Origin of the sequence: Comamonas sp. F1-6, assembly GCF_039581415.1 — a bacterium.
GTDB classification, from domain to species: domain Bacteria; phylum Pseudomonadota; class Gammaproteobacteria; order Burkholderiales; family Burkholderiaceae_C; genus Comamonas; species Comamonas thiooxydans.
On record NZ_JBCPWN010000005.1, the window covers coordinates 173015 to 229937 of the forward strand.

At 62.5% G+C, this 56923-nt stretch carries 48 protein-coding genes, 1 tRNA gene and 1 riboswitch (2 of these 50 cut by a window edge); of the genes, 29 read left to right on the forward strand and 20 right to left on the reverse strand.

The annotated features are described in order from the left end of the window. Positions 1-915: the 5' portion of a DUF3482 domain-containing protein gene (locus AAIL66_RS07415; protein ID WP_343496379.1), read on the reverse strand. The gene continues 642 nt to the left of window position 1, outside the view; 915 of the gene's 1557 nt are visible here — the first part of the coding sequence; the start codon lies at positions 913-915; its stop codon lies beyond the left edge, outside the window. Between the two features lie 2 nt (positions 916-917). Further along, a complete protein-coding gene (locus tag AAIL66_RS07420) occupies positions 918-2366 on the reverse strand; it encodes a DUF2868 domain-containing protein (protein ID WP_343496380.1) in 1449 nt (482 codons plus the stop codon). A gap of 187 nt (positions 2367-2553) precedes the next feature. On the opposite strand from AAIL66_RS07420, the gene trpB reads away from it, so the two are divergent. Further along, complete coding sequence (gene trpB / locus AAIL66_RS07425) at positions 2554-3756, forward strand: tryptophan synthase subunit beta (protein WP_343496381.1); 1203 nt, start codon at positions 2554-2556, stop codon at positions 3754-3756. Between the two features lie 120 nt (positions 3757-3876). Next, on the forward strand, positions 3877-5253 hold the full coding sequence (locus tag AAIL66_RS07430; RefSeq protein WP_343496382.1) for a glycerophosphodiester phosphodiesterase family protein: 1377 nt from the start codon (positions 3877-3879) through the stop codon (positions 5251-5253). 66 nt (positions 5254-5319) lie between these two features. Here the strand turns inward: AAIL66_RS07430 and AAIL66_RS07435 are convergent, their stop codons facing one another. Then, positions 5320-5640, reverse strand: coding sequence for a hypothetical protein (locus AAIL66_RS07435; protein ID WP_034382730.1), 321 nt, complete (start codon positions 5638-5640; stop codon positions 5320-5322). Between the two features lie 26 nt (positions 5641-5666). Then, the gene (locus AAIL66_RS07440) at positions 5667-6899 is read right to left on the reverse strand and encodes an ammonium transporter (RefSeq protein ID WP_034351322.1); all 1233 of its coding nucleotides are present in this window, start codon (positions 6897-6899) and stop codon (positions 5667-5669) included. Between the two features lie 209 nt (positions 6900-7108). On the opposite strand from AAIL66_RS07440, the gene cls reads away from it, so the two are divergent. From cls to AAIL66_RS07455, 3 genes are all read left to right on the forward strand, one after another. Next, positions 7109-8551: a cardiolipin synthase gene (gene cls, locus AAIL66_RS07445; RefSeq protein WP_343496383.1), complete on the forward strand. Its 1443-nt coding sequence runs from the start codon at positions 7109-7111 to the stop codon at positions 8549-8551. 244 nt (positions 8552-8795) lie between these two features. Then, entirely contained in the window at positions 8796-10136 is a 1341-nt protein-coding gene (locus tag AAIL66_RS07450) for a C4-dicarboxylate transporter DctA (protein WP_003069580.1), read from the forward strand. A gap of 8 nt (positions 10137-10144) precedes the next feature. Next, positions 10145-10837, forward strand: coding sequence for a GntR family transcriptional regulator (locus tag AAIL66_RS07455; protein ID WP_003071890.1), 693 nt, complete (start codon positions 10145-10147; stop codon positions 10835-10837). 75 nt (positions 10838-10912) lie between these two features. Here AAIL66_RS07455 and metH read toward each other — a convergent pair whose 3' ends face one another. Beyond that, complete coding sequence (metH, locus tag AAIL66_RS07460) at positions 10913-13672, reverse strand: methionine synthase (protein WP_343496384.1); 2760 nt, start codon at positions 13670-13672, stop codon at positions 10913-10915. 36 nt (positions 13673-13708) lie between these two features. Continuing rightward, positions 13709-13818: riboswitch (S-adenosyl-L-homocysteine riboswitch) on the reverse strand. Positions 13819-14235: 417 nt separating this feature from the next. On the opposite strand from metH, the gene gltS reads away from it, so the two are divergent. Next, the gene (gene gltS, locus AAIL66_RS07465; RefSeq protein ID WP_034351315.1) at positions 14236-15474 is read left to right on the forward strand and encodes a sodium/glutamate symporter; all 1239 of its coding nucleotides are present in this window, start codon (positions 14236-14238) and stop codon (positions 15472-15474) included. Positions 15475-15583: 109 nt separating this feature from the next. On the opposite strand, the gene AAIL66_RS07470 is transcribed toward gltS, so the two are convergent. Further along, a complete protein-coding gene (locus AAIL66_RS07470; RefSeq protein WP_003069587.1) occupies positions 15584-16087 on the reverse strand; it encodes a PACE efflux transporter in 504 nt (167 codons plus the stop codon). Between the two features lie 93 nt (positions 16088-16180). On the opposite strand from AAIL66_RS07470, the gene AAIL66_RS07475 reads away from it, so the two are divergent. Both AAIL66_RS07475 and AAIL66_RS07480 read left to right on the forward strand, forming a co-directional pair. Then, entirely contained in the window at positions 16181-17092 is a 912-nt protein-coding gene (locus tag AAIL66_RS07475; protein WP_034351314.1) for a LysR family transcriptional regulator, read from the forward strand. Between the two features lie 126 nt (positions 17093-17218). Then, a complete protein-coding gene (locus tag AAIL66_RS07480) occupies positions 17219-18328 on the forward strand; it encodes a PPK2 family polyphosphate kinase (protein ID WP_343496385.1) in 1110 nt (369 codons plus the stop codon). Between the two features lie 154 nt (positions 18329-18482). Here the strand turns inward: AAIL66_RS07480 and AAIL66_RS07485 are convergent, their stop codons facing one another. Beyond that, positions 18483-19406: a fumarylacetoacetate hydrolase family protein gene (locus AAIL66_RS07485; protein ID WP_034351313.1), complete on the reverse strand. Its 924-nt coding sequence runs from the start codon at positions 19404-19406 to the stop codon at positions 18483-18485. Between the two features lie 209 nt (positions 19407-19615). Between AAIL66_RS07485 and AAIL66_RS07490 the strand changes: the two genes are divergently transcribed. After that, entirely contained in the window at positions 19616-20923 is a 1308-nt protein-coding gene (locus tag AAIL66_RS07490; RefSeq protein WP_034351570.1) for a Glu/Leu/Phe/Val dehydrogenase, read from the forward strand. 164 nt (positions 20924-21087) lie between these two features. Here the strand turns inward: AAIL66_RS07490 and AAIL66_RS07495 are convergent. Next, positions 21088-21164 (reverse strand) — tRNA-Met (locus tag AAIL66_RS07495). A gap of 181 nt (positions 21165-21345) precedes the next feature. On the opposite strand from AAIL66_RS07495, the gene radA reads away from it, so the two are divergent. The 4 genes from radA (at position 21346) to AAIL66_RS07515 (ending at position 24740) form a co-directional block, all read left to right on the forward strand. Beyond that, positions 21346-22731, forward strand: coding sequence for a DNA repair protein RadA (gene radA / locus AAIL66_RS07500; RefSeq protein WP_343496386.1), 1386 nt, complete (start codon positions 21346-21348; stop codon positions 22729-22731). Positions 22732-22911: 180 nt separating this feature from the next. Beyond that, on the forward strand, positions 22912-23367 hold the full coding sequence (locus AAIL66_RS07505; protein ID WP_034351309.1) for a hypothetical protein: 456 nt from the start codon (positions 22912-22914) through the stop codon (positions 23365-23367). 81 nt (positions 23368-23448) lie between these two features. After that, positions 23449-24387, forward strand: coding sequence for a branched-chain amino acid transaminase (locus tag AAIL66_RS07510; protein WP_034382721.1), 939 nt, complete (start codon positions 23449-23451; stop codon positions 24385-24387). 143 nt (positions 24388-24530) lie between these two features. Continuing rightward, positions 24531-24740 carry a zinc-finger domain-containing protein gene (locus tag AAIL66_RS07515; RefSeq protein WP_003059801.1) on the forward strand — a complete coding sequence of 70 codons (210 nt, stop codon included), beginning with the start codon at positions 24531-24533 and terminating at the stop codon, positions 24738-24740. A gap of 45 nt (positions 24741-24785) precedes the next feature. Here the strand turns inward: AAIL66_RS07515 and AAIL66_RS07520 are convergent, their stop codons facing one another. Continuing rightward, entirely contained in the window at positions 24786-25751 is a 966-nt protein-coding gene (locus AAIL66_RS07520) for a capsular polysaccharide synthesis protein (RefSeq protein ID WP_343496387.1), read from the reverse strand. A gap of 62 nt (positions 25752-25813) precedes the next feature. On the opposite strand from AAIL66_RS07520, the gene AAIL66_RS07525 reads away from it, so the two are divergent. Then, positions 25814-26947 (forward strand): glycosyltransferase, encoded by a 1134-nt coding sequence (locus AAIL66_RS07525; RefSeq protein ID WP_343496388.1) that lies wholly within the window; start codon positions 25814-25816, stop codon positions 26945-26947. Here the strand turns inward: AAIL66_RS07525 and AAIL66_RS07530 are convergent. Then, positions 26937-27713, reverse strand: a complete 777-nt coding sequence (locus tag AAIL66_RS07530; RefSeq protein WP_231905841.1) for a glycosyltransferase family 25 protein — start codon at positions 27711-27713, stop codon at positions 26937-26939. The genes AAIL66_RS07525 and AAIL66_RS07530 overlap by 11 nt on opposite strands. 64 nt (positions 27714-27777) lie before the next feature. Here AAIL66_RS07530 and AAIL66_RS07535 point away from each other — a divergent pair, with 64 nt between their 5' ends. Beyond that, the gene (locus tag AAIL66_RS07535) at positions 27778-29076 is read left to right on the forward strand and encodes an O-antigen ligase (RefSeq protein ID WP_034406748.1); all 1299 of its coding nucleotides are present in this window, start codon (positions 27778-27780) and stop codon (positions 29074-29076) included. Here the strand turns inward: AAIL66_RS07535 and AAIL66_RS07540 are convergent. After that, complete coding sequence (locus AAIL66_RS07540) at positions 29067-29966, reverse strand: lysylphosphatidylglycerol synthase transmembrane domain-containing protein (RefSeq protein WP_177340960.1); 900 nt, start codon at positions 29964-29966, stop codon at positions 29067-29069. The two genes, AAIL66_RS07535 and AAIL66_RS07540, sit on opposite strands and share 10 nt — an antisense overlap. A 32-nt stretch (positions 29967-29998) precedes the next feature. Continuing rightward, positions 29999-31015 carry a glycosyltransferase family 2 protein gene (locus AAIL66_RS07545; protein ID WP_034382717.1) on the reverse strand — a complete coding sequence of 339 codons (1017 nt, stop codon included), beginning with the start codon at positions 31013-31015 and terminating at the stop codon, positions 29999-30001. A 265-nt stretch (positions 31016-31280) separates the two neighbouring features. On the opposite strand from AAIL66_RS07545, the gene AAIL66_RS07550 reads away from it, so the two are divergent. From AAIL66_RS07550 to AAIL66_RS07560, 3 genes are read left to right on the forward strand one after another with little or no spacing between them, the layout of a single operon-like run. After that, positions 31281-32660 carry a glycosyltransferase family 39 protein gene (locus AAIL66_RS07550; RefSeq protein WP_343496389.1) on the forward strand — a complete coding sequence of 460 codons (1380 nt, stop codon included), beginning with the start codon at positions 31281-31283 and terminating at the stop codon, positions 32658-32660. Then, positions 32657-33667, forward strand: a complete 1011-nt coding sequence (locus AAIL66_RS07555) for an NAD-dependent epimerase (protein WP_054073390.1) — start codon at positions 32657-32659, stop codon at positions 33665-33667. The genes AAIL66_RS07550 and AAIL66_RS07555 overlap by 4 nt, the downstream gene beginning before the upstream one ends. Further along, the gene (locus AAIL66_RS07560; RefSeq protein WP_343483680.1) at positions 33664-35001 is read left to right on the forward strand and encodes a UDP-glucose/GDP-mannose dehydrogenase family protein; all 1338 of its coding nucleotides are present in this window, start codon (positions 33664-33666) and stop codon (positions 34999-35001) included. The genes AAIL66_RS07555 and AAIL66_RS07560 overlap by 4 nt, the downstream gene beginning before the upstream one ends. A gap of 52 nt (positions 35002-35053) precedes the next feature. On the opposite strand, the gene AAIL66_RS07565 is transcribed toward AAIL66_RS07560, so the two are convergent. From AAIL66_RS07565 to AAIL66_RS07575, 3 genes are all read right to left on the reverse strand, one after another. Beyond that, positions 35054-36274 (reverse strand): ATP-binding protein, encoded by a 1221-nt coding sequence (locus AAIL66_RS07565; RefSeq protein WP_343496390.1) that lies wholly within the window; start codon positions 36272-36274, stop codon positions 35054-35056. Then, the gene (locus AAIL66_RS07570) at positions 36274-37023 is read right to left on the reverse strand and encodes a response regulator transcription factor (RefSeq protein WP_034382708.1); all 750 of its coding nucleotides are present in this window, start codon (positions 37021-37023) and stop codon (positions 36274-36276) included. The genes AAIL66_RS07565 and AAIL66_RS07570 overlap by 1 nt, the downstream gene beginning before the upstream one ends. A 124-nt stretch (positions 37024-37147) precedes the next feature. Further along, a complete protein-coding gene (locus AAIL66_RS07575; protein WP_343496391.1) occupies positions 37148-38506 on the reverse strand; it encodes an MFS transporter in 1359 nt (452 codons plus the stop codon). A gap of 106 nt (positions 38507-38612) precedes the next feature. Here AAIL66_RS07575 and AAIL66_RS07580 point away from each other — a divergent pair, with 106 nt between their 5' ends. From AAIL66_RS07580 to AAIL66_RS07595, 4 genes are all read left to right on the forward strand, one after another. Next, on the forward strand, positions 38613-39308 hold the full coding sequence (locus AAIL66_RS07580; protein WP_034389906.1) for an AraC family transcriptional regulator: 696 nt from the start codon (positions 38613-38615) through the stop codon (positions 39306-39308). A gap of 112 nt (positions 39309-39420) precedes the next feature. Then, on the forward strand, positions 39421-40293 hold the full coding sequence (locus tag AAIL66_RS07585) for an EamA family transporter (RefSeq protein WP_080746055.1): 873 nt from the start codon (positions 39421-39423) through the stop codon (positions 40291-40293). Positions 40294-40330: 37 nt separating this feature from the next. Then, on the forward strand, positions 40331-41164 hold the full coding sequence (locus tag AAIL66_RS07590) for a M48 family metallopeptidase (protein ID WP_034382704.1): 834 nt from the start codon (positions 40331-40333) through the stop codon (positions 41162-41164). A 95-nt stretch (positions 41165-41259) separates the two neighbouring features. Continuing rightward, positions 41260-42936, forward strand: a complete 1677-nt coding sequence (locus AAIL66_RS07595) for an acyl-CoA dehydrogenase family protein (protein ID WP_343496392.1) — start codon at positions 41260-41262, stop codon at positions 42934-42936. 6 nt (positions 42937-42942) lie between these two features. Here the strand turns inward: AAIL66_RS07595 and AAIL66_RS07600 are convergent, their stop codons facing one another. Next, positions 42943-43845, reverse strand: a complete 903-nt coding sequence (locus AAIL66_RS07600; protein WP_034351280.1) for a helix-turn-helix transcriptional regulator — start codon at positions 43843-43845, stop codon at positions 42943-42945. Between the two features lie 167 nt (positions 43846-44012). Here AAIL66_RS07600 and AAIL66_RS07605 point away from each other — a divergent pair, with 167 nt between their 5' ends. From AAIL66_RS07605 to AAIL66_RS07635, 7 genes are all read left to right on the forward strand, one after another. Then, positions 44013-45575: a 3,4-dehydroadipyl-CoA semialdehyde dehydrogenase gene (locus AAIL66_RS07605; RefSeq protein WP_343496393.1), complete on the forward strand. Its 1563-nt coding sequence runs from the start codon at positions 44013-44015 to the stop codon at positions 45573-45575. Positions 45576-45578: 3 nt separating this feature from the next. Continuing rightward, complete coding sequence (locus tag AAIL66_RS07610; RefSeq protein ID WP_343496394.1) at positions 45579-47141, forward strand: benzoate-CoA ligase family protein; 1563 nt, start codon at positions 45579-45581, stop codon at positions 47139-47141. Positions 47142-47331: 190 nt separating this feature from the next. Next, positions 47332-48495 carry an ABC transporter substrate-binding protein gene (locus AAIL66_RS07615; RefSeq protein ID WP_034406723.1) on the forward strand — a complete coding sequence of 388 codons (1164 nt, stop codon included), beginning with the start codon at positions 47332-47334 and terminating at the stop codon, positions 48493-48495. Between the two features lie 154 nt (positions 48496-48649). After that, complete coding sequence (locus AAIL66_RS07620; protein ID WP_012836600.1) at positions 48650-49519, forward strand: branched-chain amino acid ABC transporter permease; 870 nt, start codon at positions 48650-48652, stop codon at positions 49517-49519. Positions 49520-49672: 153 nt separating this feature from the next. After that, positions 49673-50767 (forward strand): branched-chain amino acid ABC transporter permease, encoded by a 1095-nt coding sequence (locus AAIL66_RS07625; protein WP_343496395.1) that lies wholly within the window; start codon positions 49673-49675, stop codon positions 50765-50767. Then, complete coding sequence (locus AAIL66_RS07630; protein WP_343496396.1) at positions 50760-51530, forward strand: ABC transporter ATP-binding protein; 771 nt, start codon at positions 50760-50762, stop codon at positions 51528-51530. Before AAIL66_RS07625 ends, AAIL66_RS07630 begins: the two co-directional genes overlap by 8 nt. A gap of 127 nt (positions 51531-51657) precedes the next feature. After that, the gene (locus AAIL66_RS07635) at positions 51658-52359 is read left to right on the forward strand and encodes an ABC transporter ATP-binding protein (RefSeq protein ID WP_343496423.1); all 702 of its coding nucleotides are present in this window, start codon (positions 51658-51660) and stop codon (positions 52357-52359) included. Positions 52360-52518: 159 nt separating this feature from the next. Here AAIL66_RS07635 and AAIL66_RS07640 read toward each other — a convergent pair whose 3' ends face one another. The 4 genes from AAIL66_RS07640 to AAIL66_RS07655 form a co-directional block, all read right to left on the reverse strand. Continuing rightward, complete coding sequence (locus tag AAIL66_RS07640) at positions 52519-52992, reverse strand: hotdog fold thioesterase (protein ID WP_343496397.1); 474 nt, start codon at positions 52990-52992, stop codon at positions 52519-52521. Between the two features lie 239 nt (positions 52993-53231). Then, positions 53232-54746 carry an acetyl-CoA hydrolase/transferase family protein gene (locus AAIL66_RS07645; RefSeq protein ID WP_059440085.1) on the reverse strand — a complete coding sequence of 505 codons (1515 nt, stop codon included), beginning with the start codon at positions 54744-54746 and terminating at the stop codon, positions 53232-53234. A 237-nt stretch (positions 54747-54983) separates the two neighbouring features. Continuing rightward, positions 54984-56306, reverse strand: a complete 1323-nt coding sequence (locus AAIL66_RS07650; protein WP_003069662.1) for a solute carrier family 23 protein — start codon at positions 56304-56306, stop codon at positions 54984-54986. Positions 56307-56538: 232 nt separating this feature from the next. Next, positions 56539-56923, reverse strand: partial view of a radical SAM protein gene (locus AAIL66_RS07655; protein ID WP_343496398.1) — the final stretch only. The gene runs 1526 nt beyond the window's last position; the window shows 385 of its 1911 coding nt (coding positions 1527-1911); the start codon falls outside the window, past its right edge — the gene reads right to left on this strand; its stop codon occupies positions 56539-56541.

Below are 56923 nucleotides of genomic sequence, written 5' to 3' on the forward strand. Positions count from 1 at the left end.
CAAAGCCTGCATCAGCCGCTGAACGGCTGCCTTGGCCTGCGCTCCGAGCCGCTCTTCGCCCTCTGCCGATTTACCCAATTTGGCGGTGAGCTGGCTCAGGCTTTGCCAGGCACGCGCCAGCAGTTTGCCTTGCTCTGGATCGAGCTTTTCATGCAGACCTGCCGCAGCTATCAGCTGATCCGCCATGACCCCCAGGCTCGCCTGCTCGCGCTGCTGCTGCAGCAAAGCTCGCTGCTCCAGCAGGCGCTGATAGGCAGACTGTTTGGACTGAGGCAACAAAGGCGCAATGCTTTGCATCATCTTGCGCTCATGCCACCAGCTGCGCGTGAAGGCATCCAGCACCAGCACATCGCGCACCACGCTTTGAAAGCTCTGCGTCGCCTGCTGCCAGCGCCGCAAATCTTCCTGTGTCTGCTCTGCCGTGGTGTCGCTGCCAATCTGGTTGAGAAGCACGATGACCGGCTTGTTCATCCAGGCCAGAATGTTCATCTCGGCGCTCCAGTAGCCTGCATCGGCCGGGTCTTCGGCCGCGTTGACGAGGTAGAGCATCACATCCGCATGATCGCGCGCAGCGAGCAAGGCACGCTGACTCAGATAGAAAGGCCTGTCGCGCCAGCGATCCCAGACATTGCTGAGAAACCAGCCCAGCGGATTGCCCTGCTGCCGCAGGCGTTCATAAAGCCGCACCGAGTCGCCGAAGCCCGGCGTATCCCAAAGCCACAGCTCATCGCCCTGCTGCGTTTTCTGAAGCAGATAGCGCTGTGACTGAGTGGTCACATGTGCGGCATCGTCAATCTCGCCGACATCGTCGGCCATCAGCGTACGGGTCAGCGTGGTCTTGCCGATATTGGTGTGCGACAAAAGACACCACTGAATGCTGCTGTCAATCGGAACCTGCTCGTTGCTCTCACTCATCATCACACTCCTGCGCCGGGCACCAGGGTCGCGTTCAGACCCGCGCCGCGCACAAATTCCCGCCACAGCTGCTCGCGCTCCTGCACTCGCGCCGGGGCACCGCTGTTGCGCGCACGAAAGTCCGCCGCCCATAGCCACACATCGGTATGCGCACCCCAGCGGTTCAATACCTGCGCCAGCAGCACGCCATGAATTTCCGTCTCGGGCGTAGCCGCCAGATTGAGCAGCAGCACCTGCTGTGCGTCAACAGCCGAAACGTCCGGCAAGGGCGATCCATAGGCCAGCACCGGCAGCAACGCAAGCTGCGCACCAGCGCCGTAGCTCTGCGCCACATGGCTGCGCAGGGCGGCTTCGCGCTCGGGCGTGATGTCCAGGCTGTAGGGCTGCACCAGCAGCGTCGTTGCACGCCCCGCCCAGTCACGCTGCAGCTTCTGGAAATAGGGCTGCTGCAGCGGCAATGCCAGATGCTGGCTCAACCACCAAACCCTGGCACCTTGCCACAGCGCCAGCAGCAGACGCGGCGCCACCACCATCAATCCCAGCAACCAGCTGTAGAGCTGCACCCAGCGCGGCCCCGCCTCTGCGGCATCACCGGCCGACCAGCCCTGCAGTGCTTGGATCTGCGCCAGACTCCACGGCGCCTGGCCCAGCAGATGCTGCACCGGCGCAAACAGCATGTTCAGACAGGTCTGCACGGCAGACGGCGAGAGGAAAGTGCTCTCCCACCCCACTTGATAAGCCTTGGTAAGGCCGGTGAGCCATAGCGATGCCAGCGCACCCAGTGCCAGCATTGCCGCACCCAGATGCAGACACACAAGCCATTGCGCACGGCGCGGTCTCTGGTTGACCTGCCACCAGTTGCGCTCGAAGTTCAGCGCCATCTTGCGCAGCCCCGTGCCGCGCGAAACACTCCACCTTTTCGTCTGCAGCTTTTGCAGCCAGCCACCGGGCGCAGCCACGGGCCGCTGTGCCGCAGCGCCCTGACCTGGCTCAGGCTCCAGCGGTGCAATCACTGTTTGCCTGCGCCGAACAAGACTGCGCAGCCAGGACAGCAGCAACAGCACATAGACCAGCAAGTTCCACAGCACGATGCCGATCAGGGAGGCGGAGAGCAGATCCACACGATGCGGGTCCGTGATCGCATGACCCGCAAAGCCCAGCGCAAATGCCGCTGTCATCACGGCCAGCACCAACCAGCGTGAAATACCGGCGTGCTGCCGGGCCACGGCGCGTATGTCGGCAGGCAGCTGCGCTGCAGCAATCACGCGTTGTGCCCGCTCATGCAGAAAACTCTCGAACGCTGCACGGCCGCCGCCCTTGGCCTTGCCCTGGGCGTGCAGGCACTCCTGCGTGATGGCCGTGCAACGCTCGATCGTGGGCAGCGCCTCGTGCGGAGCTGCGGTTTCCAGGGCATGGGCAAAGACAATATCGCGGGCTGAGCTGGCTTTCATGTCGCTATTGTGTTTCAGAGCAGGGGCAGGTTGCCTGCCAATATCAAAACAATAGCTGTCAGCGCTTTCATCTTGAGGGCTGCGTTCATTTCTGTGCTGATTCCATCCGGACTTGCCTGCAAGCGACTTGAGCCCGCCGTGTGCTATGAATGCAGCTTTGCTGCACCACACACCAAGGAGACAAGCCATGACCCAGAACCCCCAGGCCATGCCCGATGCGCAAGGCTTCTTCGGCCCCTACGGCGGCCAGCTCGTGCCGCCAGAGCTCAAGCGATGCATGGACGAGATTGCCGCAGCCTACGAGGAGATCGTCAAACGCAAGGACTTCCAGGACGAGCTGGCCGCACTGTTTGCCGACTATGTGGGCCGGCCCAGCCCCATCTTTCACGCCAGGCGCCTGTCCAATCAGTTGGGCGGCGCACAGATCCATCTCAAGCGTGAGGATCTGAATCACACGGGAGCTCACAAGATCAACCACTGCCTGGGCGAGGCACTGCTGGCCAAGTTCATGGGCAAGAAAAAAGTCATTGCAGAGACCGGTGCCGGCCAGCATGGCGTGGCCCTGGCCACGGCCTGTGCGCTGGTGGGCATTCCCTGCGAGATTCACATGGGCCAGGTGGATATCGAGAAGGAGCACCCCAACGTCACAAAGATGCGCATCCTGGGCTGCAATCTGGTGCCCGTCACGCGTGGCGCGGCCACGCTGAAGGAGGCCGTGGACAGCGCCTTCGAGGTCTATCTGCAGGACCCCGTCAACACCATTTACGCGATTGGCTCGGTGGTCGGCCCCCACCCCTTTCCCATGATGGTGCGGGACTTCCAGTCCATCGTCGGGCGTGAGGCACGCGAACAGTTCCAGACCCGGCACGGCAAGCTGCCCGACCATGTGGCCGCCTGCGTGGGCGGGGGCAGCAATGCCATGGGCATCTTCACGGCCTTCCTGGGTGACGAGTCCGTGCATCTGGTGGGCGTGGAACCTGCCGGTGAGGGCGTGGACAAGCCCGGCCGCCATGCCGCCACGCTGTCGGTTGGCAAGCCCGGCGAGATTCACGGCATGAAGTGCTATGTGCTGGAGAACGCCGACGGCACGCCGGCCGCCGTGCACAGCATTGCCTCGGGCCTGGACTACCCCGGCGTGGGCCCGCAGCACAGCTATCTCAAGGATATAGGCCGCGTGGACTACCAGTCCGTGGACGACAAGGAATGCCTGAATGCCTTCATGACGCTGTCGCGTGTCGAGGGCATCATCCCGGCGCTGGAAAGTGCGCACGCCGTGGCCTGGGCCATGCGCGAAGCGCCGGGGCTCGGCAAGGACCAGCATATTCTGGTCAACCTCTCGGGTCGCGGCGACAAGGATGCCGATTACGTAGCCAGGAAGCTGGGACTGTAACTGCCGCACCCCGCACAAGGCTGCCGCCCCTGCAGCCTTGTGCTTCGGAGCGTGACATGCTCCGAGGGCACGGTCACACAACCGTCATCAACAAGCGCAAGCATGAGGCGATCTCCATCCATGCCTGAACCCATGTCCCATACCCGCCACCCCGTCTTTGCTCTGACCTTGCTTGCAGCCTTTGCCCTGAGCGCCTGTGGCGGCGGAGATGGCCCGACACCAGCGCCTGCGCCGCAGTTTCTGACGCTGGACGGCAAGCAGCCCCAGGTCATCGCCCACCGCGGCTACTCGGGTCTGTACCCCGAGCAGACCCAGATGGCCTATGAAAAAGCCATTGATGCGGGCGCCGACATGATCGAGCTCGACATGCACATGACGCGCGACTGCCAACTGGTGGCACGCCACAACGCCTGGCTGAGCGACAGCACCAACATCGCCGACGTTGCCAAGAGCAATTCCTATGTGGCCGCGCGCAAGCGCACCACGCCCGGGGTATGGGTCGATGTGAAATACCCCGCGACACCCGACAACGGGCCGGCCCGCTATCTGAGCGACCGTATCGATCCCAACAACCAGAAATCCGTGCTTCAGGCCCTGGTCGTCGATGGCGAGGACCACACCGGCGACTGGTCGATCTCGGACTTCAGCCTGCATGAGTTGCGCACCCTGCTGGGCGGCACCACGCTGGACAACCGTGCCGATCGCCCCACGGAATGGAACGGCAAGCTGCCACTGATCAGCGCACAGGATGTGATCGATATCGCCGTGGCCAAGGGCAAGGCGGCAGGCCGCACGATTGCCGTCTACGCCGAGACCAAGAACCCTTACTGGAACAACCAGCAGGCCATCGCCAACCGCTGCGGCACGGGCGAGCATCCGTTCGAAGATGCCGTGATGGCGCTGCTGGAAAAAAACCGGCTCAACACCAAGGATGCGCCCATCTACATCCAGAGCTTCGACCCTGACAGCCTGAAGTATCTGCGCAAGGCGGGCATGCGGGCCAAAGGGGTGCAGCTGATCGATGGCAACGACTACAACTTCAGGGACGGCTCCGTAGGCTATATCACCGCCGACGAATGGACCTTCATCAGCGGCCGCCCCTATAGCTGGACTCTGGCCGGCGATGCGCGCAGCTTCGCGGTCATGCAGACGCCGGCAGGCCTGGCCGAGATCAAGACCTATGCCGACGGCATCGGCCCCTGGAAACCCCAGGTGCTGGCCCATTCCGTCGTTCCCTACAAGGACGGCGCAGGCCTCAAGGACGTCAACACGCTCAAGGACACCGGCCTGATCGCCAACGCGCACAAGGCAGGGCTGGTGGTGCACAGCTTTACCTTCCGCAGTGAGGCCAGCCGCCTGGCTGGCATCTTCAAGGGTGACCCTGCTCAGGAATACCTCGCTTACTACCGCCTGGGCATTGATGGCGTATTCACCGATTTCACTGCTGCTGGCGTCAAGGCTCGCGAAGCCTATATCGCCGAGCTGAAAAAGCCATAGGCCAGGCTCGTAGCCGGCATCGGCCTGAGCGCCGGGGCCGTCCCGGCCTCAGAACCTGCTTGTGCCTCAGCGCAGCCCGCCGATATAGCGTGCCGAGGTGCGCAGTATCTCGGCGGCCTTGGCGGTGACGGAGCTGTCGCTCTGCGCAGTCTCGGCAGGCGCTGCATGCCGGGGCTTGTCGCCGCTCCAGCTGTCCTGCAGACGCCGGGCCAGGCGCGCCAGCTCCTCGTCCTGTTGCTCTCGTGCATGCTCCAGCGCAAAAGCCACCATGGCCTGTGCATAGGCCTGGTTACAGGCCATCCATTCGGTATCGGTCACCCGGCCCGTCCTGCGCCGCAGCACCACATGCAGATGTGCGGCCACCGCCACTCGCTCGCTGTCCTCCATACACCGCTCCTGTCTTTGATGGATCACTAGTGCTGACGCTCCAGATGCAGACTGATATCCAGGCCCTCCATTTCCTGCACGGCATCCACACGCAAAGGCATCAGCAGACGGATCAGCACCAGCACCCCGGCCGTGGCTGCGCCGCTGTAGGCAGCCACCGCGGCCACGGCAATCAACTGGTTCATCACCGTGGCGCCTGTGCCCGCAATCAGGGGGTCGGCAAACACCGCCGTGAGGATGGAGCCCGCAATGCCGCCCACGCCATGCACGCCGAAGACATCGAGCGAGTCATCGGCCCCGAGACGGCGCTTGAGCCAGGTTGCGCCCCAGAAGCAGACGGCGCCCGCAATCAGGCCTATCCACACCGCACTGCCCACCTGCACAAAGCCCGCAGCCGGTGTGATGGCCACCAGTCCGCCCACCATGCCCGAGAGCAGGCCCAGCAAGGTCGGAGCACCGCGAACCAGCCACTCCACCACCATCCATGCCAGACCGGCAGCCGCTGCCGCCACGAGAGTGACCACAAAGGCCAGCGCTGCACGCCCGTCGGCAGACAGGGCCGATCCCGCGTTGAAGCCGAACCAGCCGAACAGCAGCAGCGCCGTGCCCATGGCCGTCCAGCCCAGGCTGTGCGGCTCGAATGGCTCGGTTCCATAGCCGCGCCTGCGCCCCATCATGAAGGCACAGACCAGTGCCGCCACGCCCGCATTCACATGCACCACGGCACCGCCGGCAAAGTCCAGTGCGCCGAGCTGGTTCAGCCAGCCCCCGCTCTCCCACACCCAGTGGGCCACCGGCGCATAGACCACCACGCTCCACAGCGCGGCAAACACCAGCAGGGCCGCAAAGCGCATGCGCTCTACCACGGCCCCCACGATCAGCGAGGTGGTGATGATGGCGAATGCGGCCTGGAACAGGGCATAGGCCGCCTCGGGCAGATGCGGTGCTAGATGGCTGACCGAGATCATGCTGCGCCGGCCATCGAAGTGCAGCGAGGCAAACCAGGCTCGTCCCAGATTGCCAAGCCAGGCAGACTCGGCGGTGAACGCGAGCGAGTAGCCCAGGCCGAACCAGGTCAGGGTCACCACGCAGGCCACCGCAAACACGGCCACCATGGTGTTGACCACATTCTTGCGCCGCACCAGCCCCGCATAGAACAGGGCAATGCCCGGCAAGGTCATCAGCAAGACCAGCGCCGACGCGACCATGACCCAACCGGTATCTGCCTTGTCGATGGCAGTCAATGGCACCATTTCCATGCACTCCCCCCTGCTTGTTTGCTTTGAGAAAAAAAGGAAGCAGGTTCCATGCCAGTGCCATGCCGATCTGTCGATGCTTCATGATGGATAGCAGCATGCGTTAACCCATCAAGGTCTTTGCGCCTGTTTCATGAGAACCACGACGGGCAGCTTGTGCTCAGGCCTGAGCCCGTTATGCTCGACAAGGTCCATCGTTGCTGCACTGATTCATGACCTGGCTGCTGCTGACTCTTCATGTATTGCTGATTGCCGGCTTCGGCCTGCGCATTCTGCTGCGCAGAGACATGCGGCCCGATGTGCGGCTGGCCTGGCTCATGGTCATCGTGCTGCTGCCCTATGTGAGCTGCCTGCTGTACTACCTGTTTGGGGAAGTGGCCCTGGGCCGTGTACCAGGCCGCAGAAGGCTCAATGTGCGCGAGTTCTGCCAGACCCGGGGCAGCGCCCTTGCGACCGCCCCCGGCCCCATGCCGCAGGCACGGCCCGCCATTCCCGATCAATGGCTGCCGGCCTTCCGCTATGCCTCGTCCATCAACGGCTTTGTACCGCTGCCCGGCCACAGGGCCGAGCTCATGCGCGATGGCGCGCATGCCCGTGCGCAGATGCTGGCCGACATGGATGCCGCGCGCCACGAGATCAATGTGCTGTACTACATCTGGCTGGACGACAGCACCGGCACCGATGTGGCCCATGCCCTGATGCGTGCCGCGCAGCGCGGCGTGACCTGCCGGGCCATGGTCGACGGTCTGGGCTCGCGCGCACTGACGCGCTCGCCACTGTGGCAGCAGATGCGGCAGACCGGCGTGCACCTGGCGATTGCCCTGCCCATCAGCAATCTGCTCAAAGTCATGCTGACCAGCCGCATCGACCTGCGCAACCACCGCAAGATCACGCTCATAGACGGCAGGATCAACTATTGCGGCAGCCAGAACTGCGCCGACGAAGGCTTTCGCATCAAGGCTCGCTATGCCCCCTGGGTGGACATCATGCTGCGCCTGCAGGGTCCGGTGGTCATGCAAATGCAGCAGGCTTTTGCCAGCGACTGGGCGCAGTCCGATGCGAGCCTTGCACCACCGACAATCGAGGCCGGCGCTGCCGCTGACGACGGCTTCCATGCCGTTGCGATTGCCGAAGGGCCGACAGAAAGAGCACGCTCTACACCCCAGCTGGTTGCCAGCCTGCTGGCCTGTGCGCAGCGCGAGGTCGTGATCTCCACCCCCTACTTCGTGCCCGACAGCACGGTGCTAGATGCCTTGTGCGCCGCCGCGCTGCGCAAGGTGCAGGTCACGCTGATCCTGCCCGCCCGCAATGACTCATGGATAGTCGGTGCCGTCAGCCGCAGCCATTACTGGCGGCTGCTGAGCGCTGGCGTCCACATCCACGAATTCCGCCCTGGCCTGCTGCATGCCAAGACCCTCTGCCTGGACGGATCGGTCAGCCTGATCGGCTCCACGAATCTGGATCTGCGCAGCTTTGACCTGAACTTCGAAAACAATGTATTGCTGCACGACGAAGCCATTACCGAGGCCATCCGTCAGCGCCAGCAAAGCTATCTCCGCGATTCCGATGTGGTGACGCTGGCACAGGTGCATTCGGCTCCCTGGTGGAAGCGCATCTGGGACAACCTGCTGGGCGCCCTGAGCCCGCTGCTGTAAGCACCATGCCCTGGCTTTGGGCATGCCCAAAGCCCGCGCACCACGCGCGTGCACACTGGTGACCCACTCGCACCAAGGCGGAACGCCCTTTTATTTCATACGTGAAAGTCAGGGCTGATCCTCCCCTAATTTACACAAATCTGCAGGAATACCCTCTGCTGGCACGCCTTTCGCTTGCCTACATTCTTGTATGCAAGTTGCAGACAACTTGCATACAAGATTCCACAACTTGCGAAAGACGACTATGCGCCGCTTTGTCAGATCACTGTTCGGACAGGTGGTGATCGCACTCATACTGGGTGTGCTCGCCGGACTACTGGCCCCTGAATGGGCCGTGAAACTCAAACCCCTGGGCGATGGCTTCATCAAGCTCATCAAGATGATCATCCCCATACTGGTGTTCTGCGTTGTCGTGCACGGCATTGCCGGTGCAGGCGACCTCAAGCGCGTAGGCCGCGTGGGCGTCAAGGCCCTGATCTATTTCGAGGTTCTGACCACCATCGCCCTGGGTATGGGCCTGGTGCTTGCCTTTGTCTTCGAGCCCGGCGTGGGCATGAACGTGGACACCAGCAAGCTCGACGCCTCGGCCATGGCGGCCTATGCCAGCAATGCCGACAAGCTGACCAGCGGCGGCACGGTGGACTTTCTCATGAAGCTCATTCCCACCACCGTGGTGGAAGCCTTCGCCAAGGGCGACGTGCTGCAGGTGCTGCTGTTCGCCGTGCTGTTCGGCTGCGCGCTGACCATGCTGGGTGAGCGCGGCAAGCCCGTCTCCGCGCTGGTGGACGCCTTGTCCATGGCCCTGTTCAAGGTCATGGGCATCATCATCAAGCTGGCACCTCTGGGCGTGCTGGGCGCCATCGCCTTCACCGTGGGCCAGTACGGCATAGGCTCGCTCAAGCAGCTGGGCATGCTGGTGGCGCTGTTCTACGTCTCGGTGCTGATCTTCGTGTTCGTGGTGCTGGGTCTGGTGATGCGCCTGTCAGGCTTCAGCCTGATCAAGCTGCTGCGCTATCTGCGCGAGGAGCTGACCATCGTCTTCGCGACCACCTCCTCCGACAGCGTGCTGCCCCAGATCATGGCCAAGCTGCGCAATATGGGTGTGCGCGACTCCACCGTGGGCCTGGTGATTCCCACCGGCTACTCGTTCAACCTGGACGCGTTTTCCATCTACATCACACTGGCTGCGGTCTTCATCGCCCAGGCCACCAACACCCCGATCAGCATGTCCGACCTGCTGACCATTCTGGCCATCGCGCTGGTGACCTCCAAGGGCGCACACGGCGTACCAGGCTCGGCCATCGTGGTGCTGGCAGCCACCCTGCATGCCATTCCCGCCATCCCTGCGATCGGCCTGGTGCTGGTGCTGTCGGTGGACTGGTTCATGGGCATTGCACGCGCCCTGGGCAATCTGATCGGCAACTGCGTGGCCACCGTGGCGATTGCTGCCTGGGAGGGAGACATCGACCGCGAACGTGCCCATGCGGTACTTGACGGCAAGGCCGAGCCACTGACCGAAGAAGAAGACCATGCATCTGCTATCGTGCCGCCTGTCGTAGTCCCCATCCCTCACTCCAGCCACTGAACCAAGCAATGACTCCTGCCTCTCCACAGCACATCGCGGAACGCGTCGTCGAAGCCATCCTGGCCCAGAAACTGGCACCCGGGGAGCGGCTGGGAGAGCAGGAGCTTGCCAACAATTTCGACGTCAGCCGCACCGTGGTGCGCGAAGCGCTGATGCAACTGCAGGCTCGCGGCTTCGTCCAGGTCCAGGCCCGCAGGGGCTGGTACGTGGTCCAGCCCTCGGCTGCCGAGGCCATGGACGCGTTCTCTGCCCGGCGGATCATCGAGACCGGCATATTGCAGGAAGCCGGCAAGCCGCTGCAGCGCGTCATCACCAGACTGCGCCGCCATATCGCCCAGGAGCAGAAAGCCATCGCCGGGGCGGACAGCGCCACGCGTGCCTTCCTGCTTGCGGATTTCCATGTCTGCCTGGCCGAACAGATGGGCCACAGGCTGCTGGCCGACACGCTGCGCGATCTGACGGCACGCACCACCCTGGCTGCCACGCTCTACCAATCCACGCACAGCGCCAGCCAGTCCTGCGCCGAGCACGAACGCATCGTGGCCGCCCTGGAACGCGGCGACACCGAGGGTGCCAAGGCGCTGCTGCTGGAACATATAGGCATGGTGGAACGCTCGCTGGAAATCCGTGCGACCGAGACCGAGGAGCCCGGCGACCGATTGCGTGCCACGCTCGCCCCCGTGCTCAAGCAACGCCTCTGAGCAACGCTCTCCAAACCAAAAAGCCAGGGGTGACCCTGGCTTTTTTCATTTGCGAAGTACGATCTCGAAGCTGGTTCAGCCCAGATTCGGCGCCAGATAGCGGCGCAGTTCCTCGACATCCATGCCACGTCGCTGGGCCATGTCGGCGAGCTGGTCTTCGCCGATCTGGCCCACGTTGAAGTAGCTGGCCTCGGGGTTGCCGATGTAGAAGCCGCTCACGCTGGATGCCGGGTTCATGGCCAGGCTCTCGGTCAGCGTCATGCCGATCTCATCGGCCTGCAGCGCCTTGAACAGGTCGATCTTGGCCGTGTGATCGGGGCAGGCAGGGTAGCCGGGCGCGGGGCGAATGCCCTTGTAGGCTTCCTTGATGAGCTCCTCGTTGCTCAGGTTCTCGTCTTCGGCATAGCCCCACAGATCCTTGCGCACGCGCTGGTGCAGGCACTCGGCAAAGGCTTCGGCCAGGCGGTCGGCCAGGGCCTTGAACATGATGCCGCTGTAGTCGTCCAGCGCGGCTTCGAATTCCTTGTCCTTCTTCTCGGCGCCGATGCCGGCGGTCACGGCAAACAGGCCGGCATAGTCGGCAATGCCCGACTCCTTGGCGGCCACAAAATCGGCCAGGCAGCGGCTGGGGCGCATCACGGGCCGGCCATCCGGGCCTTCCACGGCCTGCTTTTCGGTCTGCTGGCGCATGCCGTACCAGGTGGTCAGCACCTGGCTGCGCGACTCGTCGGTGTAGAACACGATGTCGTCGCCCACGCGGTTGGCGGGAAACAGGCCCATCACGCCATTGGCCTGCAGCCAGCGGCCATCAATGATCTTCTGCAGCATGAGCTTGGCATCGGCCAGCACCTTGCGCGCCTCCACGCCTACGACCTCATCGTCGAGGATGGCCGGGTAGGGACCCGCCAGATCCCAGGTCTGGAAGAACGGGCCCCAGTCGATGTACTGGGCAATTTCGGCCAAGTCGAAGTTCTTGAACACGCGGCGGCCCAGGGTGCGCGGCACCACAGGCACATGGCCCACCACGGCGGCATTGGCTCTGGCCTGCTCCAGCGTCCACAGCGGCGTCTTCTTCTTGTTGGCATGCTGGGTGCGCACCTTGTCGTAGTCGGCGCTCAGCTCGTCCAGATAGGCCTGCTTGCCGTCGCCCAGCAGGCTCTGCGCCACGCTGACCGAGCGCGAGGCATCGGGCACATAGACCACAGGGCCGTCGTACTTGGGGGCAATCTTCACGGCCGTATGCACGCGCGAGCAGGTCGCGCCGCCGATCAGCAGCGGAATCTTCTTGATGCGGAAGTAGTCGTCCTTGTCCATCTCGCCGGCCACATACTGCATCTCTTCGAGGCTGGGAGTGATCAGTCCCGACAGACCGATGATGTCCGCCCCCTCGGCCTTGGCACGCGCCAGGATCTCGTGGCAGGGCACCATCACGCCCATGTTGATGACTTCGAAGTTGTTGCACTGCAGGACCACGGTGACGATGTTCTTACCGATGTCGTGCACATCGCCCTTGACGGTGGCGATGACGATCTTGCCCTTGCTGGTCACGTCCAGGCCCGCCGCTTCCTGCTGGCGCTTCTCTTCCTCGATATAGGGCACCAGGTGGGCCACGGCCTGCTTCATCACGCGCGCGGACTTGACCACCTGGGGCAGGAACATCTTGCCGGCGCCGAACAGGTCGCCGACGATATTCATGCCGTCCATGAGCGGGCCTTCGATCACGTGCAGCGGGCGGCCGCCGCCCTGCACCACGATCTGCTGGTAGGCCTCTTCGGTGTCTTCGGTGATGAAGTCGGTGATGCCGTGCACCAAGGCGTGCGACAGACGCTCGCCCACGGTCTTCGGTGCCTCGGGCGTGCCGCGCCACTCGAGCTTCTTGCTGTCGTCCTTGGCCGCGCCCTTGGCGCTGTCGGCGATCTCCAGCAGGCGCTCGGCCGCATCGGGGCGGCGGTTGAGCACCACATCCTCCACGCGTTCGCGCAGCTGGGGCTCCAGGTCGTCATACACACCGACCATGCCGGCATTGACGATGCCCATGTCCATGCCTGCCCCGATTGCGTGATAGAGGAACACCGTGTGGATGGCCTCGCGCACGGGGTCGTTGCCACGGAACGAGAACGAGACATTGGAGACGCCGCCAGAGACCTTGGCACCGGGCAGGTTCTGCTTGATCCAGCGTACGGCCTCGATGAAATCGACGCCGTAGTTGTTGTGCTCTTCGATACCGGTGGCCACGGCAAAGATGTTGGGGTCGAAGATGATGTCCTCGGGCGGGAAGCCCACTTCGTCAACCAGAATGCGGTAGGCGCGTTCGCAGATCTCGATCTTGCGCGCAAAGGTGTCGGCCTGGCCTTTTTCGTCAAACGCCATCACCACGGCGGCAGCGCCATAGCGCTTGACCAGCTTGGCGTGCTTCTTGAACTCCTCGACGCCCTCCTTCATGGAGATCGAGTTGACGATGCCCTTGCCCTGCAGGCAGCGCAGACCGGCCTCGATCACGTCCCACTTGGAGCTGTCCACCATCACCGGCACCTTGGCGATATCGGGCTCAGAGGCAATCAGGTTCAGAAAGCGCACCATGGCGGCCTTGCTGTCCAGCATGGCCTCGTCCATGTTCACATCGATCACCTGGGCGCCGTTTTCCACCTGCTGGCGCGCCACGGCCAGAGCCTCTTCGTACTGCTCGTTGAGGATCAGGCGCGCAAAGGCCTTGGAGCCGGTGACGTTGGTGCGCTCGCCCACGTTGACGAACAGCGTCTCATCGCCGATGAAGACGGGCTCCAGGCCCGACAGGCGCATGGGAGGAATGGCAGTGGAAGGGGTAGCAGCGGACATCAGCTCACCTGTGTGAAAACCAGAAACAGAATCGAAAACAGGTGAGCGCCGTTGTGAGTGCCAGCAGATCGTCGACCGGATCTGCGACCCCGAGCCTGACGGGTCAAACATCTCTGGGATGACCGGCTGCAGCGCTCCTCGGGGTGAAGCCCGTCATTCTACGGCGAGGGCGGGCAATCGGGGCTTCAAGGCGCTTTGCCCCGCGGCTGTGCAGGATAGCTCTTTGCGAACGGCTATAGCAGATTCGACTTTCCACACCCCAAAAACAGGAGCAGGGCAAAAGGTAATTTCGCAAAACACGAATGCAACCATCTCATTTCAAGCATATTCCCGGCATGGTGCGCATCCGCAAGGAATGGCGCACATCGCTTTCCTGCTCTCAGGCAGCCCGGCACCGACGGGGCCGCCTGCCATGAGTGGACAAGCACCTACAGCCCCTATCTTTGAGTCTTTGGCACCATCGACAGCAAATGTCTGGTCCATGTGCTCAGCCGTGCACAGCCGATTGCCAGCCATGACCAGGCAGGCCATTCAGCCCTCGCATGGAACACCCAGGAGATCCTATGAACGTGACCTTCGGCGCGTACTACACCCTCATCATGGCCGTGCTTGTGCTCATGCTTGGCAAGCTCATGACAAGACATATCCGCTTTCTGCGCGACTTCAATATTCCCGAGCCTGTCTCCGGCGGCCTGGTCGTGGCGGCCATCATCTTCATGCTGCATCAGACCACGGGACTGGCGCTGAGCTTCGAGGGCAGTCTGCAGTCGGCTTTCATGCTGGTGTTCTTCTCGTCCATCGGCCTGAGTGCGAACTTCGCGAAGCTGCGTGAGGGCGGCTCTGCGCTGTTCATCTTCCTGGGCGTGATTGCCGTCTTCATCATGATGCAGAACATCGTGGGCGTAAGCCTGGCCACCGTGCTGGGACTGGACCCGTTGATCGGCCTGGTCGCAGGCTCCATCACACTGGTAGGCGGCCACGGAACGGCCGGAGCCTGGGGCTCGGTGCTGGAAAACCAATACGGTCTCACGGGAGCCACCACCCTGGGCATTGCCTGCGCCACTTTCGGCCTGGTCATCGGCGGCCTGCTGGGTGGACCGCTGGCCAAGCGGCTGATCACGCGCCATCAGCTGGCCCAGCCGCTGACCGAGTCCGAACAACTGCGCGCCGATGCTCCCACGGTGAGCGAAGGCAGCGAGGTCGCCAACTTCGAGTCACCCAACAAGGCCCCGCGCCTGATCACGGCTGATGCTGCAGTGGAAACACTGGCCCTTTTCGCTGGCTGCCTGGCCTTTGCCGAATTCATGACCGGCCTGACCAAGGGCACGGCCATCCAGCTGCCTACCTTTGTCTGGGCGCTGGGGGGCGGTGTGGTCATCCGCAACGTGCTGGACTATATGTTCGGCTTCAAGGTGTTTGACCGCGCCATCGATGTCTTCGGCAATGCCGCGCTATCCATCTATCTGGCCATTGCCCTGCTGTCGCTCAAGCTGTGGGAGTTGACCGACCTGGCCGGCCCGTTGATGGTCATCCTGGCCGCACAAGCCATCGTCATGACGCTGTATGCGGCATTTGTGACCTTCCGCATCATGGGCAAGAACTATGACGCCGCCGTGCTGGCTGCCGGCCACTGCGGTTTCGGCATGGGCGCCACACCCACGGCCGTTGCCAATATGCAGGCCATCACCAACCAGTACGGCCCGTCGCACAAGGCCTTTCTGATCGTGCCCCTGGTCGGAGCCTTCTTCATCGACATCATCAACGCCTTTGTGCTGCAGGCCATGATCAGCATCGTTCGCTGATCGCAGCTTGCGCCCACAAAAAAGGCGTGTTCCTGTCAAACAGGAACACGCCTTTTTTCATAGCTATTCACGCTTTATGGAAAAGCGCCAGAGACATATCTGACTCAGGTCATGCAGCCACGGCCTGGGCCGAAGCCGGCAAGCCGAAGATGCGGTCAAAGGCCCAGTTGAAGGCAAAGGTGTAGACCATGAAGAACACCAGCAGACCGGCTTCCATCACTGCAGCTTCCCACAGCGAGATGCCGAACCACCAGGCCATCAGCGGGATCAGCATGGCGGCGATGCCGCCTTCGAAACCGATGGCGTGCACCACGCGGCGCATCAGGGAGCGGCCCTTGACGCTCTGGCGCGATTCCCATTTTTCGAACAGGTGGTTGAAGCTCAGATTCCAGCAGATCGCGATCACCGAGGCAGCCACGGCCATGACGCCGGAATCGCTGGCCTTCTGGCCGATGGCCATGAAGATCAGGCTGGAGACGATGATGGCAATGATTTCGTACAGACCCACATAGAGGATGCGACGTTTGGGACCTTGAAGGCCCTTGGCCTTGGCGGGGGTGGCAAAAGCGGCGGTATTTTTGAGAGAAACGGCAGAGGAAGAAGCGGATGCCATCGCTGAGGCTTGTTGAGACATGGGCTGCAGTGTATGTTCTATAAATTGAAGATAAAAGTCAGTTCCTTTCAATTTTTCTGACAGATCGACACCATGCCCTTTAGCGCCGACCAGGTTCCGCTGTTTCTTGCCGTGCTCGATGCAGGCTCTTTCTCAGCGGCTGCACGCAAGCTGGGGCGTGTGCCCTCGGCCGTCAGCATGGCCATTGCCCAGCTGGAGGCAGAGCTGGACCTGCAGCTGTTTGACCGCAGCGGACGCGAGCCCGTGCCCAGCGCCGCCGCCCGCGCGCTCGAGCCGCAGGCGCGCCTGCTGGCCGAGCAGTTGCAGTTGCTGAACTGGCAGGCTCAGGCACTGCATGCCGGGCTGGAGGAAAGGCTGACGCTGGCCATCGCCCCCGAACTGCTGGCCACGCACTGGAGCGAACCGCTGAACCGGCTGGTGCGCGAGTTTCCTGCGCTGCCCATTGAGGTGCTGGCAGCTCCCCAGGCAGATGCGCTGGAGCTTTTGCATGCGGGCCGCGCCCATCTGGCCCTGGTGTTCGAGCGGCCCGCCATTGACGGGCGCGAGGGTTTCCAGGAAATGGGCCGCGAGACGCTGGTAGCCGTGATGTCGCCGCAGTTCGAACTCTGGCAGCAGGCGCTGGCCGAGCATGAGCAGGGCCGCACCACACGGCCACAGCTCACGGTGGAGCAACTGGCTGCCACGCGTCAGGTACTGGTGGCCAGCCGCGACCCGCAGCAGACAGATCCGCGCTTTGTGTTTGCGCGACAGCTCTGGCGCACGGACAGCCACCAGGCAGCGCTTTCGCTGATAAGTGCAGGCCTGGCCTGGGGCTGGCTGCCCAAGGGCCTGGTGGAGTCGCATATCGGCAGCGGTGCGCTGATGGAAATTCCCGTGCTCAACATCAGCAACGGCACGACCTTGTTCGTGGACTGGGTCTGGTCCAAGGAGCGGGCCCAGGGTCTGGCGGCCAGGCGCTTTGTGCAACTGCTGCGCGAGCGCTGAACCGCCATGGGCTGGCCTCCAACATCTGGTCTTGAAGACAAAAAAGCTTAAGGAGCAGAATGTACAAGCGCCAGCCGCTAGTCATTCCATAGCGAATCAATTTGCACTGCACAGGAGTTTCAATACATGCCCCGTCAGCCCGCCAAAGCCGCCCCCGCTACCTCGTCTGCCGTGCAGGCCGAATCCGATCGCCAGCCAGCGCGCAAGCGCCTGCCGTTTCCGACCAGTGAATCGGTACAGGCCTCCAAGGCAGCCATGCCATCGCCCTCCCGGCCTGTGCCGCGCAAAAAGCCTGCCGCCAAAACCGTGAGCCGGACCGCTGCGCCCACGGCAAAAGCGCCCGCCTTGTCCTTGGTCTATCCTTTCGAGACCAAGGACAAGGCGCTGCGCAAGCTATGGCAGCCCTGGCAACCGGGCCAGCCACGGGACAGTCGTTCGACCACCGGACACCCTCGGCCCGCAGTGGAGTTGCAGAAGTTCGACCCGTCCGCCAAGCCCTTCTCCTCCGACAAGGGCAAGCAATATGACAAGGACAGCGTGAACCAGCTGGCCGAGGCTCTGGACGGGCTGCAGAATATTTTCTATGCCGACCGGCGTTTCAAGCTGCTGGTCATCCTGCAGGGCATGGATGCCGCAGGCAAGGACGGTACGCTGCGCGCGGTCTTCGGTCGCATGTCGCCACTGGGCGTGCGCACCGTGGGCTGGAAGGCGCCCACCGAAACCGAGAAGGCGCATGACTACCTGTGGCGCATTCACCAGCAGTTGCCAGGTGCGGGCGAGATCGTGCTCTTCAACCGCAGCCAGTATGAGGATGTGCTGGTGCCTGTGGTCAACGGCTGGCTCACGCCCGAGCAGCAGACCCAGCGCTATGCACAGATCAACGACTTCGAGCGCATGCTCAGCGAGACCGGCACGGTGATCGTCAAGTTCATGCTGCACATCAGCAAGGACGAACAGCGCGAGCGGCTGCAGCAGCGGCTGGACGACCCCTGCAAGCACTGGAAGTTCGACGAGAACGACCTCAAGGTACGCGCCCAGTGGGACGACTATCAGCAGGCCTACGGCCAGCTGCTGGGCGCCACGCACACACCCTGGGCACCCTGGACCATCGTGCCCGCCGACTCCAAGACCCACCGCAATCTGATGGTGGCCACGGTGTTGCGCGAGGTGCTGGGCAATCTGGAGCTCAAATATCCGCCCGGGGCACCGGCGCTGGATCACATCAAGGTCCGGTGACGCACACAGCTGCCGCCGCCATCAGAGCTCGCACATAGCTCTCAAAAAAAGAGCTGTTGGCGTTTGTGTTCAATGATTTCCAGATTGAAAAATATCTGAAGTCATTCATCAAAAGGCGCTAGCAGCTCCTGTTTTTGAAAACTACCGGGACAGATCAGAACTGCCAGCCCAGTGCGCCCAGGCCGTCGAACTCCATCTCGAAGCGATCGCCGGCTTGAAGCGGCATGCAGCCGCACCAGGTTCCCGTCGTCACCACTGTGCCGGCAGGCACGCTGCCGTATTCGCGCGCCACATGCTGCAGCCAGTCCACCAGCAGCCAGGCCGGATCACCCAGGCTGTGCGTTCCGGTGAAGCGCTGTGGCGGGCCGTCATTCACGGTCACCGTGCACAGCTGCCGGGCCCAGTCGCGGCCGGCAATGACGGAAGCGCTCTGCCACTCGCCCAGCGCCAGTCCGCCATGGCATTGGCCGTCGGCCAGCAAGGCCAGGGCCGGGGCCTTGAGGCCGTCGCGCCAGCGCACATCCACCCATTCCACGGCCACGCAGGCGGCATCCACCAGCGCCAGCGCGCTGTCGTAATCAAGGGCTGCGGCCTGATCGGCGCTCACATCCAGGCCTATGCGCAGGGCGATCTCGGCCTCGGCACAGCGCAGATTGAAGACGGTGTCGGGCGCAGGCACCGGATTCACGCCCTGGCGAATGCCGTCCTCGGGCAGCGGCACATGCAGCAGCGCGGCGTTGCGGCCCGGGCCGCCGGACTTCCAGTAGCGCGGCGCGCGATCGGCGGGCCACCAGTTCCAGGTGCGCGCCAGCGCGCTTTGCACGGCACGGGCATCGGCGGCATCGCGCATCAGCGCCGCCACGTCGGCGCCCTGGGCCTGAGCCGTGCCCAGTTTGCGCGACCACCACAGCGCATCGGCCGTGGCATAGCTGTCCTCGGGCAATTCGGGCCACAACGTCTTCCAGTCGGGCAGCACCTCGTCCTGCGTCTGCAACTCGGGAGCCAGACCTATGGGCGGGGTATTGGCAAACGGTGCCGGGCCGCACCAGCCGCTTTTGCAATCATTGTTTTCAGACATGACGGCAATGATGGCAAATTTCCGGTCTCCATGTCAGCAATTCAGTGCTTGGCCCACATCCAGAGCGGCTTTCGGATGGTTATGCACAAAATGCATAGCATCTCAAACAAGAAGCCTTGGACAGGAAAATTCGGCGCGCGCACACTGTGAATCCCGGACAGCAAGGGCTTACAACGACCTTGCTCCACTCAGTCAACCAGGCCTACATCATGCAAGCCAAAGACTCTTCAGCGCTGTCCACAGCGCATGCTCTGCCCTCCTACCTCAACTCCGATCATCTCGGTCCCTGGGGCATTTATCTGCAACAGGTCGACCGTGTCACCCCCTACCTGGGCTCGCTGGCCCGCTGGGTGGAAACGCTCAAGCGCCCCAAGCGCATCCTGATCGTCGATGTCCCCATCGAGATGGACGACGGCCGTATCGCCCACTTCGAGGGCTACCGCGTGCAGCACAACCTGAGCCGCGGCCCCGGCAAGGGCGGTGTGCGCTTCCACCAGGATGTGACGCTGTCTGAAGTGATGGCACTGTCGGCCTGGATGAGCATCAAGAATGCCGCCGTGAACGTGCCCTACGGTGGCGCCAAGGGCGGCATCCGTGTCGACCCGCGAAAGCTGTCCAAGGCCGAGCTGGAGCGCCTGACACGCCGCTATACCAGCGAAATCGGCCTGCTGATCGGCCCCACCAAGGACATTCCGGCACCTGACGTGAACACCAACGGCCAGGTCATGGCCTGGATGATGGACACCTACTCCATGAACACGGGCGCCACGGCCACCGGCGTGGTCACGGGCAAGCCCGTGGATCTGGGCGGTTCGCTGGGTCGCGTCGAGGCCACGGGCCGCGGCGTGTTCACCGTGGGCGTGGAAGCAGCCAAGCTCACCGGCCTGAATGTGCAGGGCGCACGCGTGGCCGTGCAGGGCTTCGGCAATGTGGGCGGCACTGCGGGCAAGCTGTTTGCCGATGCCGGTGCCAAGGTCGTGGCCGTGCAAGACCATACAGGCACCATTCAGAACGCCAATGGTCTGGATGTGACGGCATTGCTGGAGCATGTGGGCAATACCGGCGGCGTGGGTGGCTTTGCCGGTGGCGAGGCCATGGATGCAGCCGCCTTCTGGGGCGTGGATTGCGACATCCTGATCCCGGCGGCACTGGAAGGCCAGATCACCGAGGAAAACGCCGGCCAGATCAAGGCCAAGCTCGTGATCGAAGGTGCCAACGGCCCCACCACTCCTGAGGCCGACGACATCCTCAGCGAAAAAGGCGTGCTGGTTCTGCCCGACGTGATTGCGAATGCCGGCGGCGTGACCGTGAGCTACTTCGAGTGGGTGCAGGACTTCTCCAGCTTCTTCTGGACCGAAGACGAAATCAACGCCCGTCTGGTGCGCATCATGCAGGAAGCCTTTGCCGGCGTCTGGGCCGTGGCCCAGGAGCACAAGGTGACACTGCGCACCGCCACCTTCATCGTAGCCTGCAAGCGCATTCTCCATGCCCGCGAGGCGCGCGGCCTGTATCCATGATCTGCCTCTGAAGCGGCTTTGCCGCTTCCCCCTCTCCGGTATCAACCGGAAGGGGGATACCGGCTTCGCCATCGGTCCGGCCCTAGCTTGCCGTCTCTTGGAGAGGGCAAGCGGCTTTGAGGCCCAAACGAAAAAAGCCTTCTGTTTCCAGAAGGCTTTTTGTTTGGTTGCGCGAGAAGGATTTGAACCTCCGACCTTTGGGTTATGAGCCCAACGAGCTACCAGACTGCTCCATCGCGCGGTAATTTGTTTCTCAACAGCAGTCGCTGTGTCGATAGGCGCAATTGTAGCCTAAATCGGCCTGTCATGCGGAGCAGTTATATAAACACGCGCTTTTTATGGTTACTGGCTCTGAAATTTGTCGCCCGCTCCGCATTGGGGGCAGCAATTGCCACCCGGGCCAGTCGGTATAGTTGCCGCCCATGGCCAAAGAGAAAACCACTTTCACCTGCAACGCCTGTGGCGGCACCAGCCCGCGCTGGCTGGGCAAATGCCCGGGCTGCGGCGCCTGGAACACCCTGGTCGAGACCCTGGCCGACTCCGCCTCGGGCGGCAAGAATCGCCTGAGCCAGCCCCAAGGCTATGCAGGTCTGGCCAATGCCCAGCCCGTCACTCCGCTGTCGGCCATCGAGGCCCAGGATGTGGCGCGCACCCCCAGCGGTATCGAGGAGCTGGACCGCGTGCTGGGCGGCGGCGTGGTCGAAGGCGGCGTGGTGCTGATTGGCGGAGATCCTGGGATAGGTAAGTCCACACTTCTTCTGCAGGCCATGGATGCATTGCATCGTATCGGTCTGCCCACGCTCTATGTGACGGGCGAGGAAAGCGGCGCCCAGGTGGCGCTGCGCTCGCGCCGGCTGGGGCTGGACAACAGCCAGGTCAATGTGCTGGCCGAGATCCAGCTCGAGAAAATCCTGGCCACCGTGGAGGCCACCCAGCCCGCCGTGGTGGTCATCGACTCGATCCAGACCGTGTATTCGGACCAGCTTTCCTCGGCACCGGGATCCGTGGCCCAGGTGCGCGAATGCGCGGCCCATCTGACGCGCGCGGCCAAGACCACGGGCATCACCATCATTTTGGTGGGCCATGTGACCAAGGACGGCGCGCTGGCCGGCCCGCGCGTGCTCGAGCACATGGTGGACACGGTGCTCTATTTCGAAGGCGACACGCACAGCAACTTCCGTCTGGTGCGCGCCATCAAGAACCGCTTTGGCGCCGTCAACGAGATCGGCGTCTTCGCGATGACGGAAAAAGGCCTCAAGGGCGTGACCAACCCCAGCGCCATCTTTCTGAGCCAGCACAGCGAGCCCGTGCCCGGCAGCTGCGTGCTGGTGACACTGGAGGGCACGCGCCCCATGCTGGTGGAAATCCAGGCCCTGGTGGACCAGGGCGGCCCGGCCGCGCGCCGCCTCTCCGTCGGCCTGGACCGCGACCGGCTGGCCATGCTGCTGGCCGTGCTCAACCGCCATGCGGGCGTGGCCTGCGCCGACCAGGATGTCTTCGTCAATGCAGTGGGCGGCGTGCGCATCAATGAGCCTGCAGCCGACCTGGCGGTGATGTTAGCAATCACTTCCAGCCTGCGTGGCAAGTCACTGCCCAAGGGCTTTATCGCGTTTGGCGAGGTCGGTCTGGCCGGCGAGGTACGCCCCGCCCCTCGCGGTCAGGAGCGACTCAAGGAGGCGGCAAAGTTGGGATTCACTATCGCCGTAGTTCCCAAGGCCAATGCCCCCAAGAAGCCGATCGCCGGCCTGACCATCCATGCCGTGGAGCGCGTTGATGAAGCCATCAACATCGTGCGCGGCATTGGCTGATGTATTTTGATAGCTGCCTGCGCTTGTGAATCATCTACATCAGGTAGTAAATAATCTGAAGTCGTTTCTCTAAATACGCATACAGCTACTGTTTTTGAAAAACCCTTGATCACAGCAGCCTGTACGGGCATACGCACTGTCCGCACACTCAAACCCATACCCTCGTATGACAATAAGCCCATGAATTTGCGCAATATTTTGGTTCCCCTGGGCTTGATCGTGCTGGTGATCGCGGCCTACAACTCTGCGGGCTGGCCCGGCGTGGCGGCCGTGGCAGGCGGCATCATCATGTGGGTGCTGCTGCACTTCACGCGCCTGATGTCCATCATGAAGAAGGCGTCGGACCGGCCTATCGGCTATGTGGGCAGCGCCGTGATGCTCAATGCCAAGCTCAAGCCCAAGGCTCCTCTGGTCCATGTGGTGGCCATGACCCGCTCCCTGGGTCAGCGTCTGTCCGAAGAGGGCCAGAGCCCGGAAATCTACCGCTGGACTGACGGTACACAGTCCCATGTGACCTGCGAATTTGTCGCTGGCCGTCTCATGAAGTGGGAGCTGCAGCGTCCCGAGCAAAAGGAAGACTCTGCGGCGGCTGATGCGCAAGCAACAGACCGGACATCTGCCCCGACCTCCCCCTAAAATGGCAGCTTCAGGAGACAAGCGCTGCCGCCGACCCGGCAGCAGCGCCCGCCGAACACACAACCCATAGAGGATGGTTTTATGAGCCCTGTTGTTCCCTCGATGTCCGACCGCGACGGCAAGATCTGGATGGATGGTCAGCTGGTGGAGTGGCGCGATGCCAAGATCCACGTGCTGACCCATACGCTGCACTATGGCTGCGGCGCCTTTGAAGGCGTACGCGCCTATGAAACCGCACAGGGCACGGCCATCTTCCGCCTCGAAGAGCACACCAAGCGCCTGTTCAACAGCGCCAAGATCCTGCGCATGCAGATCCCATTCAGCCAGGAGCAGGTCAACCAGGCTCAGGTCGAGGTGGTCAAGGCCAACGGCCTCAAATCCTGCTATCTGCGCCCGCTGACCTGGATCGGCGACCGCAAGCTGGGTGTCTCGCCCAAGGGCAACACCATCCACCTGATGGTGGCGGCCTGGGCCTGGGGCGCCTATCTGGGCGAGGAAGGCATGCAGCGCGGCATCCGCACCAAGATTTCCAGCTTCACCCGCCACCATGTGAACATCACCATGAGCCAGGCCAAGGCGGTGAGCAACTACACCAACTCCATCCTGGCCAATACCGAGGCTCTGGACGACGGCTACGACGAGGCCATCCTGCTGGACGCATCGGGCTTTGTCTCCGAAGGATCGGGCGAGAACATCTTTGTGATCAAGGATGGCGTGATCTACACCCCTGACCTGTCCGCTGGCGCACTCAACGGCATCACGCGCAACACCGTGCTGCACATCTGCAAGGACCTGGGCCTGGAAGTGGTGCAAAAGCGCATCACCCGCGATGAGCTTTACATTTCGGACGAGCTGTTCTTCACCGGCACCGCCGCAGAAGTCACGCCCATCCGCGAAGTGGACCGCGTGCAGATCGGCGAAGGCCGCCGCGGCCCGATCACCGAGAAAATCCAGGCGGCCTACTTTGACATCGTCAACGGCCGCAATCCCAAGTACGCACACTGGCTGACCTTGGTATAAATCACCCCCTGGGCGGCTTTGCCGCTTCCCCCCCGGGGGACAGCACCGTCGCTGCGGGACGGCCCTTGCTTGGTGCTTCTGACCTCAATTGCGCCAGTATTTCCGGCCATGCTTCATTATTGAAAACACGAAAGACACGAGAAATGACCACGAATGCCGTCGTCGAACTGGCCGCCAAAGACCTCAACGCACAAGGTGGCGTGTTCTGCCCCAGCCCCAAGGCCGACATGAAGCTGTGGAACAGCCACCCCAAGGTCTATCTGGACGTGGCCAAGACCGGCGACGCCAAATGCCCTTATTGCGGCACGACCTACCGCCTCAAGGCCGGTGAGGTGTTTGCTGGCGGGCATTGAAGCAACCACCGTTCATGAAAGAGGCTCCCGATAGGAGCCTCTTTTTTATGCCTCGGGATTGAGAGCCCGATGCCAGGTGCTGCCTGGCACTGCCCCGCCGTGGGCTTTGAACATTTCCGTGAAATGCCGCCTCTCTCCGCCTCGGAGCTTGACGATGGGAGCACTGATCTTCGGCCCCTGAACCCGACACAACTGGGGATACAGCAAATACCATTTCCAGCGCAAGGCATGGTGATAGTAATAAGCCGAGTCCTCGGCCTTGAACAATGCCATGCGTGAATACTGTCTTTGGCGCAGCACCTGCTGTGCCGTGACATGGATCAGCAGGTAATGGGGATCGCCAATGTTCTGCCGGATCTCGACCCAATCGGGCTGTGCCTGGAGCCGCTGCAGATAGGCCTCGGTTCCCTCGACAATCAAGGCTTGGTGAAATTCCCGCTGCCAGGCGACGATGAAATCGGAGCCCGCCAAAGCGCCAAATGCCCAGCTTTCGATCACAGGCCTCTGCACCTGGGTGGTGAATTTCTCAAGATAGAAACCCACAAACTCAGTCCTGGAGTCGACGGCTGCCTGCATCCAGCCCAACGAGCGCGTCAGCAGGGTGCTGGCATCCAACCAGAAGCCTCCATGCAGGGCCACGAGGTACAGGCGCAGCCAGTCAGATTGTTTGGTGGGATGCAGCTCATGGAACCGGGCAGGCAAAGCTTCTTGTGCCACGTACTGGGCCAGGTTGCCAGGATGCACAAGGCATACTTCATAATCCGGACACTGCAAACGCCAGCTCTGGATGCATTCGCGCACAAACGAGTCGGGCTGAGCATGGTTCCAGTAGGTCCACAATTTCTTGGGAATCGCAGCGCCCGGCGACGCCGCTAATTGCGGTGCGGGAGCAGCTACCTTGCCTTCGACAATGACCGGTATTGCGTCGCAATAGCTTGCTGAGGATTTCAGCGTCCGGGGCTGAACCAGCTTCAATGCGCTTTTGAATAATTGGGCAGGAATCCGGGTCATGGTGCGGAGAACAAAAAGAAACAATAGACGCAAATGATCTGTGCAGATTGTCCATCAGAACAATGAACTCACACTCTTTCCCTGAGCCAAAAACTGACGCTACAACGCCGATCCGAATCCTGCACTTCGTGACCGGGGGATTTTCCGGTGCCACCCAGGTCGCGGTAGACCTGAGTCTGGCCGCACTACACACGCCAGGCTATGAAGTTCTGCTGGTGCTGCGCCGCAAGCCCAGCACGGATGAGCGCAAGATCGATGCCCTGCGCCAGCAAGGCCTGCAGGTCAAGGTGGTGTCCAACTGGCTGCATGCACTCACCGTCTGGGAGTTGCGCAAAGTCATTCGAGACTTCAAGCCCGATGCGATGTTCGCCCATGGTTTCAGCGACCATATCTGGGGCAGGCGCGCTGCTGCAGCCGAGGGTGTGGCGCATATCTTTCATGTGGAGCACAACTCGCGTGAGCGCTACACGCCGCGTCGTCTGCGCCAGGCCCTGGCGCTGGAGCCGTTCACCCAGGCCCATATCGGCGTCTCTGAAGGCGTCAGAACCAGTCTGGTCGAACGAGGCTTCCCGGCCGAAAAATGCATTGCCATCTGCAACGGCATCGACCTGACACGCTTTGCTCAAGACGCCATGCCCCAGCGCTGGCAGGAACGCGAGCCGGCCATTTACATGGCGTCGCGCTTTGCGCGCCAGAAAGATCACGACACGCTGATCAGGGCTCTGGCCGCGCTCAGGCAACGCGGCCTGACGCCCACACTCTATCTGGCCGGCGCAGGCAAGAGTTCGCTCAGGGCCAGAGCCGAGCGGCTGGTGGCTGAGCTGGGACTTGAGCAGCAGGTTCGCTTCCTGGGCAATGTCTCGGACCTGCCCCAGCGACTGTCCAGAACTCAGATCTTTGTTCTGGCTACGCACTGGGAAGGCATGCCTCTGGCGCTGGTGGAAGGCATGGCCGCAGGCTGTGCCTGTGTGGTGTCCGATGTCATCGGAGCCCGGGAAGTCGTCACCCCCGAGGTGAACGGCCTGCGGGTGCGGGAGTCAGACCCCGACTCCATGGCAGACGCATTGCAAAGACTGCTCCAGAATCCAGCACTGGCCCAGAGCCTGGGCACAGCGGCGCGTGTCCACGCACTAAGCCACTACGGACGAGAACAGATGTGGTGCCACTATCAAAGACTGCTGCCGGTCAGCGCTTGAGAACTGCCGTTACAAGAGGCTTTGAAGCCCGAAAGTTCCCCCAGCTCAAAGCCAGCTTCATCTTGAATTTGCGCATTTTTTGCAAACGATTCGCCGGTGCTTCTTTTTGGGCCCAGATGCTGCTGATCTCGCTGGTGTCATCCAGAGAAATGACCGAGGGGTAGACCCCGTACACACGCAGGTCGTTCTCAAACCAGAAGCGAATATCCACATCGACTGGTCTATCGAAGGGAACACGTGCCTCCAGCATCTTGCGGGCACCGGATCGACTGATGACATAGCCGGCAGCAAAGCTGGGCACCCGCTGATAGGAGATCAGTTGCAAAGATCCCTGAACCAACGGACCTTGATCCGCGATCTTTTCCGGCTCGCGCCCGTAGAGCTTGATCATGTCCCAGCTGCCATCGGCGGGCAGTGCTTCAATCGCGGCCAGCGCCTGGGGCAAATCCGGCAGAAGCCGCACATCATCTTCGAAAACAACCATGGCAGGAGCGTCGCTATCCATGAGTTGCTGCCATGACCTCAGATGACTGGCGTAACAGCCCTTCTCTCCGTTGCTCAGGGGTTTGAAGTAGCGGCCATGGCTTTGCGGCGCACAGAAGTAACGTTTTTGCTCGGCCTCGGACAGATCCGCCCACCACACTGCAGGCAAGCGCGACGCTGTCAACCCCATTTGCGAAAACTGGGCTGTCATCCGCTCGCGGCGCTTTGCATCCTTGGACAGATTGATAAAGACAATGGGTAATGACGACATACACTTCTGCACCGAATACAAGACCTGCAGTGTAGGTTGAAGCCAACTGCCTCGCAGGAGAACCTGATTGACAACTATGAATGTGCCTACACAAGTCACACCTCGAACCGGCAAGCGGGCGACTGCTCTTGCGCATGCCCTGGATGCCGCCTGCTTTGCATTCTTTGCGTTGAGTCTTTGCGTCCCCTCTGGCTACTCTTACGGATCCACGGCCCTGGCTCTTTTGACTCTCGCCGGTTGTATCGCGGCCCGCCCCCAAGGCCTTGCCAGGCGCGAGACTTTCGTGCTGGCGGGGCTTCTGCTGGTGCTGGGCCTGCTCTGGAGCCTGTCCTTCGACCACTGGTTCTCGGCGGCGGGCTGGGGTTATGGCGCGAAATACGCGCTGGCCGCTCTCTGCCTCTGGTATCTGAGCAAAACAGGTATCCGGCTCACGGCCATTGTCTGGGGCCTGGCTCTGGGGAGTGTGGGTGCTCTGGCGATTGCTGCGTATCAGGCCGGCGTGCTCAAGATGCTACGTGTCTCCGGCTTTACCAATGCCATCCAGTATGGTGGCATCGCCATGTATATGGGTTTTGCCACCTTGTCCCTGGCTTTGCTGGGCCGCTGGAGCAAGTCTCAAACAGCAGCTCTGGGGCTAATGGCTGCATGCGGTATTTATGCGTCCTTTCTTTCCGACTCCCGCGGCTCCTGGGTCGTGATACCGCTGCTGATCGCGGCCATCTGGCTGATGGCATGGCTCAATGGCTACAAGCGTCTGGCCAGCATGACGGCGGCAGCCATGCTGCTGCTCGGGCTGATCGTGGCAGTGCCGGCCTACCAGAAGCTGGAACAACGAAGCAGCGAAGCTGCTCGGGAAGTCTCACAGTATCTGCAAGACCCGCAGAAATATGCAGTGACCTCTGTCGGCCAGCGTCTGGAGCAATGGCGGCTTGCCATACATCTGATCGAACAGCGCCCCTTCAGCGGCTGGGGACTGGCTGGCTACCCTGCAGCCAAGCAGCAAATGGTCGATCAAGGCCTGGCCCACCCTTCGGTCATGGAATATGGGCATGCGCACAATGAAATCCTGGACATGTGGGTCAAGCGCGGGCTGCCGGGTCTGATCCTGCTGCTGGCGTTCTATGCCGTGCCTGCAGCCATTTTCTGGCCCACGCAGCGCCGTCTGGCGCATGCCGATGCGGCGCAGCGCTCCAAGCTGCTGGCTCTGCGCGCGGCCGCCACGCTGCTGCCGCTGGCCTACTTCGGCTTTGGCTGGACCCAGGTGTTCTTCGCGCACAACAGCGGAAACATGTTCTATATTTTCAGCCTTGCCGTGCTCTGGGGCGGTATTTGCAGAATGGAAACCCAGTCTGCAGTCGCCAAAACTCAGTCCTGAGACCTGCCCGGCAAACCCAGGGCCAGAGCTCCCAGAGCCCCCTGGCCCAGGGCAAAGACACCATACAAGAGCCCAACCCCAACCGCTAGTACCGCAGGGACTCCGAAGGGAGCCAGGGCTGCCACAGCAGCAGCTTCACGGGTGCCCCAGCCGCCCACACTGACAGGCAGTGCAGCCATCAAAAACACGGGGGCGATGACAAAGGCCCATACGGCCAGCGGCAAATGCAGGCCCAGAGCCATGGCGCCACAGGCCAGCGCACAAGCAGACAGCAATTGCACCAATGCCGAGGATGCGGCTTGCACCCACAGTTGCAGCAGGAAGTTCGGGCTGCTTGCCGCCAAGCGCACAGGCTCCATCCATGCACCAGGCAACTTGAGCCAGTTGCTGCGCAGGCCCTGCAGAACAGCCCAAGGCAGCAGCAACCACAGCATGATAACGACAAGCAGCAGAGCGATGAAAACCGTGGTGTTCATGTGTATCCAGGGGGCCAGTGTGGAAGCACAGGCCACCGCCCCCAGGCCACCGATCGCGCACAACATCCACAAACCGCTGACGCGATCCAGAATCACCGAAAGATTGCTTGCCGCCTTGGCCTGCCCGGTCTTCTGCAGCGCAATCGCACGATAGACATCACCGCCCACAACAGCGCCAGGCAGCAACACATTCAGGCCAATGGCCTGAAAGTACCAGCGTATGCCAGAGGCCAGCGACATCTCGGCCCCGAGCCACCGCGCCATGGCACGCCAGCGCCATGCCGACACCGCGTTCGAGGCAATGGAAATCCCCAAGCCCCCCAGCAACCACCAGGGGCTGGCCTGCTGCAGCCGGCCCCACAGTTGCACAGGGTTGGCGAGATAGACAACGGCTGCCAGCAAAGCGATGCCCATCAGGGCTCGGACAACCGCCTTACGCGCCTTGCTCACAGGACCGGAGTCTCGGTTTTCGCTGTTTTTTCTTCGGGCTTGTGCCTGGCTGCGCTGTAATCCTTGGCGTGGTACTGAAGGCCGCTGCCCGACTCGTAATAGATACGCGTCAGCAGCTCGCCGATCAGGCCCGCTGCGATGAACTGCATGCCCATCAGCACCAGCATGACTCCCGCCATCAAGAGGGGCCGGCCGCCAATCGATTCGCCCATGATCTTCTGTGCCAGCAGCCACAGCAGGATCAGCACGCCAGGCGTTGCCATCCACAGTCCCATGCCGCCAAAGGCATGCAGCGGACGCTGGCGAAAGCGCATGAAAAAGACAATGAAGATCAGATCCAGAATCACCCGGAAGGTGCGATCTATGCCGTATTTGGAAACACCGCGCGTGCGTGCATGGTGACGCACCGGAATCTCCGTGATACGCGCACCGGCATCACGCGCCAGTGAGGGAATGAAGCGGTGCATCTCGCCATAGAGGCGAATGCGGTCAATGATTTCGCGGCGATAGGCCTTCAATGCACAGCCATAGTCATGCAGCTGCACATTGGTGAATTTGGAAATCAGGCGGTTGGCCAGCACCGAGGGCAGGCGACGCGACAGGGCCTTGTCCTGGCGGTTCTTGCGCCAGCCCGAGATCATGTCCACATCGGGGTCGTTTTCCAGACGTTCCAGCAACAGCGGAATATCGCCGGGTTCGTTTTGCAGGTCGGCATCCAGCGTGACCACATACCGGCCGCGCACCCGGTCAAAACCGGCCTGCAAAGCACTGGACTGGCCGTAGTTGCGCACCAGACAGACGGCACGCACCCAGGGATGCTGTTCGGCCAGCTCGCGCAGACGTCTGGCACTGCCATCCGTCGACCCATCGTCCACCGCAATCAGTTCGTAGCTCAGTGACTGGGTGCGCATGGCCTCGTCAATGCGGGCCACCAGATCGGGCAGATTATCGAACTCGTTATAAACAGGAACAACGATGGAAACTTCGGGATTGGAATCGTGCACGGACGTCATGCTCAATGATTTTGGATAACAGTCACCTATACTAACTGAATACCCTAGGTGCCATTTGCGCCAGGCCCATTGTTTGGCCTGCAAAGCCAAGCGCAATCGTAAGTGCGCACTATCAAAACATGTGCACCCGCCAAATCCTATGGCATCAAACTCCTCGACTTCTATTCGCCCAGACTGGCAGCAGACCCTTTATGCCAAGCCATGGATATGGCTGGCTCTTTTAGTTTGTGCCCATATCGTTTCCCGTATCAGCATTTCAGCAGGCATGAAATGGGATGAATCCGAACAGATTCTCTGGGCCCAGCAATTGCAGCTGGGTTATGGCCCGCAGCCGCCTCTGTATACCTGGATGCAATGGGCGGTCTGTCAGCTTCTCGGCCCTTCGGTGCTGGCTCTGGCATTGCTCAAACATCTGCTGATTGCCCTGGCCTATTGCCTGGCATGGCTGGCTGGCCGGCAGTTGCTCAATCAAAAAGGTGCCTGGTGGGTTGCCGCAGGTCTGCTGCTGATGCCGCCCTTCGGCTGGGACTCGCTGCGCGACCAGACTCATACGGTGATGGTGACAGCCATGACCATGGGCTTGTGGTGGGCCGTGCTGCGCCAGGTTCAAAAGCCGCAGGCCGTCAATTTTGTTTTGATCGGCCTCTTCTGCGGTCTGGGCATGCTGTCCAAATACAGCTATGCCATGCTCATTGGGGCCTTGTTCGTGGCCTCCATGACGGTGGCACAGGTCCGCTCTGCCATCTTCGCCAGGGGCTGGTGGCTGGCTCCGCTGGTGGGCTTGCTGGTGTTTGCGCCCCATGCCTTCTGGCTGGCTTCGCACTGGGGCATGGCAACCACCGAGACCGTACAGAAGATGTCCATCTCCACCGAGGCCTCGCATCTGAAAGGCCTGGGCAATCTGCTCAAGGCCCTGCTTTCGACCTTGGGCCTGTGGCTGATTGCCGCCGTGCTCAGCTATCGCTCCAGACTCTGGAAGCCCGGCACCGACGCGTCTTTGCCCAGCCAGGAATGGGCCAGGCCTTTGCTGCGCAACTACCTGCTCATCATTGCCGTCTGCCTGCTGGGCATGGTGCTGGCAGCTGATGTCACGGACTTCAAGCAGCGCTGGATGCTGCCTCTGACGGCTGTTGCACCCTTGGCCCTCTATGTCTGGCGCCCGGCACTGCTGGAACAGGGCGTGGGCCGCATGTTCACCGTCTTCGTCATCGTCTTTGCCCTGATCTTTCTGATCATGGCCACGCTGCGCCCCTGGCAGGGCGGTCGCAAGAACGATCCCGACGAACTCAACCATCCGGTCAAGGCGCTGGCCCAGGAACTGAGCCAGGCCGGCTACAGCGGCAAGGGAGTCATCGTTGGCTCGGACCATATGCTGGCGGCCATGCTGCATTCGCAGTTCCCGCAAACCTACGCCCTGGGCTGCTCCGATGGCTCCCAGCTGAGGCAGTGCCTGTCTCAGGCCGGCGCCGATACCACAGGCGGCCTGCTGCTGATCACACGCGCCGACAAGCCCGTCGCGGGCTGGTGGGACGGCATCTTCACCACCCAGACAAAAACCGCGCTGCAGACACTGAGCATCCCTTTCGAGAAAATGCCTGCCAGCGCAACACCTGCGCAATACCAATATCTCTGGATTGCCCCATGAATCCTGTTCTGATCACCGGCTGTGCCGGCTTTATCGGCATGCATTGCGCCAAGCGACTGCTTGAGCAAGGTGTGGCCGTGGTTGGCATCGACAACCTCAACAACTACTACGACGTGGCGCTCAAGCATGCCCGCCTCGCCGAGTTGCGCCCACACGCCCACTTTCGCTTTGTGGAACTCGATCTGGCGGATCGGCAAGGCATGGCCGACCTGTTTGCCGAGGTAGCCCCCAGCAAAGTTCTGCACCTGGCCGCACAAGCCGGTGTACGCTACTCCATCGATCAGCCCGACGACTACACCGACTCGAATCTGCTGGGCTTTGGCAATGTCCTGCAAGGCTGCCGCAAGCACCAGGTCGAGCATCTGGTCTATGCCAGTAGCTCCAGCGTCTATGGCGGCAACACCAGGATGCCGTTTGCCGAAAGCGACGCGGTGGACCACCCCATCAGCTACTACGCGGCCACCAAGAAGGCCAATGAGCTGATGGCCCATAGCTATGCGCACCTGTACGGCATTCCCACCACAGGCCTTCGCTTCTTCACGGTGTACGGCCCCTGGGGCCGCCCCGACATGGCCTTGTTCAAGTTCACCAAGGCCATGCTGGCGGGCGAGAGCATTGATGTCTATGGCGAAGGCAAGCTGGTGCGCGACTTCACCTATATCGACGATATCGTCGAAGGCATCATGCGCGTGCTGGACAAGCCCGCCACGCCCGATGCCGGCTATGACAGCCGGAATCCCAATCCCGGCACCAGCACCGCGCCCTATCGCATCTTCAATATCGGCAACAACTCGCCCACCGTGCTGATGGACTACATCGCGGCACTGGAGGGCGCCCTGCAAATTACCGCCCGCAAGCAAATGCTCCCCATACAGCCCGGCGACATGCACAGCACCTCGGCCGACACACGTGCCCTGCAAGCCTGGGTCGGCTTCTCGCCAGCCATGCCCGTGGCCACGGGCGTGCAGCATTTTGTGGATTGGTATCGCTCTTTTTATCGCGTATGAAAGTTACTGTCTTTGGTACCGGCTATGTCGGTCTTGTGCAAGGTGCCGTGCTGGCCGATGTCGGCCACCAGGTGCTTTGCGTGGATGTGGATGAGAAGAAAGTCGCGGCACTCAAGGCCGGCCAGATTCCCATCCATGAACCAGGCCTCGACGCACTCGTCATCAACAACCAGCAACTGGGTCGTTTGCGGTTCACCACCAATGCCGCCGAAGGCGTGGCGCACAGCGAGCTGATCTTTCTGGCCGTGGGCACGCCGCCCGACGAAGACGGCAGCGCCGACCTGCAATATGTGCTGGCCGTGGCCCGCACCATCGCCCAGCACATGGACGGGCCGCGCATCGTCATCAACAAATCGACCGTGCCCGTGGGCACGGCGGACAAGGTCTCGACCGTGATTGCCGAAGGCCTTGCACAGCGCAATCTGCAGCACCCTTTCGATGTGGTGTCGAACCCCGAGTTTCTCAAGGAAGGCGCGGCAGTGGGCGATTGCCAGCGTCCGGACCGCATCATCATAGGCACCGGCAACCCGGCTTCCGAAGCCAAGCTGCGCGAGCTCTACGCTCCCTTCAACCGCAATCGCGACAAGATCGTGATGATGGATGTCCGAAGCGCCGAGCTGACCAAATATGCGGCCAATGCCATGCTGGCGACCAAGATCAGCTTCATGAACGAGATTGCCAACCTGGCGGAAAAGCTGGGTGCCAATGTGGAGGCCGTGCGCCGCGGCATTGGCAGCGACCCGCGCATCGGCTACCACTTCATCTACCCGGGCGTGGGCTATGGCGGCAGCTGCTTTCCCAAGGACGTGAAGGCGCTGATCCACACCGCCAGGGAGGTCGAGTTTGAGCCTCTGCTGCTCAATGCCGTAGAGGACCGCAACCATGCCCAGCGCAATGTGCTGTTCGAGCGCATCAGCGCCTTCTACAGCGGCCAGCTTGAGGGCAAGACCATCGCCGTCTGGGGCCTGGCTTTCAAGCCCAATACCGACGATATGCGCGAAGCGCCCAGCCGCAATCTTCTGGAGTCGCTCTGGGCCGCCGGTGCCAAGGTGAAAGCCTACGATCCCGTTGCCATGAAGGAAGCCCGTCGCATCTACGGCGAGCGTGCCGACCTGGAGCTGGTGGACAGCCCCCTGGCTGCCGTGCAGGATGCAGACAGTCTGGCCATCGTGACCGAATGGCAGATCTTCCGTGCGCCGGACTTCGACCTGCTGGCCACAACACTGAACGACAGAATGATTTTTGACGGCCGCAACCTCTACGAGCCTGCCCTGCCTGCCAGCCATGGCCTGGGCTATGTCTCCATAGGCCGCCCCGCCCAGCAGCCGCGCTGAAACAAAAAGCCCCGCAGGCCGAAACCTGCGGGGCTTTTCCTTGGACTGCTGCTCAGGCCAATGGCAAGCTGATCACGAAGCTCGCACCGCTACCGCCATCTTTGCGTGCCTCGCAGTGCACGGTGCCGCCATGCCGCTCGGCGATCGAACGCACCAGCGACAGGCCCAGGCCCACACCGCCGGAGCGCTCGCTGGCCCCGGGCAGGCGATAGAACTTCTCGAAGATACGCTCGCGCTGCGCCTTGGGAACCCCGGGGCCGTGATCCTCGACACGAATCAACGCCATGCCGTCCTGTTTGGACAGGGACAGAGTGATCTCGCCCTCGCTGTAGCGGCGCGCATTCTCCAGCAGATTGCGCACGGCACGGCGCAGCAGTTTCGCGATCCCCTGCACCTCAAGCGAACCATCGGTCTGCATCTCCAGATCGGCATCGATGCGCGCGCATTCCTCGGCCGCCAGACCGATCAGATCGACCGACTCCACCGTGCCCACATCGACCTCGCTGGAGTCCAGGCGGCTGGCCAGCAGGATCTCGTCGACCAGTTGGTCAAGCTCGCCAATATTGCGCTGGATCTCGGCCTTGGCGCGTGCACTGGCCGGGTCGTCACCCATGAACTCCAGGCCCATGCGGATGCGCGTCAACGGCGAGCGCAGTTCATGCGAGGCATTGGCCAACAGAGATTTGTGAGAGGTCATCAAGGTCTCTATGCGCGCTGCAGCAGCGTTGAACTGGTGCGCCAGATCCGCCACCTCGTCATGCCCATGCTCGGGCACGCGCACCGACAGATCACCCTCGCCAAAGCGCTTGACGCCGCGCTGCAGGTTTTCCAGACGCTTGAGCAGACGGCGAATGATGGGGAACACGCCCACAACCACTGCCACGCCGACCAGGCCCAGCATCCACAGAAAGCCGAATGGCGGCCGCAGCCAGAAGGCGACGGCTCCGTCACGCGGGGGAGGTCGGCCCTCACGCCACTCGCGTGGCGCCATCCATAGCTCATAGACCTGCCCGTCTCTGGCGGCAATTTCAAAACGCACGCCATCCACGGGCGAGCCGGAGATGCGGTTGCCACGCCCCTCCACCAGCACCTCGCCCTCAGGGCCCTTGAGCACCATCTCGCGCGAGGGAGGCGTGGTGCTGTTCTGGGCGCGCTGCTCTTCGGCAATATTCCAGGCCCAGGCCACGCACAGCGTGAGCACGGCCACGCCGACCACCACGGCCAGCCAGATGCGCAGATAGAGGCGCTGGGAGAAGATGTGCAGCAGCTTCATCAGTCTTGCTGCTTGGCAAAGACATAGCCCACGCCGCGCACCGTGAGAATGCGCTTGGGAGCCTTGGGGTCGGCCTCGATGGCGGCGCGGATGCGGCCCATGTGCACGTCGATGGAGCGGTCGAAGGCCTCCAGTTCGCGGCCGCGCACGGCTTCCATGATCTGGTCGCGCGTCAGAACGCGACCGGCGCGCTCGGCCAGTGCCACGAGCAGGTCGAACTGGTAGGAAGTGAGATCGGCCTGCTGCTCGCCCACCGACACGGTGCGGGCATCACGATCGATTTCCAGGCTGCCGAAGCGCATGACGGCATTGGCGGGGGCCGCCTGGCTCTCGCTGCCTTTACGGCGCAGGATGGCGCGAATGCGGGCCAGCAGCTCGCGCGGCTCGAAAGGCTTGGGCAGATAGTCGTCGGCGCCCAGCTCCAAGCCGATGATGCGGTCCATGGGATCACCCTTGGCGGTCAGCATCAGCACCGGAACCTGTGCGGGGGCACCAGGCATGGAACGTATGCGGCGGCAGACTTCAAGGCCGTCCATATCGGGCAGCATCAGGTCCAGGATCACCAGATCGGGCAGCTCGACCGAGCCGCCATCGCTGGGCTGCAGCTGTTCCAGGCCGCTTTTGCCGTCAGCCATATGGGTCACTTCCAGGCCGTTATTGCCCAGGTAATCGCTCACCATTTGCGCCAGGCGAACGTCGTCCTCAATCATCAGAAGTTGGTGCGTGCTCATAGGGGGCAGTGTAGTCATGCTCGCGCCTCGGTATTTCTTCAAGACGCCATGCTGCAGCACGCAGGTGACCTGCTCTTGTCTGGTGCGTAAAGTTGGGTAAACGCCGAGTCGCTCAAAAACAATAGCTGTCAGTGCTTGTTCATCAAGCGTCAGCGCCAATTTTTACTCTGGATGCCAGGAAAATCAGCAGCAGCACGGGGAAGCCCATCAACGCCGTGGTGTGGAAAAACGCCTCGTAACCATAAGCATCGACAAACGCCCCCGAGAAACCCGCCAGCCACTTGGGGGCCAGCAGCATCATCGAACTGAACAGCGCATATTGCGTGGCCGAGTACTGCACATTGGTCAGGCCCGAGAGATAGGCGATGAAGGCCGCCGAGGCGATTCCCCCGGCGAGATTGTCGGCGCTGACCACCCAGACCAGCGCCGAGACATCGTGGCCGCGCGTAGCCAGCCAGGCAAACAGAATATTGGTGCAGGCCGACAGCACCGCGCCCAGCATCAGCACGCGCATCACGCCCCAGCGCACCGCCATGGTGCCGCCCACAAAGCCACCCAGCAGCGTCATGATGACGCCGAACACCTTGGTCACGGCAGCCACCTCTTCCTTGGTATAGCCCATGTCCACATAGAACGGATTGGCCATGATGCCCATGACCACGTCGCTCACGCGATACAGACCAATCAGCGCCAGCAGCAGCAACGCCTGCCAGCGGTAGCGGCCTATGAAGTCGGCAAACGGAGCGATCAGCGCGCCCTTGATCCACTCGGCCGCATTGCGTGCCGGTGCCATGGGACGGGCTTCAGGCTCGGGCGATAGCAGCACCGTGATCATGCCCACCAGCATGCTCGCCGCCATGGCCGTGTAGGCCACATGCCAGGCCTGCACCATATAGCCCTGCACATCACCTTGGACCTGGGCCGCCACCCACAGCACGCCGGCGCCAGCCCAGATCATGGCCAGGCGATAGCCGGTCTGGTAGGTGGCCGCCAGAGCCGCCTGATCGTCGACCTTGGCGGACTCGATGCGATAGGCATCGAGCGCAATATCCTGCGTAGCCGAGCCGAAAGCCACCAGCACCGCGCACAACACCAGCGGCTGCAGGGATTGCTTGGGGTCCATGAAGGACATGCCGAGCAGGCCCGCCACGATCAGCAGCTGCGAAAACAACAGCCAACTGCGGCGACGCCCAAACATGCGCGTCAGTGCCGGCAAGGGCAAGCGGTCCACCAGCGGAGACCACACCCATTTGAAGGCATAGGCCAGACCCACCCAGCTCAGGAAGCCGATCGTCGTGCGATCGATATCGGCTTCGCGCAGCCAGAAGCTCAAGGTACCCAGTACCAGCAACAGCGGCAGGCCGGCCGAAAAACCCAAAGCCAGCATGCGCAGGCTGGTGGGCTGGGCATAGACCTTGAAGGCCTGGCTCCAGCTGCGCTTGGGCTTGATGACGACATCTGCGGAGGAGGGGTTGCGACTTGTTTGGGACGACTCGGTCATGGTCTGGTTCTCTGAGGCAGAGGGCATTATCGGTTGCCCACGCCAGTCGCCGGGCGCTACCATTGGCCGGATCACCGTCTCTTTCTGTAAGCAAGCAAGATTAGCCATGAGCCGTGACACCGCATCCCCGCACCCCGTGCTTGACCAGGCACAGGCATCGGTGCGCAGCTACAGCGGCGAGCATCAGGCCCATGCCCATGACCATGCCCAGATTCTGTTTGCGCTGCAGGGCCGCATGGAGCTGGAGGTGGGTGGCAGGCCCAGCTTTGTGGACAGCGCCTGCGGCATGGTCATACCCGCAGGTACCGGCCACGGCTATCTGGCAGCACCGCAAACCCAGGTGCTGGTGATCGATGCGCCCATGATCCAGGGGCTGGACAAGCTGCGCCGCTTTGCCGTGCCCCCGGCGTTGCGCTTTCCGCAATCAAGCCTGTCAGCCGCCGCGCAGATGGCGCTGGTGCTGCAGGCTCCCACCTTGCTGCAACGTCGCGGCATGGATCTGCTGTGGCTGCAGCGCCAAGTGCAGGCGGCTTTGCATGAAAGCTGGCCCACGGCCCGGCTGGCGGACCTGGTGCATCTGAGCGTGGCCCAGTTCCATGCCCGTTTCGTGGAGCTGACGGATCGCACGCCGCAGGACTGGCTTCGCGGCCTGCGTCTGGACGCTGCCGTGCTGCAGCTCAGAAAGGGGGCGGCACTCGAAGCGACCGCGCTGCGCTGCGGCTACGCATCGGCCAGCGCCCTGGCCTATGCATTGCGGCGCGAGCGCGGCCTGACATCGCGCCAGTTGCGTGAGCGCCGCTGAGCCGCCCCCTCACTTCAAGCGTTTCTCGACAGATGGGTGGCCCGGGCCCGCGCATGATGGCTCACTCATGTCTGTCACTTCCGCTATCTCTTCCCCATCACCCCGCAGCGCCTTGGGCCCTGTCGGCCTGGTGCTGGCCGCCGCCATGCTCTGGGGCACCACGGGCACGGCACAGCATTTCGCGCCTGCACAGCTCTCGCCCTACTGGGTGGGCGGCCTGCGCATGGTCATGGCCGCGCTGTTCTTTGGCGCGCTGGCGCTGCTGCTGGACCGAGGCCATGCGCGCCAGCCCATGCGCTGGGCGCGCATCGTGTTCTGCGGCCTCTGCATGGCCATCTACAACCTCAGCTTCTTTGCCGGCGTCAAGGCCAGCGGCGTAGCCCTGGGTACGGCGCTGGCCATAGGCAGCGGTCCCATCTGGGCCGGCCTGATGCAGGCCGTGGTGCAAAAGCGCATGCCCAGTCTCCAATGGTGGCTGGGTACCTGCACCGGCGTGGGCGGAGGCATTGTCATGGCGCTGGCCGCCACCGACAGACAGCATCTGCCATGGGCGGGCATGGCCCTGTGTCTGCTCGCCGGTCTGTCCTATGCCGCCTACGCGCTGGTCAACCAGGCACTGGTGCTGCAATCGCGCGTGGCCACGGTCAATGCCTGGGTGTTTGCCTGCGCGGCCCTGCTGTCACTGCCCGTTTCGGCCTGGCTGGGCGGGCCGCTGCAGATCAGCGCCAGCGGCTGGGCAGTGGTGATCTATCTGGGCATGTTCGCCACGGGCTTTGCCTATCTGCTGTTCTCCGTGGGCCTGCGCGGCATGTCTGCCGCGACCGGCGTGGCACTGAGCAAGGCCGAGCCGATCACCGCTTTTGCGCTGTCGCTGTTGGTGGTTGGCGAGCGCCCCGCCTGGTGGTCCGTGATCGGTCTGCTCGGCGTGATCGGCGGTCTGTGGCTGGTAGTACAGGCAGAGCGCAAGACTGCAGAAACCGTCTGACCCGAGGCAGACTACAGCTCGCATAGACTTGGCGCTTATGCACGCCCTCATCTCATCCCTGCGCCTGCCCGCCACCCGCAACTGCCTGCTGCCCGCACTGGTCTGTGCTGCGCTGATGCACGCGCCAGCGCATGCGCAGGTGGAGGTCGGCAAGGCATCGGTGATGCGCCAGCTGGTGCCGGCCGAGACGCTGGAAAACTCTGCGACCCAGCAATACCAGGAGCTGCTGCAAAAGGCCAAGGCCCAGGGCGCGCTGGCAGACGCCGGCAACCCGCAGCTGCAGCGCCTGCGCAGCATTGCCCAGCGCCTCATCCCTTATGCCGCGCAATGGAACCCGCGCGCCAGCCAATGGCGCTGGGAAGTCAACCTCATAGGCAGCAAGCAGATCAACGCGTTCTGCATGCCCGGCGGCAAGATCGCCTTCTACACAGGCATCATCGACCAGCTCAAGCTGACGGACGACGAGATCGCCATGATCATGGGCCACGAGATGGCCCATGCCCTGCGCGAGCATTCGCGCGAGCAACTGGCCAAGAACCAGGCCACCAGCATAGGCATATCGCTGGGCGCGCAATTGCTGGGTCTGGGCGATATCGGCAATGCCGCTGCACGCCTGGGCGGGCAATTGCTCAGCCTCAAGTTCAGCCGCAATGACGAAAGCGATGCCGACCTGGTCGGACTGGAACTGGCCGCACGCGCCGGCTACAACCCGCAGGCCGCCGTGAGTCTGTGGCGCAAGATGGGTCAGGCCACGGGCGAAGGCGGCATAGGCTTTCTCTCCACTCACCCTACAGGCCCCGATCGCATACGCCAGCTGGAGGGTAACGTGCCGCGCGTCATGGGCTTGTACGAGCAGGCACGCAGGCGCTGAACACCAGCGACAAGGCGGCTGAAAACCCGCTTTGCGTCAGCCATGCTGCGCTCTATATTGGCCTGTGACGAGCGCACAGCCACAGGAGTGATCGCATGCAGGCCCTGGACACCCATGACGTCTTCAACCAGTTCGATGAGCTGACCGGCATCAATCTGCTGCAGGCCGATGCGGCCTTGCAGGAAGTGCTGCAGCGCCAGCAGGCGCAGGGCTTTGTGCCGGCTCTGAACCGCTTTGCGCAACAGCTTGGCGAGAAGCACAACTGGGAGCATGCCGAACTCGCCAACCGCCATACGCCCGAGCTGCAGCGTTTTGACGCACGCGGGCGTGTGCTAGATGCCGTGGAATTCCACCCCAGCTGGCACCGCCTCATGGAGCTGTATCGCAAACAGGGCCTGATCTCCTTGCCCTTTGAGAGCCCAAGCCGCGGCCGCTGGAGCGCCTGGGCCGCCGGCTTTTACCTGCACGGCCAGGTGGAGCAAGGCACGCTATGCCCAGCCACCATGACCACCGCGGCCATCCCCGTGCTGCAAAAAGAGCCCCAGCTATGGAGCCAGTTGCAGGCTCGGTTGTTCAGCCACGAGTACGACGCACGCGATCTGCCCTTGAGCCAGAAAAAATCCATCTGGATAGGCATGGGCATGACAGAGAAACAGGGCGGCTCGGACGTGCGCGCCAACACCACGGTGGCTCGCCCCGTGCATGAGGGAGGTCGCGGCGGCGAGTATCTGCTGCGCGGCCACAAATGGTTTTTCTCGGCCCCCATGTGCGACGCCCATCTGGTGGTGGCTCGCATGGCCACGGCAAGCGGTGAGCTCGGCGGTCATGCCTGTTTTTTCGTGCCGCGCTGGCGCCCCGACGGAAGCAAGAATCCCGTGCGTGTGCAGCGCCTCAAGGACAAGGTAGGCAACCGCAGCAACTCCAGCTCGGAAGTGGAACTGCAGGACGCCTGGGGCATTCTCATGGGCGAGGAAGGCCGAGGCATTCCCACCATCATCGAAATGGCCAGCTACACGCGGCTGAACTGCGTGCTGGGCAGCGCGGCCATTTTGCGCAGCGCAACCGTGCAGTCGATTGCCTATGCGCGCCAGCGCTCGGCCTTTGGCAGACATCTCGCGGATCAGCCGCTGATGGCCACCGTGCTCGCGGACCTGGCCCTCGAAAGCGAAGCCTCCATGCAGCTCGCCATGCATCTGGCTCAGGCCTATGAGCTGGAGGCCGAAGGCGATCTGCTGGCTCGCGCCTGGAAGCGCATCATGACTCCGGCCGCCAAATTCTGGGTCTGCAAGCGCTCGGTGGAGATCACGGGCGAAGCCATGGAGGTCTTTGGCGGCAACGGTTATGTACAGGACAGCATAGTCGCGCGCCTGTTCCGCGAAGCGCCGGTCAACTCCATCTGGGAAGGCTCTGGAAATGTGATGTGTCTCGATGTGCTGCGCGCCATGGGCCGAGAGCCCGAGGCCACGCGCCTGCTGTTGCAGGATCTCGGCGATATGGCTGCCGGCCAGCCCCTGTTGACGTCCACGGCGCAATCGCTGGCCAAACGCCTGTCCGATTCCCCCGAGGCGCTGGAGCCGCAGGCCCGCCGACTGGTGCAGGACTTGTGTCTGCTGGCCCAGGCCTGCCTGCTGCACAGACATGCACCCGACCCCATGGCCGATGGCTTCATCCACACCCGCCTGGGCGCGCAGAACGGGGCCATGGTGGTCGGAGCATTCGACCCGGCTGGGCTCGACATTGCGGCCATACTTCAGCGCGCCCTGCCCGCCTGAATATAGTCAGGCTGCGACCAGCACTTTCAGCTGCTTGAGGCTTTGCGCCACGCTCTTTCCGCTGGTGTCCAGCACATGGTCGGCCTTGGAATAAAAGGCCGATCGGCCGTCCAGAATCCGGCGCAAATCATCCATGGCCTCGGGGTTGGCCGCCATGGGCCGCGTGTCGCCCTGGGCCACGACACGGCTCATATGCTCATCGGGCTGGGCCTGCAACCAGACCGTGGTGCAGTGGCTGAGCAACTCGTTGAAGGTCGCGGGGTCCGAGACAATGCCTCCCGGCGTGGCAATCACCACGTCGCTGTAGATCTGCACGGCCTCTTCCAGTGCGCGGCGCTCGTAACGACGATAGGCGCCAGCTCCATAGAGGTCATAAATCTCGCGCACGCTGCAACCGGCCACTCGCTCGATCTCCTGGTTCAGCTCGAGAAACGGCACATTCAGCTGCTCTGCCAGCATACGCCCCAGCGTGGACTTGCCCGCGCCACGCAGGCCTATCAGGGCAATGCGCGAAGCCCGGTGCGGATCGCCCATGGGCGCCGTTCCCAGAATCTCTCCGGCCGCCAGTCGCACGCGCTGCAAATCGGCCTCGCTGCGGCCTTCCAGCAATTCGCGCAGCAACAGCCATTCGGCACTGGCCGTCGTCACATCGCCCAGCAGCTCGGCCATGCTGCACTGAAGTGCATGCGCGATCTGCTGCAGCACCAGGATGGAGACATTGCCCGTGCCGTATTCGAGATTGGCCAGATGGCGCTCGGACACCACGGCCGCCGAAGCCAGCCCGCGGCGCGTGAGACCGCGACGCGCACGCAGATTGCGCACCCTCTCGCCCAAGGCCTGCAGCAGCGGGCTTTTGCCTGCTTCATCCCCTTCCGCAACCGACGCGGATGCCATGTCTAACTGATCCATAAAGCTCCTCAGAGGCCGTGAATGATAAACAGTCGGGGTTAACGCGAATCATGCAATATATTGCTTGACACTGCATTGTCACGTATTTATCTTTTGATTGCACGCACAATATTGCATGTTTCATCAAGGATTTGATGCTGATCAGAACAGCACTTCAGGAGACCCCCATGACCGAGTTACTGGCCAACCATGTGGCTGGCCGCTGGCAAACCGGCAGCGGCCCGGGCAGTTTGTTACGCGACCCGGTACTGGGAGCAGAGCTGGTGCGTGTCGATGCCACAGGGCTTGATCTGGGCTCTGCCTTTGCCTTTGCACGCGATACTGGCGGCAAGGCGCTGCGCGCGCTGAGCTATGCGGAGCGCGCCAGACTGCTGGTCGATATCGCGACCCTGCTGCAAAGCAGGCGCGATGCGTATTACGAGATTTCCACCTCCAACAGCGGCACCGTCAGAAACGATACTGCCGTCGATGTGGACGGCGGCATCTACACCCTGAACCAATACGCCAGATGGGGCGCGGCGCTCGGAGATGCGAGGCATCTGAGCGACGGCGAAGCCGTGGAGCTGGCCAAGGACGGCGCTTTTCTGTCCCGGCATATCCAGGTTCCGACACGCGGCGTGGCGCTGTTCATCAACGCCTTCAACTTCCCTGCCTGGGGGCTGTGGGAAAAAGCAGCTGCGGCCTTGCTCTCGGGCGTCCCCGTCATCGTCAAGCCGGCCACGGCCACCGCCTGGCTGACCCAGCGCATGGTCAAGGATGTGATCGATGCCGGCATATTGCCGCCGGGCGCTTTGTCCATCGTCTGCGGCAGTTCCGCCGGCTTGCTGGATCAGTTGCAGCCCATGGATGTGGTCTCGTTCACGGGGTCTGCGGAGACGGCTTCGGCCATACGTTCTCACGCGGCCATAGCCCGCCACTCGGTGCGCAGCAATATCGAGGCCGACAGCGTGAACTGTGCGCTGCTGCTGCCCGGCCATGGCCCGGACAGCGAAGCTGCCGCCTTGCTGGCGCGTGAGGTGGTGCGCGAAATGACGGTCAAATCTGGCCAGAAATGCACGGCCATACGCCGCGTGCTGGTACCGCAAGCTCTGTACGACGGTGTGGCCCAGGCCATCGGTGCACAACTGGCCAAAATCACCGTAGGCAACCCACGCAACGACGCTGTGCGCATGGGATCTCTGGTCAGCCGCGAGCAGTACGACAGCGTGCAGCAGGGCCTGGGCCGGTTGCTGGAGCACACGACGGCCCTGCATGACGGCCGGCGCAATGCGCTGATCGATGCCGACCCGGCGATTGCCGCCTGCGCCCAGCCCGTGCTGCTGGGAACACAGGACCCCGATGGCAGTGCACTCGTGCATGACATGGAAGTCTTTGGCCCCGTGGCCACTCTCATGCCCTACCGTGACCTGGCACATGGCCTGGCACTTGCACATCGCGGACAGGGCTCGCTGGTCTGCTCGATCTATGGCGATGACGACAAGGCACTGGCCGCAGCCGCCACCGATCTCGCAGCCAGCCATGGCCGCGTGCATGTAGTAACCCCCGCTGTCGCCAGGCTGCATACCGGCCACGGCAATGTCATGCCCCAGTCCCTGCATGGCGGTCCGGGCCGCGCCGGCGGCGGCTCCGAACTCGGCGGCCTGCGGGCACTGGACTTCTATCATCGCAAAAGCGCCATACAAGCCGCACCACAGGTTCTGAAGGCGCTGGCCGAAACGACGGGAGCATGAGCCATGACAGACTTCAGTCAGCCCTTCAACTTCGCCCAGCATCTGTTCGATCTCAACCAGCTGCGGGGAGACAAGAACGCCTACACCGATGACCAGGGCACGCTCAGCTATGCCCAGCTGCAGGAGCAGGCGCGCCGCCTGGCCCATGGCCTGCTCGCTGCCGGCATCCATCGCGAGGAGCGCGTGCTGCTGGTCATACACGATATGCGCGAGTGGGTGGTCTCGTTTCTCGGCGCCATGTACGCAGGCGTGGTGCCGGTGGCGGTGAATACCTTGCTCACGGCCGCCGACTATGCCTATATGCTCGAGCATTGCCGTGCTCAGGCGATCGTGACCAATGGCGCGCTGGTTGCCGTGGTGCAGCAGGCCCTGGAGCAGGCGCAGCATGAGGTCAACCATATCTGGGTCGCCAGGCCCGATGAAGCACCGCAAGGCCTGCCGCCGGCCTTCGAGCCGCTGCAGCCCTGGCTGCAGCAGCAAACGCCGCTCGCTCATGCCGCCAGAACCATGGGCGACGACCCCGGCTTCTGGCTGTATTCCTCGGGCTCCACCGGCAAACCCAAGGGCGCGGTGCATACCCACGCCAACCCCTACTGGACGGCCGAGCTGTATGGCAAGCCGGTGCTGGGCCTGAGCGAAGACGATGTCTGCTTTTCCGCCGCCAAGCTTTACTTCGCCTACGGTCTTGGCAACGCCCTGACATTCCCCTTGAGCGTGGGCGCCAGTGTGGTGCTGATGGCCGAGCGCCCCACGCCGGAAGCCACCTTCAGGCGCTGGACCGAACACCAGCCCACGGTGTTTTTCGGCGCGCCGACGGGCTTTGCGGGCATGCTGGCTCACCCCGCCCTGCCTGCACGCGAGCAGGTCAGCCTGCGCATGTGCTCCTCGGCGGGCGAGGCCCTGCCGGCCGAGATTGCCCAGCGCTTCAAGGCCCGCTTCGGCGCCGATATCGTGGACGGCATCGGCTCCACCGAAATGCTGCACATCTTCATCTCCAACCGCCCGGACGACATACGCTACGGCAGCACGGGAAAGCCTGTACCAGGCTATGTGGTGGAGTTGCGCGGCGAGGACGGTCAGCCCGTGGCCGACGGCGAGATCGGCGACCTCTACATCAAGGGCCCGAGCGCCGCCCTGATGTACTGGGCCAACCGTGACAAGACACGCGACACCTTCCAGGGCGTCTGGCTCAAGAGCGGCGACAAATATGTGCGCGATGCAGACGGCTACTACACCTATGCAGGCCGCAGCGACGACATGCTCAAGGTCAGCGGCATCTATGTCTCGCCCTTCGAGGTCGAATCCACGCTGCAGCAGCACCCTGCCGTACTGGAGGCGGCCGTGATCGGCGTGACCGACGAACAGGGCCTGACCAAGACCAAATCCTATGTGGTGTGCAAGCCCGGCCAGAGCGCCAGCGAGGCTGAACTCAAGGCCTTTGTGAAGAATCGGCTGGCCGCCTACAAATACCCGCGCTTCATTGAATTTGTCGATGAGCTGCCAAAGACCGCGACAGGAAAGATCCAGCGCTTTCGTTTGCGTGAGCTGGAATCCAAGCCGCGCTAATTGCTTATCGCAAGGTTGCAAGAAGCTATCAAAACAGTAGTCACAAACTAGGGCAATCGCTGGTATTGCTTTAAACCTAAAGTTGTTAGAGTGCGCTCGTGCATCAGTGCCAACCCCAGCACCACAGCCAGTCATAACCGTTGATCTGAGAGTAAGCCGGCATTCGTCCATCAACCAGCAGGAGACAAGCATGAGCAAGCAATGGGCAATATGGAGCGCAATCGCACTGGCTGCCGCCGCAAGCGGCAGCAGCGCCATCGCGCAGGAGAAGATCAAGGTCGGCTTCATGCTGCCTTTCAGCGGCACTTATGCAGCCCTGGGCGTGGCGATCGAGAACGGCTTTCGCATGCAGGTAGCCGAGCAAGGCGGCAAGCTGGGCGGGCGCGAGATCGAATACTTCAAGGTCGACGATGAGTCAGATCCCGCCAAGGCAACGGACAACGTCAACCGCCTCATCAAGCGCGACAAGGTCGATGTGATCGTCGGCACCGTGCACTCCGGCGTGGCCATGGCCATGGCCAAGGCCGCCAAGGAAAGCGGCACCGTGCTCATCGTGCCCAATGCGGGAGCCGATGCAGTCACCGGCCCCATGTGCGCTCCCAATATCTTCCGCAGCTCCTTCTCCAACTGGCAGACGGCCTACCCCATGGGCGTGGTCGCAGCCAAGGAAGGCAAGAAAAATGCCATGACCCTGACCTGGAAGTACGCTGCCGGTGAAGAGGCCGTCAACGGCTTCAAGGAAGGCTTCGAGAAAAGCGGCGGCAAGGTCAGCAAGCAGCTGACGCTGCCGTTTCCCAACGTCGAATTCCAGGCTCTGCTGACCGAGATCGCAGCGGCCAAGCCCGATGCCGTGTTCTCCTTCTTCGCGGGCGCAGGTGCCGTGAAATTCGTCAAGGACTATCACGCCTCTGGCCTGTCCAAAACCATTCCGCTCTACGGACCGGGCTTTCTGACCGACGGCACGCTGGACGCTCAGGGCGAGGCCGCCCAGGGCATGCTGACCACGCTGCACTATGCCGACGAACTGGGTACGGCGCGCGATCAGGCCTTCCGCACCAATTACGCCAAGAACTACAAGCTGCAGCCCGATGTCTATGCCGTGCAAGGCTATGACGCAGCACAGATGCTGGCCGTGGGCCTGAAGGCCGCCGGTGGCGACATCAGCAAGAAAGACGTCTTCCGTACAGCCATCGAGAAAGCCACTATTGCCAGCCCGCGCGGCGACTTCACCTTGAGCAAGGCACACAATCCCGTGCAGGACATCTATCTGCGCAAGGTTGACGGCAAGGAGAACAAGAAGATCAGCGTGGCAGTGAAGGCTCTGGCGGACCCAGCCCGCGGCTGCCGCATGTAATAGACGCGAGCCATACCGCCCTCGATACCTGGTTGCTCTGTCCTGCTGCACCTTCGGTGCCGCCTGCGACAGAGCGCCTCGTCTCCAGCGCGAATCGACGATTCGCCGGGCTGTATGCCCCGCTTTGCAGCCTCCTGCTTCAACAAGGATTGCCGTGGATCTCGCCACTTTTCTGGTGCAGTGTCTGAACTCTGTTCAGTACGGACTGCTTCTGTTTCTGCTGGCCTCTGGCCTGACGCTGATCTTCGGCATCATGGGGGTGATCAACCTCGCCCATGGCAGTTTCTACATGATCGGTGCCTATGTGGCGTTCTCGCTCGCACCGTACCTGGGCCAGCATTTCATCATCATGCTGCTGGCCGGGGTGGTGCTGGCCGTGGTGCTGGGCTATTTTCTCGAATGGGCATTCTTCAGTTTTCTCTACGAACGCGATCACCTGCAGCAGGTGCTGATGACCTATGGCCTGATTCTGGTGTTTGAAGGCCTGCGCGCCATCCTCGTGGGCAACGATGTGCATGGCGTGGAAAAGCCTGCCTGGCTGGCCGGCAGCTTCCCTTTGATGGGCATGATGCAGTACCCCTGGTACAACGTGTTTGCAGCCGCTGCCTGCCTGCTGGTGGCGCTGCTGATGTACTACACCGTCAACCGCACGCGTCTGGGCATGATGATTCGTGCCGGTGCCAGCAACCGCGACATGGTGCGCGGCTTGGGCATCAACATCAAGCGCCTGTACCGCATCGTCTTTGCCGTGGGCGTGGCCCTGGCGGCCCTGGCCGGAATGATCGCGGCGCCCATGAGTTCGGTCTACCCCAATATGGGCTCCAGCGTGCTCATCATCTGCTTTGTGGTGGTGGTCATCGGCGGCATAGGCTCGATCACCGGTGCGCTGATTGCCTCGCTGCTGGTGGGCTTTGTGGATACCTTCGGCAAGGTGTTCTTTCAGGAGCTCAGCGGCATGAGCATCTATCTGCTCATGGCCGTGATCCTTGTATGGCGCCCGGAAGGCCTGATGGGCAAGAGATGATGAAGTTCCCCCTGAGTCGCTTCGCGCCTTCCCCCTCGCTCGCCACGCGGGAGGAGGACAACACCTTCGCTGCGGGGCGGCCGGCCAGGCCCTTGCCCCATGTCCCCTGCTTGGCTCACGCCAGTTCTGCAAGCAGTGTCAAGGATCACTGATATGAGCGATACCTCCTATACGCCGCTGCCGCAATCCAATCAGGCCTATGCAGAAGCACCGGCCGTCACCAACCAGAGCCGCCCCATTCGCGCCAAAAGCGTGTGGGTAGCTGTGGTGCTGCCGCTTGCTGCTGCAGCGCTGCTGGCTGCTGCACAGCCCTTCTGGTCGGCCTATCTCTCCGATCTGGTGGTCAAGATCATGATCCTGTCCATCTTTGCGCTGAGCCTGCATATCCTGGTGGGCGGCGCAGGGCTGGTCAGCCTGGGCCATGCGGCCTACTTCGGGCTCGGTGCCTATGCGGCGGTGAAGGCAGCCGGCCAGGACGGCAGCAACTTTCTCGTCATGCTCGGCGCCGCCGCCGGTGTCTCGGGCCTGTATGCGCTGGTGGTGGGCGCCCTGAGTCTGCGCACCAAGGGCGTGTACTTCATCATGGTCACGCTGGCATTCGCGCAGCTGGCTTTCTTTGTCGTGCACGACGTGGGCTATTTCGGCGGCAGCGACGGCATCTACCTGATGCAGCGCCCGGCCATAGGCGCACTGGACATGGAAAGCAGCAGCACGCAGTACTTCGTGGTACTGGCCGCGCTGGTGCTGGTCTACGCCTTCATCGCCATGCTGCGCCACTCCCGCTTCGGCCATGCGCTGGCCGGCATTCGCGTCAACGAGCAGCGCATGCGCGCTGCCGGCTTTGCCACCTACGGCTACAAGCTCGCCGGCTTTGTGATTGCCGGTGCGCTGGCGGGTCTGGCGGGCTTTCTGCTGGCCGCACGCGATGCCGTGGTCAACCCAGAGCTGCTGGCCTGGCACCACTCCGGCGAGGTACTGCTGATGCTGATTCTGGGTGGCGTGGGCTCGCTGCGCGGTGCCGTGCTGGGCACCATCACCTTTGTGCTGCTCAAGGAGCTGCTGAGCACACATGCCATCGTTGGCAATGCAGCAGACCACTGGCAGCTGACGCTGAGCATCGCCATCATCGCGCTGGTCGCGCTGCTGCCCAAGGGTCTGGTGGGCATCAACGACAAATGGCAGAAGAAGGCTGCAGCGCAGAAGTCTCAGTCGACAAGCGCTGGCCAGCAAGGAGCAGATCATGGCTGATGCGGCAAATGCTCCCCAGATGTCGGTGCGCGGCCTGACGCGGCGCTTTGGCGGGCTGGTGGCCGTGAACAATGTGGACCTGGATCTGCACCAGGGCGAGGTCCATGCCGTCATCGGCACCAACGGCGCAGGCAAGTCCACGCTGATCAACATGCTCTCGGGCGAGATAGCGGCCAGCAGCGGCAGCATTGCGCTTGAAGGCCGGGACGTCACGCAGATGCCGCAGCCGCAGCGCGCCAAGGCCGGCATCGGGCGCAGCTATCAGCGCACCACCATCTTTCCCGAGTTCACGGTGCTGGAGAACTGTCGCCTCACGGCCCAGGCCCAGGCCCTACCAAGGCCCTGGCGCATCTGGGAATCGGCCCAGCATTGCGCAGCCAGCATGCAGCGGGCGCAATCTGCGCTGCAGCGCGCAGGTCTTGCCCAGCATGCCGAGCGCATCGCCGGCAGCCTCAGCCACGGCGCCAAGCGCCAGCTGGAGGTCGCCATGTGTCTGGCCACAGCACCCCGCGTGCTGCTGCTTGACGAACCTCTGGCAGGCATGGGCGCCGAAGAGACAGAACGCATGCTGGAGCTGCTGCAGGAGCTCAAATCCGCGCATGCCGTGCTGCTGGTGGAGCACGATATGGATGCCGTTTTTCGCATTGCCGATCGCATCACCGTCATGGTCAACGGCAGCGTGGTGGCCACGGGCACGCCCGATCAGATTCGCAACGACCCGGTCGTGCGCACCGCCTATCTGGGAGAAGAAGAGCATGCTTGAAACAAAGCCCCCCCTGAGCGGCTCTGCCGCTTCCCCCTCGGGGGACGGCACCATCGCTGCGGGGCAGCCCTTGCTTGCTGCCTCTGGCACAGGCACGCGCCCACTTTCCGGGGTTTCGAACCATGCCATGTTCAGCCTGCAGGAAGTGCACAGCTTTTACGGCGACAGCCATATCCTGCACGGCATCTCGCTGGATCTGCCCCAGGGCCAGGCCGTGGGCCTGCTGGGCCGCAACGGCATGGGCAAGACCACGCTGATCCGCACGCTGATGGGCTATGTGGCGGCACGTTCGGGCCGGGTGTTTGCCGACGGCAAGGAGGTGACGAATTCCGCCCCCGAAAAAATGGCTCGTCTCGGCATTGGCTATGTCCCCGAAGGGCGCGGCGTATTCCCCAATCTCTCCGTCAAGGAAAACCTCTTGATGAGCGCCAGAGCCGGCCTGGACGGCAGCCGGGGCTGGACCTACGAGCGCGTTCTGGAAACCTTTCCACGCCTCAAGGAGCGACTGTCCAACGGCGGCGATCAACTCTCGGGCGGCGAGCAGCAGATGGTCTCCATCGGCCGCGCACTGATGACCAATCCGCGCCTCATGATTCTGGACGAGGCCACCGAAGGGCTGGCTCCGCTGGTGGTGGCCGAAATCTGGCGCGTGATTGCTCAGATTCGGGAAACCGGCATCTCCACGCTGATCGTGGACCGAGACTACAAGAAGGTGCTGGCCCATACCGACAAAGCCGTGGTGATGGAAAAAGGCCGACTGGCCTTGCAGGCCGAGTCCGCGGATGTGCTGCAGCAGCCGGAGAGGTTGTCGGTGTTGTTGGGAGTTTGACTGTCGTCTTGTTTTGATAGCTGTTCACGCCTGATAGATAAGCTTTTGAGACCTCCTCTGTTTGATGTTTGGAGTGAAACTGGGTACCTGATTTATGGACAGAGGCCGGGACTCGCCCGGCGTATATCCTCAAAACAAAGCGGTCTCGCAAACCAAAACCTACTGAACCCCACCCAACGAAGCCGCATCCAGTCGCACATTCTTTGCGGCCTCGGGCGGCAGGATCGCCATCGTCAGACTGCAATTGCAGGTCAGCTTGCCCTCTTCATCACGCAGCTCCACCGCCCAGACATGCGTGGTGCGCCCCAGGTGCGTGGGCCGCGCCGTGGCGGTGATCCAGCTGCCCTTGCGGCCTGCTCGCACATGATTGGCAGTCACGCCCAGGCCCACGCAGCGGTAGCCTTCGGGAATGCTACAGGCCGCGGCCATCGACCCCAGCGTCTCGGCCAGCACCACGCTGACACCGCCGTGCAAAATGCCATAGGGCTGGCAGGTGCGTTCATCCACATGGATGCGTGCGCGCACATAGTCGTCGCCGTATTCGGTGAACTCAATGCCCAGGTGGGAAATTGCAGTGTTTGCGCTGCCTGCGTTCAGCGCTTTCAGCTCAAGCTCTCGGGTCCAGATCGCCATACCAGTCCTTGTGGTGCATGAAAAAAGGACGCTCCTTACAGAGCGTCCTTCGATGCTAAGGACTTGGAGCAGCAGACGCCAGCACCAAGCGGACTAGCTCGCAGCGGTCAGCCCACCCACACCCCGAGTCAGAGACACCAAGCAAGGGCCTAGGCGGCCCCGCCGCCCCGCAGCAAGGGTGTCGTCTCCCTGGGGGGAAGCCGCGGAGCCGCCCAGGTGCAGCGGCTCAGGGGGGTAGCTCAGCTACGCATATCGCCCTTGTCCATGAAGCGCTGATGCCAGGACAGTGCCTCGGTCAGGATATGCGGCGTGTGCTGTGCACCCTGCTGGCGCGAGCGGTCGAAATAATCCTGCAGCTGGGCGCGGTAGTCCGGATGGGCACACCTGTCGATGATGACTTGCGCACGCTGCTTGGGCGACAGGCCGCGCAGATCGGCCAGGCCTTGCTCGGTGACGATGATCTGGGTGTCATGCTCGGTGTGGTCCACATGCGAGCACATGGGCACGATGCAGCTGATCTTGCCGTCCTTGGCCACCGAAGGCGTGACAAAGAAGGACAGATAGCCGTTGCGAGCAAAGTCGCCCGAGCCGCCGATGCCGTTCATCATGCCTGTGCCCATGACATGGGTGGAGTTGATGTTGCCGTAGATGTCGGCCTCGATCATCGAGTTCATGGCGATGATGCCCAGGCGGCGCACCAGCTCGGGGTGGTTCGAGATTTCCTGCGGGCGCAGGATGATGCGCTCGCGGTAGAAGTCGATGTTGTCCTCGAAATCCTTGTAAGCCGCGGCAGACAGCGAGATGGAGGTGGCCGAGGCCTTGCTCATCTTGCCCGCGCGCAGCAGATCCAGCATGCCGTCCTGCAGCACTTCGGTAAAGCCCAGCAGGTTCTCGAACGGGCCGGTCAGCAAGCCTGCCAGCACGGCATTGGCCACATTGCCCACACCCGACTGGATGGGCAGCATTTCCTTTGGCAGGCGGCCCATCTTCATCTCGTGGGCCAGAAAGTCGATGATGTAGCCGGCTATTTTCTGGGAGTTCTCGTCCGGTGTGGCAAACACATTGTCGCGGTCGCCCTTGTGGGTCTCGACCACGGCCACGACCTTGGCGGGGTCCACCTTCAGGTAGGCATCGCCGATGCGGTCGTCGGCATGCGTCATGTTGATGGGCATGCGGCGCGGCGGGATGGCCGTGCCGTAGTAGATGTCGTGCATGCCCTCCATCCGGGCGGGTGGCTTGGTGTTGACTTCCAGAATCACCTTGTCGGCGATCTCCAGCCAGGTCTTGTTGTTGCCCACGGCAGTCGACGGTATCAGCAGGCCGTCGGCGGTCACGCCCAGCACCTCGATCACGGCGATGTTCATATGGCCCAGAAAGCCGAACCAGGCATGCTGCGCCACATGGGACAGGTGCATGTCGATGAAGTCGATCTCACCCGAGTTCACGGCCTTGCGCGCGATGGGATCGGTGTTGAAGGGCAGACGCTGACCCAGTGCGTGGGCTTCGGCCATCACGCCGTCGCATTCGGCGGCGGTGGACGCGCCGGTCCAGACATTGATCTTGTAGGGCTTGCCCTGGGCATGCTCGGCCTTGGCACGGGCCGCTATGGCCTGTGGCAACGCCTTGGGATAACCGGCTCCGGTAAAGCCGCTCATGCCGACATTGACACCGTGAGGAATCAGGGCGGCGGCCTCTTCGGCCGTCATGACGCGCGAGAGGAATTCTGGGTAACGTACGCGATCTGCGATGGACATTGCATGCTCCAAACTCAGAGGCCCCGGCCCGGCACGCGAGCCTGACCGGCGCCAACGCGCTGGCATTCTTGCGGCTCATGCTCGGCGCTCAGGCTGGCACCTCCAAAAAAAACCGCCCGGGTAGGGCGGCATATCTCCAGAGAGAAATGTTACCAGCGCGGAACATTAATACCGGGATTCTTGGCAAAGGCCCCGCGCTGCTGTCAGGGGAATGTTCCCCCGATTACATGTTGGCACTCACTTGGCCTGTACCTTGGTTTCAGATTTGCGCTCGCCCATGGTCAGCAGCGCATACAGGATGATGGCGCCAAAGGTGGCGCAGCCGATGCCGCCCAGCGCGAATTCGCCGAACCTCAGCGTGAATTCCCCGGTGCCCAGGATCAGGGTGATGGCAGCCACGATCAGATTCTTGGTGTCGGAGAAGTCCACCTTGTTGTCCACCCAGATCTTGGCGCCGGCAATGGCGATCAGGCCGAACACCACGATGGAGACACCGCCCATCACGGGCAGGGGAATGGCCTGGATCAGCGCACCGAACTTGGGCGAGAAGCCCAGCAGCACGGCCAGCAGGGCCGCCACAAAGAACACGGCCGTGGAGTAGATGCGGGTCGCCGCCATCACGCCGATGTTTTCGGCATAGGTGGTCACGCCCGTGCCGCCGGCTGCGCCGGAGACCATGGTGGCCACGCCGTCACCGATGAAGGCACGGCCCATGTACTGGTCCAGGTTCTTGCCCGTCATGGCGGTCACGGCCTTGATATGGCCCAGGTTCTCGGCCACCAGGATGATGACCACGGGCACGATCAGCAGCATGGCATTGCTGGTGAACACCGGCGCATGGAAGCTGGGAATGCCGAACCAGGCGGCATTGAGCACTCCGCTCAGGTCCACCGGCTTGCCCCAGCCCAGGCCGTTGGTGAAGACGGCGTAGAGCACGCTGGCAATGATCAGGCCGATCAGAATCAGCAGGCGCTGCAGCATGCCGCGCGTGAACACGGCCACCAGTGCCACGGAGACAAAGGTCAGCGCCTGCATCCAGGATTCGAAGTTGTTGGACGCCATGTTCTTGATGGGAATCGAGGCCAGGTTCAGGCCGATGATGGCCACCACGGCGCCCGTCACCACGGGCGGCATGAAGCGTTCGATCCAGGCCGTGCCCACCATCTGCACCAGCAGACCGACCAGCATGTAGACAAAGCCGCAGGCAATGATGCCGCCCAGCGCCACGCCGATATTGGCGTTGGCTGGGCCCTGGCTGGCCACGTAGCCGGTGGCGATGTTGACCACGCCGATGAAGGCAAAGGAAGAGCCCAGATAGCTGGGCACCTTGCCGCCGGTGATGAGAAAGAAGATCAGCGTGCCGATGCCGCTCATCAACACCGCCAGATTGGGATCGAACCCCATGAGGATGGGGGCCAGCACGGTGGAGCCGAACATGGCGATCACGTGCTGGATACCCATCAAACCGGTCTGCGTCCAGGGCAGTCGCTCATCGGGGCCGATGACGCCACCGCCCTGCAAGACATCGGACGATCGCTCCGTCCATTGAAACATTCCCATCCCATCGCTCCTTGGAGATATCAAAAACGGAGCAGATTATGGCAAGCAGTGCTTGCCCGCTGGGGTCGTGCAAGCACTGGTAAACCAGGGACTGTGGTCTCTTGCACACGCGGGAAAACGGCGGCAGAACGTCAGACTATCAAATACATAGCTTCCAGCGCCAACCTATCAATGATTTCATTGATAAATAGATATGAAGTGATTGATCAGCAAGCGCAAGAAGCTATCAAATTCATTGCTTCTGCTGCAGCGCACGCGCAATGCGATCGCGCTTGACCGTAGGCTTGGGCACCTTGAACGGGAACCACATGCGCACATCCTCCTCCAGCGCTATGCCGTGCATGAAGTTGTAGATGGCCTTCTTGAGCGCCGCGCCCAGTGCATCGTGATCGACGCCCGTGGGGTCGATGAAGGGACGGTCGTTCTTGGCAAAGTCGCCCTCGGGCAGCGGCGGCAGCTCGATGCCGTATTCCTCGGGGTTGAGGCCCACGGGCGAGTGCACGGTGCAGCTGAAGCGGTGAAAGAAGCCGCTTTGGATACAGCCGTTGAGGAACAGCTGGCGCACATACTCGAGCGCGTCCACCGTGTCCTGCACGGTCTGCGTCGGAAAGCCGTAC

Bases quoted from the DNA above. Each gene is read 5' to 3' on its own strand.
- AAIL66_RS07420 (WP_343496380.1), bottom strand. From the start codon at position 2,366: ATGAAAGCCAGCTCAGCCCGCGATATTGTCTTTGCCCATGCCCTGGAA.
- trpB (WP_343496381.1), top strand. From the start codon at position 2,554: ATGACCCAGAACCCCCAGGCCATGCCCGATGCGCAAGGCTTCTTCGGC.
- AAIL66_RS07430 (WP_343496382.1), top strand. From the start codon at position 3,877: ATGCCTGAACCCATGTCCCATACCCGCCACCCCGTCTTTGCTCTGACC.
- AAIL66_RS07435 (WP_034382730.1), bottom strand. From the start codon at position 5,640: ATGGAGGACAGCGAGCGAGTGGCGGTGGCCGCACATCTGCATGTGGTG.
- AAIL66_RS07440 (WP_034351322.1), bottom strand. From the start codon at position 6,899: ATGGAAATGGTGCCATTGACTGCCATCGACAAGGCAGATACCGGTTGG.
- cls (WP_343496383.1), top strand. From the start codon at position 7,109: ATGACCTGGCTGCTGCTGACTCTTCATGTATTGCTGATTGCCGGCTTC.
- AAIL66_RS07450 (WP_003069580.1), top strand. From the start codon at position 8,796: ATGCGCCGCTTTGTCAGATCACTGTTCGGACAGGTGGTGATCGCACTC.
- AAIL66_RS07455 (WP_003071890.1), top strand. From the start codon at position 10,145: ATGACTCCTGCCTCTCCACAGCACATCGCGGAACGCGTCGTCGAAGCC.
- metH (WP_343496384.1), bottom strand. From the start codon at position 13,672: ATGTCCGCTGCTACCCCTTCCACTGCCATTCCTCCCATGCGCCTGTCG.
- gltS (WP_034351315.1), top strand. From the start codon at position 14,236: ATGAACGTGACCTTCGGCGCGTACTACACCCTCATCATGGCCGTGCTT.
- AAIL66_RS07470 (WP_003069587.1), bottom strand. From the start codon at position 16,087: ATGGCATCCGCTTCTTCCTCTGCCGTTTCTCTCAAAAATACCGCCGCT.
- AAIL66_RS07475 (WP_034351314.1), top strand. From the start codon at position 16,181: ATGCCCTTTAGCGCCGACCAGGTTCCGCTGTTTCTTGCCGTGCTCGAT.
- AAIL66_RS07480 (WP_343496385.1), top strand. From the start codon at position 17,219: ATGCCCCGTCAGCCCGCCAAAGCCGCCCCCGCTACCTCGTCTGCCGTG.
- AAIL66_RS07485 (WP_034351313.1), bottom strand. From the start codon at position 19,406: ATGTCTGAAAACAATGATTGCAAAAGCGGCTGGTGCGGCCCGGCACCG.
- AAIL66_RS07490 (WP_034351570.1), top strand. From the start codon at position 19,616: ATGCAAGCCAAAGACTCTTCAGCGCTGTCCACAGCGCATGCTCTGCCC.
- radA (WP_343496386.1), top strand. From the start codon at position 21,346: ATGGCCAAAGAGAAAACCACTTTCACCTGCAACGCCTGTGGCGGCACC.
- AAIL66_RS07505 (WP_034351309.1), top strand. From the start codon at position 22,912: ATGAATTTGCGCAATATTTTGGTTCCCCTGGGCTTGATCGTGCTGGTG.
- AAIL66_RS07510 (WP_034382721.1), top strand. From the start codon at position 23,449: ATGAGCCCTGTTGTTCCCTCGATGTCCGACCGCGACGGCAAGATCTGG.
- AAIL66_RS07515 (WP_003059801.1), top strand. From the start codon at position 24,531: ATGACCACGAATGCCGTCGTCGAACTGGCCGCCAAAGACCTCAACGCA.
- AAIL66_RS07520 (WP_343496387.1), bottom strand. From the start codon at position 25,751: ATGACCCGGATTCCTGCCCAATTATTCAAAAGCGCATTGAAGCTGGTT.
- AAIL66_RS07525 (WP_343496388.1), top strand. From the start codon at position 25,814: ATGAACTCACACTCTTTCCCTGAGCCAAAAACTGACGCTACAACGCCG.
- AAIL66_RS07535 (WP_034406748.1), top strand. From the start codon at position 27,778: ATGAATGTGCCTACACAAGTCACACCTCGAACCGGCAAGCGGGCGACT.
- AAIL66_RS07540 (WP_177340960.1), bottom strand. From the start codon at position 29,966: ATGGGCATCGCTTTGCTGGCAGCCGTTGTCTATCTCGCCAACCCTGTG.
- AAIL66_RS07545 (WP_034382717.1), bottom strand. From the start codon at position 31,015: ATGACGTCCGTGCACGATTCCAATCCCGAAGTTTCCATCGTTGTTCCT.
- AAIL66_RS07550 (WP_343496389.1), top strand. From the start codon at position 31,281: ATGAAATGGGATGAATCCGAACAGATTCTCTGGGCCCAGCAATTGCAG.
- AAIL66_RS07555 (WP_054073390.1), top strand. From the start codon at position 32,657: ATGAATCCTGTTCTGATCACCGGCTGTGCCGGCTTTATCGGCATGCAT.
- AAIL66_RS07560 (WP_343483680.1), top strand. From the start codon at position 33,664: ATGAAAGTTACTGTCTTTGGTACCGGCTATGTCGGTCTTGTGCAAGGT.
- AAIL66_RS07565 (WP_343496390.1), bottom strand. From the start codon at position 36,274: ATGAAGCTGCTGCACATCTTCTCCCAGCGCCTCTATCTGCGCATCTGG.
- AAIL66_RS07570 (WP_034382708.1), bottom strand. From the start codon at position 37,023: ATGACTACACTGCCCCCTATGAGCACGCACCAACTTCTGATGATTGAG.
- AAIL66_RS07575 (WP_343496391.1), bottom strand. From the start codon at position 38,506: ATGACCGAGTCGTCCCAAACAAGTCGCAACCCCTCCTCCGCAGATGTC.
- AAIL66_RS07580 (WP_034389906.1), top strand. From the start codon at position 38,613: ATGAGCCGTGACACCGCATCCCCGCACCCCGTGCTTGACCAGGCACAG.
- AAIL66_RS07590 (WP_034382704.1), top strand. From the start codon at position 40,331: ATGCACGCCCTCATCTCATCCCTGCGCCTGCCCGCCACCCGCAACTGC.
- AAIL66_RS07595 (WP_343496392.1), top strand. From the start codon at position 41,260: ATGCAGGCCCTGGACACCCATGACGTCTTCAACCAGTTCGATGAGCTG.
- AAIL66_RS07600 (WP_034351280.1), bottom strand. From the start codon at position 43,845: ATGGATCAGTTAGACATGGCATCCGCGTCGGTTGCGGAAGGGGATGAA.
- AAIL66_RS07605 (WP_343496393.1), top strand. From the start codon at position 44,013: ATGACCGAGTTACTGGCCAACCATGTGGCTGGCCGCTGGCAAACCGGC.
- AAIL66_RS07610 (WP_343496394.1), top strand. From the start codon at position 45,579: ATGACAGACTTCAGTCAGCCCTTCAACTTCGCCCAGCATCTGTTCGAT.
- AAIL66_RS07615 (WP_034406723.1), top strand. From the start codon at position 47,332: ATGAGCAAGCAATGGGCAATATGGAGCGCAATCGCACTGGCTGCCGCC.
- AAIL66_RS07625 (WP_343496395.1), top strand. From the start codon at position 49,673: ATGAGCGATACCTCCTATACGCCGCTGCCGCAATCCAATCAGGCCTAT.
- AAIL66_RS07630 (WP_343496396.1), top strand. From the start codon at position 50,760: ATGGCTGATGCGGCAAATGCTCCCCAGATGTCGGTGCGCGGCCTGACG.
- AAIL66_RS07635 (WP_343496423.1), top strand. From the start codon at position 51,658: ATGTTCAGCCTGCAGGAAGTGCACAGCTTTTACGGCGACAGCCATATC.
- AAIL66_RS07640 (WP_343496397.1), bottom strand. From the start codon at position 52,992: ATGGCGATCTGGACCCGAGAGCTTGAGCTGAAAGCGCTGAACGCAGGC.
- AAIL66_RS07645 (WP_059440085.1), bottom strand. From the start codon at position 54,746: ATGTCCATCGCAGATCGCGTACGTTACCCAGAATTCCTCTCGCGCGTC.
- AAIL66_RS07650 (WP_003069662.1), bottom strand. From the start codon at position 56,306: ATGGGAATGTTTCAATGGACGGAGCGATCGTCCGATGTCTTGCAGGGC.